Source organism: Nocardioides bigeumensis (assembly GCF_039531755.1).
Classification (GTDB): Bacteria; Actinomycetota; Actinomycetes; order Propionibacteriales; family Nocardioidaceae; genus Nocardioides; species Nocardioides bigeumensis.
In genome coordinates this window covers 171966-229636 of sequence record NZ_BAAAQQ010000014.1, presented here as the reverse complement: position 1 = coordinate 229636, position 57671 = coordinate 171966, and the positions used below count along the sequence as shown (strand labels likewise).

At 72.5% G+C, this 57671-nt stretch carries 46 protein-coding genes (2 of these 46 cut by a window edge); 22 read left to right on the top strand and 24 right to left on the bottom strand.

Annotated features, from left to right (window positions below):
• A protein-coding gene (locus ABD295_RS20335) for a penicillin-binding transpeptidase domain-containing protein (RefSeq protein WP_344305673.1) crosses the window boundary here: on the top strand, positions 1-235 show its final stretch. Its footprint begins 1700 nt before the window's first position; 235 of the gene's 1935 nt are visible here — the last part of the coding sequence; its start codon lies beyond the left edge, outside the window; the stop codon is at positions 233-235.
• Positions 236-445: 210 nt separating this feature from the next.
• On the opposite strand, the gene ABD295_RS20330 is transcribed toward ABD295_RS20335, so the two are convergent.
• Positions 446-2563 carry an elongation factor G-like protein EF-G2 gene (locus ABD295_RS20330; RefSeq protein WP_344305672.1) on the bottom strand — a complete coding sequence of 706 codons (2118 nt, stop codon included), beginning with the start codon at positions 2561-2563 and terminating at the stop codon, positions 446-448.
• 675 nt (positions 2564-3238) lie between these two features.
• Here ABD295_RS20330 and ABD295_RS20325 point away from each other — a divergent pair.
• Both ABD295_RS20325 and ABD295_RS20320 read left to right on the top strand, forming a co-directional pair.
• Positions 3239-4687 (top strand): NAD-dependent succinate-semialdehyde dehydrogenase, encoded by a 1449-nt coding sequence (locus ABD295_RS20325; protein ID WP_344305671.1) that lies wholly within the window; start codon positions 3239-3241, stop codon positions 4685-4687.
• Between the two features lie 96 nt (positions 4688-4783).
• Positions 4784-5572 (top strand): DUF2332 family protein, encoded by a 789-nt coding sequence (locus ABD295_RS20320; RefSeq protein WP_344305817.1) that lies wholly within the window; start codon positions 4784-4786, stop codon positions 5570-5572.
• Between the two features lie 13 nt (positions 5573-5585).
• Here ABD295_RS20320 and ABD295_RS20315 read toward each other — a convergent pair whose 3' ends face one another.
• The 5 genes from ABD295_RS20315 to ABD295_RS20295 all read right to left on the bottom strand — a co-directional run bounded on the left by ABD295_RS20315 (position 5586) and on the right by ABD295_RS20295 (position 11948).
• Positions 5586-8099: an AAA family ATPase gene (locus ABD295_RS20315; protein WP_344305670.1), complete on the bottom strand. Its 2514-nt coding sequence runs from the start codon at positions 8097-8099 to the stop codon at positions 5586-5588.
• A 9-nt stretch (positions 8100-8108) separates the two neighbouring features.
• Positions 8109-8738: a TIGR03086 family metal-binding protein gene (locus ABD295_RS20310; protein ID WP_344305669.1), complete on the bottom strand. Its 630-nt coding sequence runs from the start codon at positions 8736-8738 to the stop codon at positions 8109-8111.
• Positions 8735-9751 carry a sigma-70 family RNA polymerase sigma factor gene (locus ABD295_RS20305; RefSeq protein WP_344305668.1) on the bottom strand — a complete coding sequence of 339 codons (1017 nt, stop codon included), beginning with the start codon at positions 9749-9751 and terminating at the stop codon, positions 8735-8737. The genes ABD295_RS20310 and ABD295_RS20305 overlap by 4 nt, the downstream gene beginning before the upstream one ends.
• A 62-nt stretch (positions 9752-9813) precedes the next feature.
• A complete protein-coding gene (locus ABD295_RS20300) occupies positions 9814-11370 on the bottom strand; it encodes a glycerol-3-phosphate dehydrogenase/oxidase (RefSeq protein WP_344305667.1) in 1557 nt (518 codons plus the stop codon).
• Positions 11367-11948, bottom strand: a complete 582-nt coding sequence (locus ABD295_RS20295) for a TetR/AcrR family transcriptional regulator (protein WP_344305666.1) — start codon at positions 11946-11948, stop codon at positions 11367-11369. The genes ABD295_RS20300 and ABD295_RS20295 overlap by 4 nt, the downstream gene beginning before the upstream one ends.
• A 17-nt stretch (positions 11949-11965) precedes the next feature.
• Between ABD295_RS20295 and ABD295_RS20290 the strand changes: the two genes are divergently transcribed.
• Positions 11966-13567, top strand: a complete 1602-nt coding sequence (locus tag ABD295_RS20290) for an FAD-binding oxidoreductase (protein ID WP_344305665.1) — start codon at positions 11966-11968, stop codon at positions 13565-13567.
• Between the two features lie 252 nt (positions 13568-13819).
• On the opposite strand, the gene ABD295_RS20285 is transcribed toward ABD295_RS20290, so the two are convergent.
• Positions 13820-14533 carry a pirin family protein gene (locus ABD295_RS20285; protein ID WP_344305664.1) on the bottom strand — a complete coding sequence of 238 codons (714 nt, stop codon included), beginning with the start codon at positions 14531-14533 and terminating at the stop codon, positions 13820-13822.
• Positions 14534-14598: 65 nt separating this feature from the next.
• Here ABD295_RS20285 and ABD295_RS20280 point away from each other — a divergent pair, with 65 nt between their 5' ends.
• A complete protein-coding gene (locus tag ABD295_RS20280; protein WP_344305663.1) occupies positions 14599-15996 on the top strand; it encodes a GH1 family beta-glucosidase in 1398 nt (465 codons plus the stop codon).
• An 85-nt stretch (positions 15997-16081) separates the two neighbouring features.
• Here the strand turns inward: ABD295_RS20280 and ABD295_RS20275 are convergent, their stop codons facing one another.
• From ABD295_RS20275 to ABD295_RS20230, 10 genes are all read right to left on the bottom strand, one after another.
• Positions 16082-18211 carry a glycosyltransferase gene (locus tag ABD295_RS20275; RefSeq protein WP_344305662.1) on the bottom strand — a complete coding sequence of 710 codons (2130 nt, stop codon included), beginning with the start codon at positions 18209-18211 and terminating at the stop codon, positions 16082-16084.
• A gap of 78 nt (positions 18212-18289) precedes the next feature.
• Positions 18290-19537, bottom strand: a complete 1248-nt coding sequence (locus ABD295_RS20270) for a glycoside hydrolase family 16 protein (protein WP_344305661.1) — start codon at positions 19535-19537, stop codon at positions 18290-18292.
• A 101-nt stretch (positions 19538-19638) separates the two neighbouring features.
• Positions 19639-20298, bottom strand: a complete 660-nt coding sequence (locus ABD295_RS20265) for a sulfotransferase (RefSeq protein WP_344305660.1) — start codon at positions 20296-20298, stop codon at positions 19639-19641.
• A gap of 8 nt (positions 20299-20306) precedes the next feature.
• Entirely contained in the window at positions 20307-21017 is a 711-nt protein-coding gene (locus ABD295_RS20260) for a class I SAM-dependent methyltransferase (protein WP_344305659.1), read from the bottom strand.
• Positions 21018-21027: 10 nt separating this feature from the next.
• On the bottom strand, positions 21028-22998 hold the full coding sequence (locus ABD295_RS20255; RefSeq protein ID WP_344305657.1) for a glycosyltransferase family protein: 1971 nt from the start codon (positions 22996-22998) through the stop codon (positions 21028-21030).
• Between the two features lie 9 nt (positions 22999-23007).
• Positions 23008-23649, bottom strand: a complete 642-nt coding sequence (locus ABD295_RS20250) for a sulfotransferase family 2 domain-containing protein (protein WP_344305656.1) — start codon at positions 23647-23649, stop codon at positions 23008-23010.
• 124 nt (positions 23650-23773) lie between these two features.
• Positions 23774-24922 carry a glycoside hydrolase family 16 protein gene (locus ABD295_RS20245; RefSeq protein ID WP_344305655.1) on the bottom strand — a complete coding sequence of 383 codons (1149 nt, stop codon included), beginning with the start codon at positions 24920-24922 and terminating at the stop codon, positions 23774-23776.
• A 91-nt stretch (positions 24923-25013) separates the two neighbouring features.
• Entirely contained in the window at positions 25014-26312 is a 1299-nt protein-coding gene (locus tag ABD295_RS20240) for a glycoside hydrolase family 16 protein (RefSeq protein ID WP_344305654.1), read from the bottom strand.
• Positions 26313-26568: 256 nt separating this feature from the next.
• The gene (locus ABD295_RS20235) at positions 26569-27795 is read right to left on the bottom strand and encodes a glycoside hydrolase family 16 protein (RefSeq protein WP_344305653.1); all 1227 of its coding nucleotides are present in this window, start codon (positions 27793-27795) and stop codon (positions 26569-26571) included.
• Between the two features lie 111 nt (positions 27796-27906).
• Positions 27907-29166 carry a glycoside hydrolase family 16 protein gene (locus ABD295_RS20230; protein ID WP_344305652.1) on the bottom strand — a complete coding sequence of 420 codons (1260 nt, stop codon included), beginning with the start codon at positions 29164-29166 and terminating at the stop codon, positions 27907-27909.
• A 246-nt stretch (positions 29167-29412) separates the two neighbouring features.
• On the opposite strand from ABD295_RS20230, the gene ABD295_RS20225 reads away from it, so the two are divergent.
• From ABD295_RS20225 to ABD295_RS20210, 4 genes are read left to right on the top strand one after another with little or no spacing between them, the layout of a single operon-like run.
• Positions 29413-31119: a hypothetical protein gene (locus ABD295_RS20225; RefSeq protein WP_344305651.1), complete on the top strand. Its 1707-nt coding sequence runs from the start codon at positions 29413-29415 to the stop codon at positions 31117-31119.
• Positions 31089-32717, top strand: coding sequence for a glycosyltransferase (locus ABD295_RS20220; protein WP_344305650.1), 1629 nt, complete (start codon positions 31089-31091; stop codon positions 32715-32717). The genes ABD295_RS20225 and ABD295_RS20220 overlap by 31 nt, the downstream gene beginning before the upstream one ends.
• Positions 32710-34395: a glycosyltransferase gene (locus ABD295_RS20215; RefSeq protein ID WP_344305649.1), complete on the top strand. Its 1686-nt coding sequence runs from the start codon at positions 32710-32712 to the stop codon at positions 34393-34395. The genes ABD295_RS20220 and ABD295_RS20215 overlap by 8 nt, the downstream gene beginning before the upstream one ends.
• 42 nt (positions 34396-34437) lie before the next feature.
• A complete protein-coding gene (locus tag ABD295_RS20210; RefSeq protein WP_344305648.1) occupies positions 34438-35067 on the top strand; it encodes a sulfotransferase family 2 domain-containing protein in 630 nt (209 codons plus the stop codon).
• A gap of 20 nt (positions 35068-35087) precedes the next feature.
• Here the strand turns inward: ABD295_RS20210 and ABD295_RS20205 are convergent, their stop codons facing one another.
• Complete coding sequence (locus tag ABD295_RS20205) at positions 35088-36401, bottom strand: UDP-glucose dehydrogenase family protein (protein WP_344305647.1); 1314 nt, start codon at positions 36399-36401, stop codon at positions 35088-35090.
• 10 nt (positions 36402-36411) lie between these two features.
• On the bottom strand, positions 36412-37047 hold the full coding sequence (locus tag ABD295_RS20200; RefSeq protein ID WP_344305646.1) for a sulfotransferase family 2 domain-containing protein: 636 nt from the start codon (positions 37045-37047) through the stop codon (positions 36412-36414).
• Between the two features lie 52 nt (positions 37048-37099).
• On the opposite strand from ABD295_RS20200, the gene ABD295_RS20195 reads away from it, so the two are divergent.
• Genes ABD295_RS20195 through ABD295_RS20180 form a run of 4 tightly spaced genes read left to right on the top strand, consistent with a single transcriptional unit; the run spans position 37100 to position 40956 of the window.
• Complete coding sequence (locus tag ABD295_RS20195) at positions 37100-38206, top strand: sulfotransferase family protein (protein WP_344305645.1); 1107 nt, start codon at positions 37100-37102, stop codon at positions 38204-38206.
• A complete protein-coding gene (locus tag ABD295_RS20190) occupies positions 38203-39183 on the top strand; it encodes a glycosyltransferase family protein (protein WP_344305644.1) in 981 nt (326 codons plus the stop codon). Before ABD295_RS20195 ends, ABD295_RS20190 begins: the two co-directional genes overlap by 4 nt.
• Complete coding sequence (locus tag ABD295_RS20185; RefSeq protein ID WP_344305643.1) at positions 39180-40094, top strand: sulfotransferase; 915 nt, start codon at positions 39180-39182, stop codon at positions 40092-40094. The genes ABD295_RS20190 and ABD295_RS20185 overlap by 4 nt, the downstream gene beginning before the upstream one ends.
• Before the next feature lie 10 nt (positions 40095-40104).
• Complete coding sequence (locus ABD295_RS20180) at positions 40105-40956, top strand: sulfotransferase (RefSeq protein ID WP_344305642.1); 852 nt, start codon at positions 40105-40107, stop codon at positions 40954-40956.
• Between the two features lie 4 nt (positions 40957-40960).
• Here ABD295_RS20180 and ABD295_RS20175 read toward each other — a convergent pair whose 3' ends face one another.
• The 4 genes from ABD295_RS20175 to ABD295_RS20160 all read right to left on the bottom strand — a co-directional run bounded on the left by ABD295_RS20175 (position 40961) and on the right by ABD295_RS20160 (position 44062).
• A complete protein-coding gene (locus tag ABD295_RS20175) occupies positions 40961-42112 on the bottom strand; it encodes a MalY/PatB family protein (protein ID WP_344305641.1) in 1152 nt (383 codons plus the stop codon).
• A gap of 43 nt (positions 42113-42155) precedes the next feature.
• Entirely contained in the window at positions 42156-42449 is a 294-nt protein-coding gene (locus ABD295_RS20170; protein ID WP_344305640.1) for a hypothetical protein, read from the bottom strand.
• Positions 42450-42456: 7 nt separating this feature from the next.
• Entirely contained in the window at positions 42457-43770 is a 1314-nt protein-coding gene (locus tag ABD295_RS20165) for an HNH endonuclease (RefSeq protein WP_344305639.1), read from the bottom strand.
• Positions 43771-43918: 148 nt separating this feature from the next.
• Positions 43919-44062: a thioredoxin domain-containing protein gene (locus ABD295_RS20160; protein WP_344305638.1), complete on the bottom strand. Its 144-nt coding sequence runs from the start codon at positions 44060-44062 to the stop codon at positions 43919-43921.
• A 57-nt stretch (positions 44063-44119) separates the two neighbouring features.
• On the opposite strand from ABD295_RS20160, the gene ABD295_RS20155 reads away from it, so the two are divergent.
• The 3 genes from ABD295_RS20155 (at position 44120) to ABD295_RS20145 (ending at position 49444) form a co-directional block, all read left to right on the top strand.
• Complete coding sequence (locus tag ABD295_RS20155; protein WP_344305637.1) at positions 44120-44752, top strand: TetR/AcrR family transcriptional regulator; 633 nt, start codon at positions 44120-44122, stop codon at positions 44750-44752.
• Positions 44749-45183, top strand: coding sequence for a hypothetical protein (locus ABD295_RS20150; RefSeq protein WP_344305636.1), 435 nt, complete (start codon positions 44749-44751; stop codon positions 45181-45183). The genes ABD295_RS20155 and ABD295_RS20150 overlap by 4 nt, the downstream gene beginning before the upstream one ends.
• Positions 45184-45277: 94 nt before the next feature.
• Positions 45278-49444, top strand: coding sequence for an Ig-like domain-containing protein (locus ABD295_RS20145; protein ID WP_344305635.1), 4167 nt, complete (start codon positions 45278-45280; stop codon positions 49442-49444).
• Here the strand turns inward: ABD295_RS20145 and ABD295_RS20140 are convergent.
• Positions 49441-51450: an FAD-dependent oxidoreductase gene (locus tag ABD295_RS20140; RefSeq protein WP_344305634.1), complete on the bottom strand. Its 2010-nt coding sequence runs from the start codon at positions 51448-51450 to the stop codon at positions 49441-49443. The genes ABD295_RS20145 and ABD295_RS20140 overlap by 4 nt on opposite strands.
• Positions 51451-51567: 117 nt before the next feature.
• On the opposite strand from ABD295_RS20140, the gene ABD295_RS20135 reads away from it, so the two are divergent.
• From ABD295_RS20135 to ABD295_RS20110, 6 genes are all read left to right on the top strand, one after another.
• Entirely contained in the window at positions 51568-52503 is a 936-nt protein-coding gene (locus ABD295_RS20135; RefSeq protein WP_344305633.1) for an ABC transporter substrate-binding protein, read from the top strand.
• Between the two features lie 10 nt (positions 52504-52513).
• Positions 52514-53362 carry an amino acid ABC transporter permease gene (locus ABD295_RS20130; RefSeq protein ID WP_344305632.1) on the top strand — a complete coding sequence of 283 codons (849 nt, stop codon included), beginning with the start codon at positions 52514-52516 and terminating at the stop codon, positions 53360-53362.
• Complete coding sequence (locus ABD295_RS20125; protein ID WP_344305631.1) at positions 53359-54111, top strand: amino acid ABC transporter ATP-binding protein; 753 nt, start codon at positions 53359-53361, stop codon at positions 54109-54111. The genes ABD295_RS20130 and ABD295_RS20125 overlap by 4 nt, the downstream gene beginning before the upstream one ends.
• The gene (locus ABD295_RS20120; RefSeq protein ID WP_344305630.1) at positions 54108-55220 is read left to right on the top strand and encodes a CaiB/BaiF CoA transferase family protein; all 1113 of its coding nucleotides are present in this window, start codon (positions 54108-54110) and stop codon (positions 55218-55220) included. The genes ABD295_RS20125 and ABD295_RS20120 overlap by 4 nt, the downstream gene beginning before the upstream one ends.
• Positions 55221-55276: 56 nt before the next feature.
• Positions 55277-56743, top strand: a complete 1467-nt coding sequence (locus tag ABD295_RS20115; protein ID WP_344305629.1) for a flavin-containing monooxygenase — start codon at positions 55277-55279, stop codon at positions 56741-56743.
• A gap of 157 nt (positions 56744-56900) precedes the next feature.
• Positions 56901-57671 carry the 5' portion of a DEAD/DEAH box helicase gene (locus ABD295_RS20110; RefSeq protein WP_344305628.1) on the top strand. It continues 753 nt past the right edge of the window, so only the first 771 of its 1524 coding nucleotides appear in the window; its start codon is at positions 56901-56903; the stop codon falls past the right edge of the window.

The window sequence follows — 57671 nt, the reverse complement described above, 5'->3', positions numbered from 1 at the left end:
GATGCTGCGCTCGGTGGTGACCTCCGGCAGCGGTGTCGGCCTCCTCGACGTCCCCGGCCCGCCGGTCATCGCCAAGACCGGCACCGCCGAGTTCGACCTCGACGGCAAGCGGCTGCTGCACGCCTGGATGGTCGCCGCCCAGGGTGACCTGGCCGTCGCGGTGTACGTCGACATCGGCGAGTCGGGCTCGCGGACGGCCGGCCCGATCCTGGAGGCGTTCCTGCGGGCGGCGTGACCGATCCGCTGCGCACGGCGAGTCCGGGCGTGTACGTCGAGCACACCGGGCCTGCCACGTGGCAGCAGCGGGCCTGGGCGGCGGTGCTGGCGTGTGGCGATCGGGCTGCGTTGTGGGCCCGGTCGGCGTTGGCCGCACACGGTCACAGCGTGACCGGATGCGTGCAACTGGTGCGTTCCATCGGTCACGCAGGGTCAGGAGATCGGTCGGCTACATCCGGTGCTCGCGCACCGCCACGTTGCGCGCCACGTCCTCGGGCATCGGCTCGTAGTGCGCGAACGTGCGCGTGAAGAGGCCGGCGCCGTGCGTGGCCGAGCGGAGGTCGATGGCGTAGCGGGTCAGCTCGGTCTGCGGGACCTCCGCGTTGACGAGGGTGCGGTCGTCGCCCACCTTGTCGGTGCCGAGGAGACGTCCGCGACGCGACGACAGGTCGGACATCACCCCGCCGACGAGGTCGTCGGGGACGATCACGGTGACGGCGTCGTAGGGCTCGAGCAGCGACACCGTCGTGGTGGCGGCGGCCTCGCGCAGGGCGAGCCCACCCGCCGTCTGGAAGGCCATGTCGGACGAGTCGACGGAGTGCGACTTGCCGTCGACGAGGGTGACCCGGAGGTCGACGACGGGGTAGCCGGCGCGGACCCCCCGCTCCATCTGGGCGCGCACGCCCTTCTCGACCGACGGGATGAAGTTGCGGGGGACCGCGCCCCCGACGACCTTGTCGACGAACTCGAAGCCCGCGCCCTCGGGAAGCGGCTCGACCTCGATGTCGCACACGGCGTACTGACCGTGGCCGCCGGACTGCTTCACGTGCCGGCCGTGTCCCTTGGCCGGTCCGGTGAAGGTCTCGCGCAGCGACACCAGGAACGGCTCGGCGTCGACGTTGACGGAGTAGCGCTCGACCAGACGCTCCAGCACGACGGACGAGTGCGCCTCGCCCATCGTCCAGAGCACGAGCTGGTGGGTCTCGGGGTTGTTCTCGACCCTGATGGAGGGGTCCTCGGCGGCGAGCCGGGTGAGAGCCGAGGACAGCTTGTCCTCGTCGGCCTTCGAGCGGGCCACGATCGCGACCGGCAGCAGCGGCTCGGGCATCGACCACGGCTTGAGGACGCGCGGGTCGTCGACCGTCGACAGGGTGTCACCGGTCTCGGCCCGGGACAGCCGGCCGATCGCGGCGATGTCGCCGGCGATCACCTGGCCGGCGGGCTCGAGGTACCGCCCGAACGCGTAGGACAGCGCGCCGATCTTCTCGTCCTCGTCGTGGTCGGGGTGGCTGCCGCCGACGGCGGAGCCGTCGCCGAAGAACGACGAGAAGTGACCGGACACGTGCACGGTCGAGTCCGGCACGAGCGTGCCGCTGAACACGCGGACCAGCGAGAGCCGGCCGACGTACGGGTCGCTGGTCGTCTTCACGACCTCGGCGACCAGCGGCCCCGACGGGTCGCACGCGATCGCGCCGGCCGCCTTCCCCGCGGGCGTGAACACCTCGGGCGGCGTGTGCTCCGGCGGCGAGGGGAACGCGCGGACCATGAGGTCCAGCAGCTGCTCGCAGCCGACGCCGGTGACGGAGCAGACGGGCACGACGGGGTGGAAGCTCGCGCGCGCCACCGCCTTCTCGAGGTCGGCGACGAGCACGTCCTCGTCGATCTCCTCGCCGCCGAGGTAGCGGTCCATCAGCGACTCGTCCTCGGACTCCTCGATGACCGCCTCGATGAACGACCCCCGCAGGTCGTCGTCGGCGTGCTCGGACGGCGAGAGCAGGCCCGCCAGCGCGGTCACCTCGTCACCCGAGCGGACGGGCAGGTAGAGCGGCATGACCTTGTCGCCGAAGGCGTCCTGGGCGGCCATCAGCACGCCCTCGTAGTCGGCCCGGGCCTGGTCGAGCTTGGTGATGACCACGGCGCGCGGCATGGCGACGTCCGCGCACTCCCGCCACAGCGTCTTGGTCGCGTCGTCCACCCCCTCGTTGGCGGCGATGACGAAGAGCGCGCAGTCGGCCGCCCGCAGCCCCGCCCGCAGCTCCCCGACGAAGTCGGCGTAGCCCGGCGTGTCGACGAGGTTGACCTTCACCCCCGCGTGCACGAGCGGGGCGACCGCGAGCGAGATGGATCGCTCGTGGGCGTGCTCGGCGTCCTCGAAGTCGCAGACCGTGGTGCCCTCGCGGACGCTCCCGGCGCGCGGTACGGCTCCTGCTGAGGCGAGCAGCGTCTCCACGAGGGTGGTCTTGCCGGATCCGCCCGGCCCGACGAGCACCACGTTGCGGATCCGGTCAGGGCTGCTCGCCCCCAGATCCTGGCCGGTTGGTCTACGTGCTCCACCCTTGTCCGCCATGGACCGAGAAAACTCCTGTGCGGCCCGGAACACAACCCCGTCGGCCCGGTTCGGGCGGGAGCGGGCAGGTGCCACCGGGCGGTTCGTCCGGCGAACCGCCCGGATTCAACAAGTGACAGCCGCCACGGGTTGCCTCTACGTTCGACGACGGTGCTCGGGCCCCATCGTTCGACCGTCCCCCAGGGGTCCCGAGACCCCCGTCCCGCCGCACTGGCGGATGGGTCGTGACGATCTCTGCTCATCGGGAGCCAGGATGACCCCCCAGTACGCCGCTCGGGTGCGCACTGGACGCAGCCACGACCTCCCCTCGTGGGCGGGGTCGGCCGGCCACGGGTCGTCGGGCTCCCGCGAGGTCGGTCACCGGCCCGCGGGTCATCCGCACGACCGTCCGGCGCTCCCAGCCAGCAGGTGAGGTGCTTCCCGCTGCGAAGCGGGAGCACGGGCACCGACCACCGGCCCCCGCGTGGTCAGGCGCCCGCCGGGCGGTCGTCGCGGAGCCCTGCCGCGCGGCCCGGAAATAGCACGGACCCGCCATCGCATGGGGTCAACGGCGGGTCCGGCTCTCCCGGGGGCGATCAACCCCCCAGGTAGGTCAACTCTGTCATCCGTGGCCGCCTTGCGTCTGCCTTTTGACGACATTGAAGGGGCCTTTGGCGGCGTGGGAGGCTGCGACCCATGACAGATTCCGTGCTCCGGCCCGGCCGGCTCTTCATCGGTGGCACTTGGCGTGAGGCCGAGTCCGGTCAGCGGTTCTCCGTGACCGATCCTGCGGACGGCTCGACCCTCACCGACGTCGCCGACGCCGACCCTGGTGACGCGCTCGACGCGCTGGACGCCGCCGTCGCCGCGCAGGCCGGCTGGGCGGCGACGCCCGCCCGCGAGCGCGGTGAGATCCTGCGTCGTGCCTTCGAGCTGATCATGTCCCAGGCCGACGACTACGCCCGCTTGATCAGCCTCGAGATGGGCAAGACCCTCGCCGAGGCCAAGGGCGAGGTGACCTACGGCGCGGAGTTCTTCCGGTGGTTCTCCGAGGAGGCCGTGCGCATCCACGGCCGCTGGATGCAGAACCCGGCCGGGGGCACCCGCCTCCTGACCGTCAAGAAGCCGGTCGGGCCGTGCCTGTTCATCACCCCGTGGAACTTCCCGCTGGCGATGGGCACCCGCAAGATCGGCCCTGCCGTGGCGGCCGGCTGCACGATGGTGGTCAAGCCCGCCGAGGCGACGCCGCTGACGATGCTCAGGCTGGCCGAGACGCTGGCCGAGGCCGGCCTGCCCGACGGCGTGCTCAACGTCGTCACCACGAGCAGCTCGCCGGCCGTCTGCTCGGCCCTGATGGCCGACGACCGGCTGCGCAAGCTGAGCTTCACCGGCTCGACGAGCGTCGGCAAGATCCTGGTCAAGCAGTCCGCCGACGAGCTCCAGCGGATCAGCATGGAGCTGGGCGGCAACGCGCCGTTCCTCGTCTTCGAGGACGCCGACGTCGATGCCGCCGTCGACGGCGCGATGATCGCCAAGATGCGCAACATGGGGGAGGCCTGCACGGCCGCGAACCGCTTCCTGGTCCACGAGTCCGTCGCCGACGCGTTCGCCGAGAGGCTCGGGGCGCGGATGGGCAAGCTCGCCACCGGGCGCGGCCAGGAGGAAGGCGTCGACGTCGGGCCCCTCATCGACGCCAACGCCGTCGAGTCGGTGCACCAGCTCGTGACCGACGCCGTGCACGACGGTGCCACCTTGGTCGTCGGCGGCACCGTGCCCGACGGGCCGGGCACGTTCTACTCGCCGACGGTGCTGCTCGGTGTACCCGCCGACGCGCAGATCAACCGCGAGGAGATCTTCGGTCCGGTCGCCCCGATCACCACCTTCGCGACCGAGGACGAGGCGATCGAGCGCGCCAACGCGACCGAGTACGGCCTGGCGTCCTACGCCTACACCAACGACCTCGGCCGCACGATCCGGCTGGCCGAGCGGCTCGAGTACGGCATGGTCGGCATCAACACCGGGCTCATCTCCAACGCTGCGGCGCCCTTCGGCGGCGTCAAGGCGAGCGGCTTCGGCCGGGAGGGCGGCTTCGAGGGCATCGAGGAGTACCTCGACACCACCTACGTCTCGATCCCCGGCGCCTAGGCCTCGACCGGGTCGAGCACCGGCCAACGGAGCGGGACATGGAGCCGTACGGCCGCCCGTTGGCACGGGGTCCCGGCGCCGGGACCGTACGCCGGCCTGCGCACCGCCCTGCTCGCCGACGCCGGCGAGATCCGGGGCACGATCTGGCAGCGGCGCACCCAGACCAACGAGGTCGGCCGCCTGGCTGCGCTGCTCCCGGTGCTCGCTCGGGTCGCCGCCGAGGAGGACCAGCCGCTCGCCCTGGTCGAGGCGGGCGCCAGTGCCGGCCTGTGCCTCTACCCCGACCGCTATGCCTATCGCTGGACCACCGACCAGGGCGACGTCACGTTGCCGCTCGCGGGTGCGCCGGAGCTGACCTGCCGGGTGCGCGGGCCTGCCCCGCTGCCCGTCGCGCACCCGGAGGTGGCGTGGCGCGGCGGCGTCGACCTGAATCCGCTGGACGTGACCGATCCGGACGACACCGCCTGGCTGGTCAACCTGGTCTGGCCCGAGGAGGAGAGCCGGCGCCGCCGGCTCCGCGCGGCCTTCGCGGTGGCGTCGGCCGAGCCGCCGCACGTGCGTCGCGGCGACCTGCTCGAGGCGCTGCCGCGGCTGGTCGAGGAGGCGGCGGCGTACGGCGTTCCGGTGGTCCTGCACAGCGCCGTGATCGCCTACCTCGAGCCCGACGAGCGCCGCCGCTACGCCCGGCTGGTCTCCGGCCTCGTCGAGGAGGGCGCGTGCCGGTGGATCAGCAACGAGGGACCGCAGGTGCTCTGGGAGGTGCGGAGCCCGGGTCTGGGCGAGCCGCCCGGGCCGGCGCAATTCGTGGTCGGGCTCGACGGTCGAGCCCTGGCCTGGGCGCACGGGCACGGGACGAACCTGACCTGGCTCGAGGGACCGGGCTGATCGACGACGGAGCCTAGGCGAAGAGGCCCGGCAGCTGCCTGCGTGAGCGGATGCCGAGCTTGCGGTAGCAGCTCGACAGGTGCCACTCGACGGCCTTGACCGAGACCCCGAGCCGGTGCGCGATGACCTGGTTGGTGAGGCCGTCGGCGGCGAGGTGGGCCGTACGCCGCTCGCCGGCGGTCAGGGTCGCGAGCTGCTCGGCGCGCCGCTGCACCGGACCGGCACCCAGCAGGTCGAGCACCCGCCGGGACCGCTGCTGGAGCGGGTGGAGGGACTCCTCGGTGGCGTAGGCGTCGGCGGCGTTCAGCAGCTCGACGGCGGCCTCGTGCTGCCCCGGCTCGAGGGCCAGGAGCGCGGCGAGGTCGGTGGCCACGATGGCGCGCAGCCGCGGAGCGTCGACGCGGGTCGTGAGATCGAGCGCCTCCAGGAGCGCCGCTGTGCGGTCGACGGTCACGTCGACGGTCACGAGCGTGCGCAGCGCCTGGGCCTCGGCGTACGCGGACCCGAAGGCCCGCGCGAGGGCGAGGTTCTCGCGGGCCAGGTCGAGCGCTCGGGGGCCGGCCCCGCAGCGCAGCTCCGCGAACGCTGCACCGACCCGCCAGGCGACGAAGGCGGGGTTGTCGATGATCGCGACCGCGCCGGCCTCGCGATAGAGCTCGACGGCACGCTGGTCGTGACCCTGGGCGCTGGCGACCTCGGCGAGGGCGTGCCGCACGAGGGCCGCCGACAGTCCCGACGGGACGGGGGTGCGCGCGAGCGTGTCGGCGAGGGCGACCGCCTCGGCGAGCTCGCCGCGGGCGAGCCGCGCCTCGATCACGACGGAGAGGCGGGCGGCCGCCTGGGCGGGCTCCATGAGGTCGGTGCCGGGCCGCGAGGCCTCGAGGTCCGCCAGCCCGGAGGCGATCCGGCCGGCGCGCACGCGGACCCAGCCGCGACAGGCCGTGACCTCGACCTCGTCGGTCGGGTCGAGGCGGGGGCGGTCGAGCGCTCGGGTGAGCAACGTGTCGGCGGTGTCGAGCTCGGACGCCCCGATCATCAGCATCGTCGCGGGGAAGAGGTCGCGCAGCGGGCGCCGTCCGTCCAGTGCGTCCTCGGCCACGGCGAGGCCGATCTCGCCCACGGTCGCGGACGACGAGCACCGCGCCGCGAGACCGAGGCCCGCTGAGAGAAGGGCCGAGCGGTCCGGGAGGCGGCCTGCCTCGGCCATCGCGCTGGCCGCCGCGGCGGCGTACGTGTGGCGCGTCGTCGAGTCGGGCGTCAGCTGCTGGGCCATCGACCACGAGCCGATGGCGGCGTCCAGGTCGCCCATCCCGGCGAGCGCGCGGGCGATGTCGGCGTGGAGGGGGGCGTCGGCCGGGGAGGCCGGGGCCTCGTCGAGAGCCCGCTGCAACAGCGCCGTCGCGAGCCGGTCGTCCCCGTCGTCCAGGGCGGCCCGGCCCGCGGCCGACAGGGCACTGCGCGCCGCCGGGTCGATGCGCGGGTTGCCCTCCAGGAGGTGGGGTACGACGCGGTCCGTGGCGGCTCCGCTCGCGAGCAGCGACCGGGCGAGCCGGTCATGGAGGTCCTTGGCGACCTGCCGCGGGGTCTCCCGCAGGACGGCGGTGCGGATCCGGGGGCCCGCCGGGGTGACGTGCGGCGGGTCCAGCGTGATCAGCTCGAGCGCGGCCAGCCTCGTCAGGGTCTCGAGGGCGTCCGGGCCCGGGACGGCGGCGAGCACCTCGTCGATCTCCGGGAGGTCGTCGAGCAGGCAGACCAGGCGCAACAGCTCGGTCTCGCGGGCGGACAAGAGGCTCGTGCAGGGAAGGGGCGGGGCGTCAGCCGGCCGGGACGTGAGCAGGTCCGTCAGCCGGCGGGCGTTGCCCCGTGACCGCGCGTGCAGCTCCTCGACCTCGCCCGGTCCCAGCTCCGGACGCAGGGCCGCGGCCAGCTCGAGGGCCGCGGTCCTGGACAGCGGTCCGAGCGGGAGGCGGCGTGCCACCGACACCAGGTCGCGGGCCAGCCGCCGCGAGTCGGTGGGAGCCGGGGCGCCCGGCTCGTCGTCGGTGACCGAGACGACGAGGACGCAGCGCAGGCTGCGGATGTCGTCGACGAGGGCGCGCAGCTGCCTGATCGTGGTGGCGTCGGCCCAGTCCAGGTCGTCCACGACAAGCAGCACCGGCTGCTCGGCGGTGAGGTCCGCGAGCAGCCGGCGCAGCGAGCCGAGGGTGCGGGCCGACCCGTCCGTCGGGTGCGCCCCCGCGTCCCCTTGTCGAAGGGTGCCTTCCAAGAGCGTCGCCAGGACTTCTCCCGGCGAGCTCCGGCGCGCGCGGACGCGGGGCGCACGGACCGTGTGGACGGGCCAGCCCGCTGCGGCAGCGTCGGCGCCGACCTGCTCCAGCAGGCAGGTCTTGCCGACACCGGCCGATCCGGTCACGGCGAGTACTGCGCCGCGACCCGCTGCCGCTCGCCTGGTCGCCCTGGCGAAGGTGGTGAGCTCTCCCTCCCTCTCCACGGCTCTCCCCGGGGGGAGCCCCGCGAGTGACTGCATGCAAGAACGCTAGGAGGCGGCTCCCGTGTCCGGCAGCCGATTGGCCCAGGTGTGCCCGCCCGGTGTGGGGACCCGGCCCAGATGGGCCAGGAGGGCCTGGTCCGCGGGGGTGCCGGGCGTGGTCGGAACGGGTGGCCCGAAGCGTGCCCCCCGGTCAGCAGGACTGACGACGGCGAGTGTCACCGGGCGCAGGTGTCGCGCCAGGTCGACCGGAATCCGGGGCGGATCCGGGTCCAGCGTCCGGGCCACGTCCCAGCCGTGCACGGTGATCTCGAGGGCGGCGGTGTTGATCAGGAGGACGGCGGGGACGCGGTGCCCCGCCACGTCGACCACCTGGCGCCCGTCCCGAGCAGCCGCTCGCCAGACGTCGGTCAGTGCGCAGGCCTTGACCTGAAGACGCGTGCACAGGTCGGCCGCGGTGGGCTCGAGCGGCCGGGGACGCAGCTCGACGGCGCCGCCGGCCGCCTCCAGGAAGGCGTCGAGGGCGTCGTCCATGTGCTCCAGCAGGTCCTGGAGCGACCACCCGGCGCACGGCGTCGGGTCACCCGATCGGCCGGGGGTGATCCGGAGCAGCTGGTCGCGCGTGTACCCCAGCGCCCCTTCGAGCAGCGAGATGGACGTGGGGAGGGAGGGGATCACGCCGGCCGGCTGGTCTCGTACGACCAGTCGGCGGGCAGCCGGGCGGGAAGCCCGAACTTCGTGAAGTCGGCATCGAAGAACGCCGCGACCTGACGCACCCGGTCGCCGTCGAGGTCGAGCACCTGGAGGTGGAAGGGGACGAAGCCGTCGTCCCTGCGCATGTAGAGGCCGAAGGCGGGCTGGCCGTTGGCGGTGGTGGGCAGCATCGGCATGTCGTGCACGCCGCCCGGGCACTGCGTGCCGATGAGCTTGCCGATGTTCTCCGCGCCCCGGAAGTGGCTGGTGAAGGGCGGCATCTCCCAGATCGCGTCGGCCTTCAGCAGCGCCACGATCGCGTCGATGTCCTTGCGCCAGAAGGCGTCGACGTACTCCTTGAGCATCGTCTCCTGGCGCTCGTCCAGGTCGGGCTTCACGGTGTCCTCGGTGAGGCCCTTCTCGCCGAGCTGCGCGTGGGCGCGCTGGAGGGCGGAGTTGACGGCGGCGACGGTGGTGTCGAGCGCCTGCGCGGTCTCCTTGGCCGACCAGCGCAGGACGTCGCGCAGGATGAGCACCGCGCGCTGCCGGGCAGGCAGGTGCTGGAGGGCCGCGACGAAGGCGAGGCGGATGGAGTCCTTCTCGGCCACCACGACCGCGGCGTCGGGCACCGGCTCGAGCCAGGGGATCTCGGCGTCGAGCTCGAGCGCGTCCCCGGCGAGCTGGTCGGCGGTGCCCAGGCCGGTGGGGAGGGGGCGGCGCGGCCGCGCCTCGAGGTTGGTCAGGCAGACGTTGGTGGCGATGCGGTAGAGCCAGGTGCGCACCGAGCTGCGGCCCTCGAACTTGTCGCTCGACTTCCAGGCGCGCAGCAGCGTCTCCTGGACGAGGTCCTCGGCCTCCTGCACCGAGCCGCTCATGCGGTAGCAGTGCGCCAGCAGCTCGCGCTGGTAGCGCGCCGTGAGCGTCGGGAAGTCCTCGAGCTCGCTCACGTCGCCCGGCGCCGTCTGTGCTGTCTGTGCCGTCTGTGCTGTCTGGGTCATCCGCCCGCCCCTCCGAGTAGTCCATCCTGCCCACAACCTCCGACTCAGGTCGAGGCCGGGACTCATCGGTGCGGGCGGGACGAGATCGCCAGAGCCCTCCGGGCGGCGGGTTCGGCCCGCCTGCGGTCGGCCGGGACGAGGCCTACCCGGGTACGCCGGTCGAGCAGGTCGGCGACGTCGTGGGCCCCCTCGTGGGTGACGCCGAACACCAGCTCGGCCAGGCATGCAGGGAGGCAGCCGGGCGGGCCGTCGGCCACCGGGGCGAGCAGCTCGTCGGCGGAGAGCCCGGTGGCCTCGCGGGCCGAGTCGAGCACCAGGTCGGCGTCGGCCCCGTAACGGCGGACGAGGCGGCGTGGGGCCTCGCTCGAGGCCAGTGCGTCGCGCGGGGCGGCGCCGGCGAGGGGCAGCGTGCGGGTGCGGCACGGGTCGGCGGCCAGCCCGGCTGCATCGACGGCGTCCTCGGCCATCCGGCGGTACGTCGTCAGCTTGCCGCCCACGACCGACACCACGCCTGTCGCCGACGTGAGCACTGCGTGCCGTCGACTGAGGTCGGCGGTGGCGCCCGCCCCGTCGCTGCCCGCCCCTTCACTGACTGAGGGGTCGAGCAGCGGGCGCAGGCCGGCGAACGAGCCCACCACGTCGGCACGCCGCAACGGCCGCTCGAACGCCGCCGAGACCACGTCGAGCAGGAAGCCGATCTCGGTCTCCGCCGGGACGGGCACGTCGGGGATCGGCCCCCCGACGGGCTCGTCGGTGAGGCCGACGTACACGGTCCCGTCCGGCTGCGGGAGGACCATCACGAAACGGCTGGCGGAGCCGGGCACCGGAGCGGTGACGACGGCCCGCAAGCCCCGGAAGGCGTCCTCGCGCAGCACCAGGTGGGAGCCCCGGGAGGGTCGCAGGCGCACCTCGGGCACCAGGTCGCCCGCCCAGACCCCCGTCGCGTTGACCACCGCCCGCGCCGCCACCCGGTGGGTGGTCCCGTCGAGCTCGTCGCGCAGGGTGACCTGGGTGCCGGTGGCGTGGAGCACCCGCGCGCGGGTGCGGACCTCGGCGCCGTGCTGCGCGGCCGTGCGCGCGATCGTCGCGACGAGGCGGGCGTCGTCCTCGAGCTGCCCGTCCCAGGAGAGCAACCCGCCGCGGAGCCCGGCACGCCGGAGCCCCGGGGCCAGCTGGAGCGTCTCGGTCGCGGAGAGCCGGCGGGGACGCGGCAACGTCTCGGCGCCGGTGTGCGACCCGCGACGGAGCAGGTCGCCGGCGTGGAGGCCCGCCGTCGCCACCGCCGCCTGGGTCCGGGACACGGCCGAGGTGAGGGGCAGGACCATCGGGACCGCGTGCGTCAGGTGGGGGGCGGTCACCTCCATCAGCACCTGGCGCTCGATCGCGCTCTCGTGGGCGACGCCGACCCGGCCCTGGGCGAGGTAGCGCAGTCCGCCGTGCACGAGCTTGGACGACCAGCGCGAGGTGCCGAAGGCGAGGTCGTGGGCGTCGACAGCGAGCACCCGGAGCCCGCGGGTGGCAGCGTCCAGCGCGACCCCCGCTCCGGTCACACCGAGGCCGACGACGACGAGGTCGACGGACGCCGGGGCGTCGCGCAGGCCGGGCCGGATGCGGGTCATGGCCGGAGCATCCGCTCGACCAGCTCGCTCAGCTCGGCGTCGAGGTCGGCGAGCGACACGTCGTCGTCGACCATGGTCTGGGCGGAGAAGACGAAGCCGTGGCTGGCCAGCAGCAGCGAGCGCGCGACGGCGTCCGCGTCGGCCGCCCGGATCGCGCCGGCCGTCTGGCCGGCGGCGATCTGGTCGCGCAGCAGCTCGAGCAGCGCCTGCTGGCTGCGGCCACGGCGGGAGAGGAGGTAGGGCAGCAGCAGCTCGGGGTCGAGCTCGACGATGCGCACGAAGAGCTCGTTGTCGCGCAGCGCGCTCACCGCCGCGACCATCCCGCGTGCCAGTGTCGTCACGGCATCGTCGGAGGCCCCAGGCTGCTCAGTCCGGGCGAGAGTGGTGGCCACGACGGCGCCCCACTCGCGGGTCATCAGGTCGCCGAGCAGCTGGGGCATGTCCGACCAGGTGCGATAGATCGTCATCCGGCTCACCCCGGCCCTCCGGGCGACCTCGGTGAGCGTCGTGCGCCGCCAGCCCACGTCGAGGATGCAGGCGCGGGCCGCATCGAGGTAGGTGTGACGAAGTGACGACATATGTCACACTGTAACGCATGCAAGGGTCTCGTGACGACGGCAGAGCCTCCTCCTCGACCACCGGGCGGGAGATGCACCCGACCCGGTGGGGTGACCCCGCTGGCGCGGCGCCGCTCCCCGAGCCCGCCCGCGCGCTGGTCGAGTTGGCCTTCGGGGTGACCGACAGTCCTGCCGCGACTGCCGTCTCCCTGCCGGCGCCCGCGCTGGACGAGGCCGTGCTGGCCGAGCTGCGGACGGCGGTCGGCGACGCGCACGTCGTCACCGACGACGCGATCAGGCGGCTGCGCACGCGGGGCAAGTCCACCCCCGACCTCCTGCGCGCCCGCGCCGGCGACCTGACGGACGCGCCCGACGTCGTCGTCCGTCCCGTCGGCGCGCACGAGGTCGCGGCGGTGCTGGCGATCGCCGTCCGGCACCACCTCGCCGTCGTGCCCTTCGGCGGCGGCACGGCCGTGACCGGTGGACTCGCGCCGGACCGTGAGGGGTACGCCGGCGTGGTCAGCCTCGACCTGCGCCGGATGAACCACCTCGTCGAGGTCGACCCGGTCTCGATGACCGCGACCCTGGAGCCCGGCCTGCTCGGACCCGAGGCGGAGGCGCTGCTCGCCGAGCACGGGCTGACGCTCGGTCACTTCCCGCAGTCCTTCGAGCACGCGTCGATCGGCGGCTTCGCGGCGACCCGGTCGTCGGGACAGGCCTCCGCGGGCTACGGCCGCTTCGACGCGATGGTCGTGGCGCTGACCGCTGTCACCCCGACGGGGCGTCTCTCCCTCGGGGTCGCGCCCGCCTCGGCCGCGGGCCCGGACCTCCGCCAGCTCCTGCTCGGCTCCGAGGGCGCCTTCGGCGTGATCACCTCGGTGACCGTGCGGGTGCGCCCGATCCCCGAGGCGAAGGTCTACGAGGGCTGGCGGTTCGCGACGTTCGCCGAGGGCCGCGACGCGATGCGTGAGCTCGCGCAGTCAGGCCCGCTCCCGACCGTGCTGCGGCTCTCCGACGAGTCCGAGACGGCGCTGAGCCTGGCCGACCCGGACGCCGTTGGCGGGGGCGCGAGCGCCGGCGGCTGCCTGATGATCACCGGCTACGAGGGCTCCGCCGCCGACGTCGCCGCGAAGCAGACGTCCGTGACCGCCCTCCTGACCGACCTGGGCGGGGTGCCAGGCGGCGAAGAGCCCGGCCGGGCCTGGGCCGCGGGCCGGTTCAAGGCGCCGTACCTGCGCGACTCGATGCTGGACGTCGGCGTGCTCGTCGAGACGCTGGAGACGGCGACGTTCTGGTCGCGGGTGGAGCAGACGTACGCCGACGTGAAGGCCGCGCTCGGCGCATCACTGCCTGGCGCGCTGGTGCTCTGCCACGTGTCCCACGTCTACGAGACCGGCTGCTCGCTCTACTTCACCGTCGCCGCGCGGGCGACCGAACCGGCGTGGCGGGCGGCCAAGGCCGCCGCCACCGACGCCATGGTCGCGGCGCGCGCGACGATCACGCACCACCACGCGGTGGGCACCGACCACAAGCCCTGGCTGGCGCGCGAGATCGGCGAGACAGGCGTGCGAGTGTTGCGCGCGGTGAAGGCCGAGCTCGATCCGACCGGCATCCTCAACCCAGGCGTGCTGGTCCCGTGAGCCGCTCGTTCGCGATCCTGGTCGAGCCCGCGAAGAGCGGCGGGGCGGCCCCGGGAGCGGTCGTGCCGGTGGCGCGCTCCCTTCGCGAGCGAGGGGCCGAGGTCGAGGTGACCTACTCGCCCGGTCCGCGCTCCGTCGACCGGCTGGTGGCCGACGCGGTGGCGCGGGACGCCGTCGTGCTGGCGGTGGGCGGGGAGGCGTTCGTGGCGCGGGTCGCCGAGGTCGTCACGCGGTACGGCGGCCGCCTGGAGGTCAGCCGAACGTCCACACCATCAGCTCGGCACCGGCCACGTGTTCCGGGAGCGTTGCGCGATGCCCGGGCTCGTCGGTGGCTCGCAGGGCATCTCCCTCGGCGAGCGTCTGCCCGGCCACACTGACGCTGCCGCGGCTGACGAAGAGGTGCTGGTGCCGGCGCTCCGGCAGCGTGATCGTGCGCCCCGGCACCAGCCGCGCGACCCACAGGGTCGCCCCCGCTGCGCCGAGGCCCACCAACCCGGCGGACCCGGTGCCGGCACCCGACGCCAGCGGCACCAGTCCGCCGCCGTCCAGGACGGGTCCGGGATCGACGACCTCGCGGGCCGGCGCGCCGTCGTCCTCGTCGGGGCGCACCCAGGCCTGCACGAACCTCGTCGGCCCCGACGCCGCGTCGGCGACCTCGGAGTGCCGGATGCCCGATCCGGCCGACTGCACCTGGAGGCTGCCCGCGCCGAGGTCGGCGGCGCCGCCGTCGGAGTCGCGATGGACGAGGACGCCGTCGAGAACCCACGTGACGATCTCGACGCCCGCGTGCGGGTGGTCGGGGTAGCCGGCGCCCGGCTCGAGGTGGTCGTCGTGGTGCGCCATCAGGCCGGCGTACGCGATGTTGGCGGGGTCGTAGTGGGCGCCGAAGGAGAACGAGTGCCAGGTCTCGCGGCCCTGCTCCGAGGTCCGGGGCCGGTCGCCCGCGAGCATGCGGACGAGGCCCATGACCGGCATCCTAAAGTTCCTGGGTTCACCCTCGGGGGTGGCGGTCCAGGCGTTAGGGTCTTCGGGTGACCCAGGGCCGTGCGAGAGGGCGTGCACCGGACGCCCGGGCGAGGGAGGCCGCAGAGGGATTTCCCGTGCTGCCCGGAGGCTTCCGTTTCGGGACGAGCACGGCCGCGTACCAGATCGAGGGTGGCGCCACCGAAGGCGGCCGCGGCCCCAGCATCTGGGACACCTTCACCGCCGAGCCCGGCCGCGTCGTCGACGGCGCCACCGGTGCGGTCGCCTGCGACCACTTCCACCGGGTCGAGGAGGACGTGGAGCTGATGCGGCGCCTCGGCGTCGAGGGCTACCGCTTCTCGATCGCCTGGCCGCGCATCCAGCCGACCGGCAAGGGCGAGGTCAACGCGGAAGGGCTGGCGTTCTACGACCGGCTGGTCGACACGCTGCTCGACAACGGCATCCAGCCGATGGTCACGCTCTACCACTGGGACCTGCCGCAGGCGCTCGAGGACGACGGCGGCTGGCTCAACCGGGCCACGACCGACCACTTCCAGGAGTACGCCGCGATCGTGGGCGGCGCCCTCGCCGACCGGGTGGAGCACTGGATCCCGGTCAACGAGCCCAACGTCGTCACCATGCTCGGCTACGGCAACGGCACGCACGCCCCGGGCAAGACCCTCATGTTCGAGGCGCTGCCCGTCGCCCACCACCTGCTGCTCGGCCACGGCAAGGCCGCGATCGCCCTGCGCCAGGCCGGTGCCACGAGCGTCGGCTGCGCCAACAACCACGCCCCGATGTGGCCGGCGACCGACAAGGACGCCGACGTCGGCGCCACCAAGCTCTTCGACGCCCTGTGGAACGCGCTCTTCGCCGAGCCCATGCTCTTCGGCCGCTATCCCGCCGACCTCGCCGAGATCATGGACATGTACACCCACGAGGGCGACATGGCGACCATCAGGCAGCCGCTCGACTTCTACGGCGTCAACTACTACAACCCGCACAAGATCGGCATGGCCGCCGAGGACGCCGAGCTGCCCTGGGAGCAGCTCGAGGTGCTCGGCTACCCGACGACCGACTTCGGGTGGCCCGTCGTGCCCGACGGCCTGCGTGAGCTGCTCATCCTGATGCGGGCCCGCTACCGCGCGGCCCTGCCGCCCATCTACATCACCGAGTCGGGCTGCTCCTACGGCATGGGCCCCGATGCCGACGGTGTCGTCGACGACCAGCCCCGCATCGACTACCTCGACAGCCACCTGCGAGCCGTCGCCGAGGCGGTCGCCCAGGGCGTCGACGTCCGCGGCTACTACACCTGGTCACTGCTCGACAACTTCGAGTGGGCCGAGGGCTTCACCCAGCGCTTCGGGCTCGTCCACGTCGACTACGACACCCTCGTGCGGACCCCCAAGAAGTCCTTCGAGTGGTACGCCGCCATGGTCGCGGCGAATCGAGTGACGCGCCGCTGATCCCAAGGCACGAGGATCGCTCGCAGGCTCGCAGGCTCGCAGGCTCGCAGGCTCGCAGGCTCGCTGCTCGACCACCGGCCGGGCGTCAGCGCGCCGCGATGACCGGCCTGGGGGACGGGATGGGCTGGCCGTCGTCGTCGAGGCGGACGAGGGTGAAGCCGGCGCGTTCGTACTTGTCGATCTCGGGGCCGGGGAGGCGGCCGTGCCAGCGCTCCATGAAGAACTGACGGTTCTGGGGGATGCGCTTGCCGCGCCCGGGAGTCTTGCCCTCGAGGTGGACCACCGAGGAGCGGGGTTCCACGCGGAAGCCGCCTGGGCGCAGCTCGCGGGCGCGTAGGCAGAGGTCGACGTCCTCCATGCCGTTGACGTAGTGCGGGTCGAAGCCCTCGAGGGCGGCCAGGTCCTCGGCGCGCATCACCAAGGCAGCGGCCGTCGCGGCATGGAAGGTCATCTCCGCCGTCGGCAGCGCGTCGAGGTACGGCCGGCCGACGAGGAAGTGGCAGGCGAGCCCGTCCGGGTAGGGGAACACCGTCCCCGCGGTCTGGATCGTCGCGTCGGGATACAGCAGCACCGGCTGCGCGCCGGCCACGAGAGGGTCGTCGAGGTGGGCCAGCACGGCCGGCAGCCAGTCGGTGTCGGAGCGGGTGTCGTTGTTGAGGAAGACGACCCGCGTGCCGGTCGACTCGGCGAAGCCGACGTTGCAGGCGATCGCGAAGTTGAGGTTGATCGGCAGCCGGCGGTAGTGGACGCGGTCCTCGCCGACGAAGCGCGCCGTCAGCTCCTGACCGAGCTCGGTCGGCGAGCCGTTGTCGACGACGGTGACCTCGATGTCGGGGACGGACGTGGTCGCCAGGAGCGTCTCGACCGCATCCCCGGTCATCCGGGCGTCGTTGAAGGTGGGGACGACGACCGACACCCTGCCAGGCACCCGCTCCGTCGCGCGGGTGCGCACGGCGTCCCAGTCCACCCAGGCGTGCCCGATGACGGCCAGCCAGTCGCCGTCGGCTCCCGCAGCGGTGCTCTGCCGCTGGGGCAGCACGTCGACCATCCGGTCGCTGGCGACGAAGGGGAACGCGTCGAGGCGGCCGCGGCTGGCGAGCCGGATGGCCAGCTCGGGGTCGGCGCCGAGCCTGGAGCCCGGTTCGAAACCGCCGACGGCGAGGGCGGCCTCGGTGCGGCACACCAGCGTCCCCACGTCGATCCAACCACCCGCGCGCAGCGTCGGCAGGTCGGCGCTGCCGGCCATCACGGTGACCTGGCCGGTCGCATCGTGCAGGGACACCGCCGCGTGACCGGCCTCGTGGCCGGAGTCGTTGAGCCACTGCACGGCACCGAGCAGGAAGTCCGGCCGCCAGTGGTGCCCCGGCATCAGGAAGGCGACGTAGGTGCCGCGCGCCTCCGCGAGGCCGATGTTGCGCCAGTCGGCGTCGGGCGACGCGGGTACGACGCGGGCTCGCCCGTCACGGAGGGGCAGCTCGCGCCCGCCGGGATCCCCGACCAACAGCAGCTCCCAGCGGTGCAGCGTCTGCCCTTGGAGGATCAGCTCGGCCGCAGACACCGCCGCCGGGGTCGGCTGCAGCGGGGCGACGACGGTCACCAAGGGGCCGCCCGGCCCCTGCATGGGCAGCGGCGGCTGACCGCGCCGCCAGGGAGTCGCACCGGCTTCGTGCACCGAGAGCTCGGTGCCGGGCAGGTCCCGCTCCTGGGCGTCGACCAGACGCGCGTGTGCCAGCAGGGCCTCGCGCGCGACGGCGTACGTCGGCGGCGCGGCGGAGCCACCCGGGGCGACGGGCATCGGGGTGTGCGGCGTCGCGGTGGCGAGGAAGTGCGCCAGCGGGCCCAGCGTCCGCAGCTCCTCGGGCCGGCCGCCGTGCTCGGCCTCCACGCGCGCCACGTGCACGCGCGGGTGGAACAGCGGCCCGAAGGGCTCGCCCCAGTTCTTCTCGTCCTGGAGGTAGCCGAGGACCTTGCCGACGTTGCCCTTCGTCCACGCGAGCTGGACCCGGCGCGGCAGGTACCCGAGCGACACGAACGGCGTCGGCGACAGGCGGGCGGGCATCCCGAGGTCGACGCAGTGCCGGGCCGCGGCGCGGCGGTCGGGGAAGACCTCCCCGACCGCCGCCGAGTAGTACTCCGCGTCGAAGATTCCCGAGCGCAGCAGCACCATGGCGGGGGAGCGGCGTTCGCCACCCACACCTCTCAGCCCGCTGCGCACGGGCGCCATCCTAGGAGCGACGCGAGCGGGGGTCTCGTGACGGTCGCTGCGCGACCTCCTCGACCACCGGTGACCGACTCAGAGCGGGGAGTCGGCCTGCCACATCTGCAGCCAGTCGACGTACATGTGCTGGGGCAGCCTGCGGTCCCCGCCGAGGTTGGGCAGCTCGTAGTCGGAGGACAGCAGGCTCAGGATCGGGTACTGCGCGATGCCCGAGACGCCCTTGCTGGTCCGCCAGGTCTCTTGGCCGTCGATCCGGAAGATGTAGGCGTGCGGGGTCCACTCGACCGAGAACACGTGGTACTTGCCCCACCAGGTGTCGCTGCGGCTGGAGAGGTACTGCTGCGGGTTCTTGATGAAGTCGCCCGACTTCTTCGGGCCGCGCTTGGTCGGGTAGTAGATGAAGCTGGTCATCCCGCCGTTCTTGCTGGGGTGGCCGAACCACTCGATGACATCGATCTCGGCGCCGCCCTTCCTCGCGTTGGCCGCGCCGGTGGGCTGGTTGGGCTGCATCCAGAACGACGCGTGCTGGCCCTTCGACTTCTGGAACTTCATCCGCGCGGCGGCCACGCCGTAGCGCAGGGTCACCCGGTGCTGGGTCGAGATGTGACCGTTCAGGCGGTACTTGAACCTGCCGGCCGAGGAGCCGTCCGCGCGGCGGGCGGTGCAGCGCTTGCCGCCCTTGGACTTGTCGACCAGGACGCTGAGCCGAACGGCACCGCCCCTGACCTTGACCGCCTTGGACGAGCCCTTGGAGCAGCGCCGGAGCCCGGCCGGGTTGTAGTCGCCGAACCGGTCCGTCCAGGCCGGGCCGAGCCGGCGCCCGCTGAACGTGTCGGCGAAGTCGGCCGCGCCCCACTCGGTCGAGACGACCGGGCTGGTCTTGATCGCGGCCTTGCCCCTGAACTTCTTGACGACGGCGCGGTAGGTGATCGGCAGCCCACCGGACGTGGTCGCCACTGCGAAGTCGGCGAGCCCACGCTTGTTGAGCCGGGCCTTCTGTGTCGAGACCCAACGACTGCCGGACAGGCGCTCGAGGGTGACCGGGCGGCCGTTGGTGCGCGGGGACACCTTCACCGCCACCACAGACTTGGCCCTCGCCGGGCTGGACGTGCCGCGTCCGGGCTGGGAGATCTGGGGCAGCATCGTGATGGCGGCCCGCTGGCCCGCGACGCGGGTGGTCTGGGTCGTCTCACCGGTGCTGGTGACGGGCGTGGCCTCGGGGGCGGCGCCCGACGAGGCGCTCAGGCCCGTCAGGGCCGTGACGAGGAGTGCTGCGGAAGCGAGGCCGGCAGTAGTGCGGGCGGCTCTGGATCGCAGGTGCAAGGGGTCCCTCTCAGGTCGTCCGGGTGGGGGCGTACCAAAGGTCTGACGCTCCACGCCCTCCATAGGTTCGGGGCGGCTGGCTGCGCGGAATCCGCGAGCGGTCAGACCGAGTGGCGAGTCCCCAGTGTGACCCGCACGGACTCCAGGTCAAATTCTTCTCCGAGCCAGTCGTAGAGGCCGCGCAGCACGGCGGGGTCGGCGACGTAGTCGTCGTAGTGGACGCGGTACGCCGCGTCGCCCAGCCCATCGGCCACCCGCAGGATGCGCTCCTCGATGCCGGCGAGGTAGGCGGCGTTGTCCTTCTTGGCCCACCACTTGCTCTTGAGCACGTCGGCCTGGTTGCGGGTGTTGACGACGAAGCGCGCGCCCGGGAAGACCTCACGCATCCAGGCGCAGTAGTCGGCGAGGTCGTCCTGGTACCACCGGATCTCCTTGAACCCGGTGACCCGTGTCTCGGGCTCCGGCCGCAGCACGGTGTCGAGCACCAGCCGGCGGATGTCGCGCAGCGAGCGCTCCGGCGGGAAGTCGGGCATGCCGTAGAACGGGTGCGTCACCTTGCGGCGGCCGACGAGGTTGCCGCGCTGGCTCTCGGCGAGCATGTTCTTGTGGAAGGCGTGCAGGTGGTTCAGCGAGGCGGAGTTCTCGCCGCGCACGAGGTAGCCGGGGATGGCGTTGAGCAGGCCCTGCACCAGCGTCGACCCCGAGCGGCCGTAGGTCATGATGAAGACGTAGCCGAGGTCGTCCCGGTCGCCGGGCGTCATGGGCTCACTCACAGGCCGGCGCGCGGGCGCAGGGAGTAGAGCGACTGACCGTCGGTCTCCCGGCCGTAGACGAACTCGTCGACCGCGAGCCCGGCATCCCACAGCAGGTCCTCGAAGAAGCGCCGGTCGAAGCGGACGCAGTGGAGCCGGCCCTTCCAGGGCAGCTTGCGGTAGTCCGACGGGTTCTCCTCCCAGTCGGGCACGTCGTTCTCGACGAAGGCCGTCATCACGGCCCGGCCCTGGGGGGTGAGCACCTCGGCGATGGAGCCGGCGTAGCCGCGCACGTCGGGCTCGAGCATGTGGGAGAAGACGGAGTAGGCATAGAGGACGTCGACGCTGCCGCGATCGGCGGGAATGGCGAAGGCCGCCTCGCCCTCGGGGTTGTAGCGCTCGTTGCGCTGGTCGACCAGCGTGAAACGGGTGTGCTCGTCGGTGAGGTTCTCGCGCGCCCACTCCAGCAGCTCGGGCTGCACGTCGACGCCGTGGTAGTCACGGACATGGCCCAACGCCTGGTGCACGCCGACGGCCAGACGCCCCGCGCCGCACCCCCAGTCGAGCAGCCGCGACTCGCGGGTGAGGCCGGCGTGGCGCTGCAACAAGGCCACGTCGCGGATCGCCGCCGCCACGAAGTCGGCGTCCTCGCGGAAGTGCGCGCCACCCATCCGCAGCGGGACCGGGGGCAGCGGCACCCCGGTCGCGGGCAGCACGACGTCAGTCATGCCGGGGAGTCTAAGTGTCGCCCCGGACACCCTGCCCAATCGTGGACAGGGCGAGCTCCAGCAGGCTGCGCGCCCGCGCGTCGAAGCCGTGCCGGGCGACCACGCGCTCGGCGGCGACGACCCTCTCGTCGTACGACGGCCACCGGTCACGCCACCCGGGGCGGGCCAGCGCCGCGAGGTCGGCGGGCGTGCTCCAGGTCGGGGCGTGGGTCCCGAGCTCGGCCAGGAGGTCGGCCAGGCCGGGCACCTCGTCGGAGAGCAGCCGGCCTGCCGAGGCAAGGACGTCGAAGGTCCGGTTGGCCACGAAACCCTCCGCCCGCATGTCGGTCCAGTGGTCGGCGAGCACCACGCCCGCCGAGGCGTACAGCGCCCCGAGCTCCTCGTTGGGGACGTGGCGCCCTTTGAGCACGGTCTCGGGGACGTCGTCCCAGCCGTCGCCGTACACCGTCAACGGCAGTCCCACGGCGAGCGCGCCGCTCACCACCGGCCGGTCGGTGCCGCGCGAGTTGCCGACGAAGAGCACCTCCGGCCCGGAGTCGGGCTCGGCGAGACCAGGGTGGAAGCGGGTCGTGTCGGTGCACTGGAGGAGCGGGCGCACCTCGCGGCCCCACGCGGCGGAGCGGCCCGCGGCCCACCTCGCCGAGGCCGCCAGGACGACGTCGTACGGCGCCACCTCCTCGGCGGTCACCTCCGCCGGGTGGCTGATCACCCAGAGCATCCGTGCCGGCACGCCGGCGTCGGCCGTGGTCGGCGCGACCGGCTCGAGGCCGCGGACGACCAGCACGACGTCGTCGTGGTCGCGCGACGCGCGGTTGCGTGTCTCGGGGTGGTCGACGGTGACGCGCTGGTCGAGACGCTCCAGCGCGGCGGCCAGGCTGCGCGCGAACGGGTCGTCGCCCCAGCGCCGTCCTCGCGGGGCCAGGGGGGCGGCGATGTCGATCGCCCAGCGCAGCGCCGGGCGGCCCTCGACGATCCGCAGCGGCCGGCCGGGGCCTTCGAAGCCGGCGGCGAGGTGGAGGTTGCTGCCCGGGTCGGGTGGGTCGACCACCACGTGCTGCGCAGTCGAGACCACCCGCGCGTCGGGCACGACGTACGCCGGGGCGCGGGGACCCTCGGAGGTGCGGAACGCGACCACGCCGGGCCAGAGCTCGGGGACGGGGAGGTGTGCCATCCGGGCGACGTCCGCGGGCGTCTCCCCGCGCAGGAACGGCTCGGGCAGCGCAGCCGCGGCCACGACGGTCTGGTCGGGCTCGACGAGCAGCGGGCCGACCTGCCCCACCGCCGGGTCGTCGAGCCGGTCGACCAGGTGCTGCAGCCAGGCCCACTCGGGGGGTTCGAGCGAGGTGTCGTCGACGCGCACCGTGACCTCGCCGCGCACCCGCTCGTCCGCACCGGTCAGCCGCGTGCCCGGCAACGAGAGGGCGACCAGCGCCATGGTCCGCCGTTCGGCACCCGGGGCCGGCCGCACCACCAGCTCGATCGAGTCGCCGTCCCTGACGTGGGCGCGGTAGAGCCTTCGCAGCCAGCGAGTCGCGGACCGGACCCCGCCCTCGAGCGAGACGACGACCGAGGTGCGCGGCGCTCCGGCGGACGGGGGCAGGTCCGTGAGCGCGGCGAACGCGGCCGCCCGCACCTGCGCCCAGCGCAGCCGGGGACCGGTCGTCCTCGGGAGCAGCGCGTCGGGGCCGAGGGCGGCCACGACCTCCTCCGCGTCGTCGGGCAGCAGCGGGTGCGTCGACAGCGAGGCCCGGTCTCGCCTCCCCAGGTAGTGCGAGAGCGGGTCGTCCGCGCTCTCGCGCCACCGGCCGGCGGGATAGAGCCACGCGGGCTCGAAGAGCGGGTGCGGCGACACGTCGAGCTCACGCGCGTGGGCGACGTAGTGCGCAGCCGCGTCTGCGCGGGTCCCGAAGTCGACCCCCACCTGCGCGGCGTACCACTCGTCGTCGAAGAGGACGCTGGCCGCGACCTCGGCTGCCCCCATCGACGAGCCCTAGAACTCGTAGCCCAGGTCGGCGATGGTGCGCTCGAACGCGGCGGCGACCCGCTCGCGCGAGGCGTCGTCGTACATCGAGCGGTAGTCGGCGTCGCGCGGCCGGGCGCCGCCCTTGGCGTGCGGCAGGTCCGGCGTGCCCGGCAGGGCAAGGTGCGCCCATACCTCGGCGACGTCGGCGGCCAGGGACTCGTAGCGCAGCAGCCTGTGCACCGCGATCTCGCCCTGCAGCCGGTAGATGCCGGCGTTCTTGGCGAGGTTGTCGACCTGGTCGCCCTGCACCCACTCGGCGAAGTTGGGCGCCTCCCGGTCGCGGAAGCTCCAGAAGTACGCCGACACGACCGCGTCCCAGGGGTTCCGCTCGACGGCGAAGCGGTAGTAGGCGTCGAAGACCTCGGCGCCGATCGCGTCGCGGGCCATCCGGGCCGGCATGTGGTTGAACGCGCGTCGCTTGAGAGGCGGGGACTCGTCGTTCTGCGGGCCCGGGATCCCGGCCGCCCGGCGCTCCACCTCGTCCTTCGGGTTGAGCGAGGTGATGGTGTCGTCGGGCCCGCACACCCGCGCGAGCGCGAGCTCGAGGCTGGTGCCGGCGGTCTTGCGCGTCTTGAGGAAGACGAACCGGTGTCGGTGGGACACGATCACCGGGCGACCCTATCGAGCGGCGGGACCTCACCGCTCCGCTCGCTGCTCGACCACCGGGCGTGGAGCACCTGACCCGGCCGGCCTCCGGGGGGATGAGGTCGACCGGGCCAGATGGCATGGGGGGTCAGGACGAGGGCAGCTCCCAGAAGGCGACCCAGTCGACGTACGCGTGCTCGGGGCGTGCGTCGGGGTTGGCCGCGAGCTCGTGGTCGGAGCTGAGCATGCTGAGGATGAGGAACTGCGGGTCGTGCGAGATCCCGGCCGACGTACGCCAGGTCTCGAGGCCGTCGATGCGGAAGACGTACTCGTCGGGTGTCCACTCCACGGAGAACACGTGGTAGTTGCGCCACCAGCTGTCCGACCTCGACGCGAGGAACCGGTCGGGGTCGCGGTAGCGGCCGCCGATGCGCGCCCGGTCCTCGCCCTGGGCGGGCTCGTAGACGGTGCTCACCAGGGCGTCACGTCCGGGGGTGGCGCCGAACCACTCGACGACGTCGATCTCGGCACCCCACGTGGCGGGGGTGTCGTAGCCCAGCCCGCGCGGCTGCAGCCAGAACGCCGCGTGCTGGCCGCGCGCCCGCTGGAACCTCATGCGGGCGGCGGCCACGCCGTAGCGGAAGTCGGCGCTGTGCTGTGTCGAGACGTTGGCGTTGACGCGGTACGCGTAGGGCACGTCGCCGAGCGCGTTGCCGTCGGCGTCGTAGGTGTAGCAGGGGCCGGAGGCGGCCGTCTCGGCCGGGTCGGGGAGCACGCTCATCCGCAGCACGCCCCCGCCGACCGAGGCCGCGGCGTCCGCGCCCTTCGCGCAGCTGCGACCGCCCCACGGGTTGTGGATCTGGACGCGGTGCTGCCACCGCCAGTCGAGGGCGGCACCGTCGAACTCGTCCAGGAACACCGGCGACCCCCATGCGGTCGCCCGCGCCGCGGGTGTGCGCACCTCCGGCAGGTGCCGCCACTCCGGAGCGACGACGCGGTACGTCGCCGGGCCGCCGGCGACCCTGGTGCGCGCGGTGAACACGGTCCGGTCGTCGTGCCGGCGGCGCACCCGCTCCACCTCCCGCCAACGCCCGGCCGAGGTGCGACGCTCGAGCACGAGAGGTCGCCGCGCGCCGGCAACGCGCGGCCCCAGCTCGGCGACGAGGGCGGTCTCGGCGGCACGGCTCGGCTCCGGGCCGGGACCCCACTGGGCGATGGGCGGGAGGACGGTGAGCAGGCCGGAGGCCAGGCCGGACATCAGGGTGGCGGAAATGCGGTGGCGTAGGTAGGCGGACATGGGGGGGAATGTCCTTCGTCGGGGGGATGGACAAGCACCCTTCCAACGAGCGTCCGCGCGTCAGGTCACGCTAGACGCTGCGACTTCCTCGTCAGCCGGCGTCGGCGCGCCAGAACTGCACCCAGTCGACGTAGGTGTGCTGCGGCGCACCGGTCGGGTTGGCGTCCAGCTCGTAGTCGGACGTCAGCTGGCTGAGGATGAGGAACTGCTCGCTGTGGGACACGCCCTCCGACGTACGCCAGGTCTCGCGGCCGTCGACGCGGAAGACGTACTCCTCGGGCGTCCACTCGACCGAGAACACGTGGTAGTTGCGCCACCATCGGTCCGACCGCGAGGCGAGGTAGGAGTCGGTGTCGGAGACCGGTCCACCGATCGCCTCCTTGGCGCCCTCGGGCGTCGGCCGGTAGACGGTGCTGACGAGTCCGCCCCGACGGTCCTCCGTGGCGCCGAACCACTCGACCACGTCGATCTCGGCGCCCCAGGGAGTCGTGCCGTACTTGAGCAGACCGCGCGGCTGGAGCCAGAACGACGCGTGCGAGCCCTTGCCCTGGTGGAACTTCATCCGCGCGGCGGCGACGCCGTAGCGGAAGTCTGCGACGTTCTCGGTCGAGATGTGGCCGTTCATCCGGTACGGGTACGGCGTGGTGCCGAGGGCGTTGCCCTCGCTGTCGTAGGTGTAGCAAGGCCCGAGAGCGGCGGTGGTCGCCGGGTCGGCCATCGCGCTGAGGCGCAGGGCGCCGGCCTCGACCGCGACGGCGTCGGGGGAGCCCTTCGAGCAGCTGCGGCCGCCCCACGGGTTCAGGAACTGGATCCGGTGCCCCCAGCGCCAGTCGAGGGACGTGCCGCTGAACTCGTCGAGGAAATCAGGAGCGCCCCAGACGTTGGTGCGGACCGGCTGGGTGCTCACCTTCTCCAGGCTCTGGTACGCCGGTGCGGTGACGCGGTAGCGGTTCGTCTTCCCTGCGGTTCGGGTGCGCGCGCTGAACTCCGCACGGCCGTCGGCGTCGAGACGGCCCTCGTCCACGACCTGCCAGCGGCGCTGCTTCCAGCGGGTGAGGACGACGGGACGACCCTCGCGGGCCGGCAGGAAGGCCGCGGTCAGGACCGTCTCGGCCTCGGCGGCCGCCGCCGGGACGGGGCCGACCTGGGAGATGGGCGGCAGCACCTCGAGGGTGGCCAGCTGCTCACGCGGCTGCTTCTTGTGGTCCTTCTTCCCGTCTCTCTTGCCGTCCTGCTTGCTTTCACCGACCCCGTGCTTCGGAGTCTGCCCGCCCGCGGCGAGCGCGGGCAGGGGGGCGAGCAGGGAGGTGGTCACCGCGAGGGCGGCGACGGCCAGCGGGACAGCACGCCAGGGGCGAAGGGCGCGCGGCAGCACGAAGCGAGAGGACACGGGGGGACGTCCTTGGTTGTCGGGGGGATATGGAGCTTGTAAGACGCCCCCCAACGTCTGTGTCCATGCTCGTCGCCACGCTCCCGGGTGTCAGCGAATCGTGACGATTTGACCCGTTCGTCACCCCCGAGTGGTCCATCGGGACTAGTCGGGCCGACTGGTCGACGGTATTTCCGCGCCGGGCTCAAGACAGACCCGCGCCCCGGCAGCTGTCGCTGTCGGGGCGCGGGTTCGGGACTGCGGCGTGCCGAGGTGTCTAGTACTCCCAGATCTGCATCCAGTCGACGTACGAGTGCTGCGGCAACGACTTGGCGTCGCCGGGCGCGTTGGCCAGCTCGTAGTCGGAGGACAGCAGGCTCAGGATGGGGTACTGCGGCACGTGCGAGATGCCGTTGGTGATCACGGCGCTCACCTTGCTGTCGATGCGGAAGACGTAGTGCTTGGGCGTCCACTCGACCGAGAACACGTGGTAGTTCTTGTACCAAGCGTCCTTCTTGTTGGCCAGGAAGCGGTCCTGCTGCTTGAGGAAGCCGCCGGTCTTCTTGGGACCCTTCGGGGTCGGCTCGTAGATGAAGCTGGTCAGGCCGCTCTGCCGACCGCCCTGGCCGAACCACTCGATGATGTCGACCTCGGCGCCGTCGGTCTTGGCGGAGGTGGCGTCGGGGTTGTAGCTGGTGGGCTGCAGCCAGAACGACGTGTGGCCGCCCTTCTCCTTCTGGAACTTGATGCGGGCGGCGGCCACGCCGAACTTGAAGTCGTGGTTGCCGTCGGTCGAGATGTGCCCGTTGAGGCGGTAGGCGAAGCTGCCCAGCGTGGACCCGTCGGCCTTCTTGGCCGCGCACTTCTCGGCGGTGCGGGCCGGGTCGAGGAGGACGCTGAGGCGCAGCGTGCCTCCGCTCACGACGGAGGCCGAGGGGTCACCCTTGGCGCAGTTGCGCAGCCCGGCCGGGTTGTAGAACGGCTGACGCTGCGCCCACTCGGCGCTGAGCGCGCTGCCGCCGAACTCGTCGGTGAAGTCGGCGGACTTCCAGGTGTTCTTGGCAGGCTTGGCGGTGATGGCCGGCAGGCCGCGGTAGCTGGCCGCGGTGGCCTTGTAGGTCGCGCCCTTCTTGGTCGGGATCGTGAAGTCGGCGATGCCGAACTGGGTGGTCTTGGTGGTGGCGACCTTCTTCCAGCCACCCGACTTGACGTAGAGGCTGACCGGGCGGCCCTTCTTGGCCGGCGTGAAGGTCGCCGTGACCACGGTCTTGGCCTTCTTGGCCGCGGCCGGCTTCTTGCCGAACTGCGAGATCGGCGGCAGCACCGTCAGGGACGTCTTCTGCTTGGCGGCCGCCGCACTGGTCGACGAGCTGGTCGAGGCGGCGGCGTCGACGCCGGCCTCGGCGGACGTGGTCATGGCACCGGCGAGGGCGCCGGTGACAGTGAGGGAGACGGCGCTGAGCGCCGCGGCGGCGCGATAGCGACGGTTCGGGTTCGAGGGCACGTGGGACTCTTTCGATCGACGTGGGGAACGCCGCCCATCGTGACACGCGAGGCCCGGCAGGACGTGCTTTACCGAGCAGTTCTCACGAAGTCGGGGCCAAGGACCGTCGCGTCACGACTGCCAGAAGGCGATCCAGTCGACGTACATGTGCTGTGGGAGGCTGGCCTCGCTGCCGAGGTTCTGGAGCTCGTAGTCCGAGGAGAGCAGGCTGAGGATCGGGTACTGCGGCTGGTGCGAGATGCCCTCGGTGATCCGCCAGGTCTCCTTGCCGTCGATGCGGAAGACGTACTCCGTCGGCGTCCACTCGACGGAGAAGACGTGGTACGCCGTCCACCACGAGTCAGACTTCGAAGCCAGGAACCGCTCGTTGTCCGTCACCCAGCCGCCGGCCATGGCGCGTCCCGCCGGCGTCGGGTGGTAGATGAAGCTGGTCATGCCGCCGTTCTTGCCGCCGTGGCCGAAGTACTCCACGACGTCGATCTCCGCGCCGCCCTCAGCGGCGCTGGTCGCGTCCGGCTTGTAGGGGACGGGCTGCAGCCAGAAGGAGGCGTGCTGGCCCTTGGCCTTGGGGAACTTCATCCGCGCGGCGGCGAAGCCGTAGCGCAGGGACGCCTGGCCCGCCGTCGAGATGTGCCCGTTGAGGCGGTAGCGGAAGTCGCCGATCAGCGAGCCGTCCTTGCGGTACGCCGTGCACGGCTCGGGTCGTGCACCGTCGGCGAGCACGCTCAGTCGCAACGCGCCGCCCTCGAGGGCGACGGCCTGGGGGTCGCCCTTGGAGCAGTTGCGCATGCCGTCGGGGTCGTAGGCCTGGACGCGGCCGCTCCAGGCCGAGCCGAGCGAGGTGCCGTTGAAGTCGTCGAGGAACGAGGGCGCCCCGAGGCCGCGGGCGCGCACCAGCGCGCTCGACACGGCCGGCTTGCCCTTGAACGTCTTGGCGGTGACGCGGTACTTGGTCCTGCCGACCGGCACCGCGAACTGCGCCTTGCCTGCCTTGTCGACCCGGACCCGGCCGACCTTGACGAACGTCTTGCCCTTCTTGCGCTCGAGGACGGCCGGCCGGTTCTTGCGGGCGGGCGTCACGGTGACGAGGAGGACGGCGCGGGCCGCAGCGGCGCCGGCCGCGGTGCGGCCGGGCTGCGAGATCGCGGGCAGCACGCGGACGTTGACCCGCTGCTTCTTCACGGCCGCCTGCGAGGTGACGGGCGCCGAAGGTGACGGCGAGGCGGTCGTCGTGCTGCTCGAGCTCGTGCTCCGCTCGGGGGCGGGTGACCCGGCGCCGGGTGCGCTCGTGCAGGCGACCACGCCGACGGCAAGGCAGGTGGCGAAGGCGGGGAGCGCGACACGGAGGCGCGGTCGGGGGGAGGCCGGCATCACAGTCCCTCTCTGGCGGGGCCCTACAAACGGGCGGTGAACCTGTCCGGGACGCCCCCCAGAGTCCCGGATCCATCGTCACAGACGTCGGGACCCTTGTCTGCATTTCCGGTCAACGAACACTCGGCGTCCAGGTGTCCGGCACATCGGTGGCCACAGGCGTCACCGCTGTCACACCTTGGCCGACTCCGGCAGGGCCGCAGGCCAGGCAGGGGCCGGCGGGCCGCTCTGCCGTAGGCTGGCGCCGTGTCGCTGCCCCGGGTGCTGGAGCGCGCCGCGCGCCCGACTCTGCTGCTCGCACAGCCGGGTCTCGCCGACCGGGCGGCCCTGCCCGAGGGCGTCCGTCTGGAGTCTCTCGGAGACCCGGTCGCCGGCGCTGACGAGGAGCGTTGGGGCTGTGTCGTGGTGGCGGCTCGTGACCGAGCCGCACTGCGCGCCGGCCTCGAGGCACCCCCCGCCGTCGGCCGCACGCGTGCCCTGGTGACCTGGCTGGCCGAGGCCACCACTCCGTTGGTGCCGCGCGTGCGCCCTGAGTGGCCGGATCCTGTCGAGCTCGACGCGCACCTCACCGACGACGGCGGCGCTGTCACCCGGCTGCGTCTGGCCGGCGTCGCACCCACGCAGGAGCTGCTCGCGCGCCTTCGCGTCGACGCGGGATCCCGTGGCACCGCCGCCTCCGGCGGACTGGTCGTGGCCAGGGACGACGATCCGGATGCGAAGGTGCCCGCCGACGTGCTCAGGGGCGGGGCGCCCGCCGACGACCCTTCGCCCGTCACCGGCCGGGCGGCGGTCGTCGTGCGTGGGGCCGGCCCAGTGGCGGCCGAAGTGACGGTCGACGAGGGCGTGCTGAACCCGACCGGTTTCCGTCGCGACTGGGAGCGCCTGGTCGTCGAGCTGTCCGCCGACGTCCTCCACGGCCCGGTCACGGAGTCGACCGTGGCCGCCCTCCGCGACGCGCAGGGTGTGCGCGTGCCGGGGAGCGCGACGGCGTACGACGTCGCCGCGCTCGCGATGGCCGGCGTCCCGCTCCTCGCGTCCACGCCGCCGGAGGGGCTCGCCCCCGCGCTGGCCGCGCTGCTGACGGCCGAGGTGGACCTGAGCGACGCCGTCGCGCGCGAGGTGCACAGCGTCCACCTGCGGCGCGCGGCCGCGGCGGGGCACTCACTGCTCGCCGAGCGCACGCGCCTCGGGGCGGCGGCGGGTGTCCGGGTCGCCGGGCTGCCCACGGTCAGCGTGGTGCTGGCGACCCGCCGCCGCGCGCTGCTCGACTTCGCCGTGACCCAGGTGGCCAAGCAGCGCGGGGCCGACATCGAGCTGGTGCTGGCCCCGCACGGCTTCGACCTGGACGCCGAGCTGCGCGCCGCGCTGCGCAGCCGCCTGGGGGAGATCCCGTTGGTGGTGGTGCCGTCGCCCCGCAGCGCCCGCTTCGGCGACGTCCTGCACGCCGCCGCGCAGGCGGCGTCGGGCGAGGTGGTGCTGAAGATGGACGACGACGACTGGTACGGACCCGACGTCGCCACCGACCTGCTCTGGGCCCGCCGCACGTCCGGGGCCGAGCTGGTGGGCATGCCCGCCGAGCTCGTCTATCTCGACCAGCTCGGCATCACCGTGCGGCGTCGCGCGGTCGTCGAGCGCTCGGCACAGGTGGTGGCCGGTGGCACGATGCTGATCGGTCGCGACGACCTGCGTGCGGTCGGCGGCTTCCGCTCGGTGGTGAAGTACGTCGACGCGCAGCTGCTCGCCGGCGTACGCCTGGCCGGCGGGCGCGTGCATCGGACGCAAGGGCTCGGCTACCTCCTGCGTCGCACCGCGACGGGGCACACCTGGGCGACCGAGCTCGGCTACTTCCTCAGCCGCCGCACGGTGGCGGCGCAGTGGCGTGGGTTCCGGCCGAGCCCGCTGCACGAGGTAGGACCGGACGAGTGGCCCGCCCGCCCGGCGGCGGTGTCATGAGCCAGGCCCGCGTCCGGCGCAACGACTGGGGATCGATCCGCGTCCCCGACGTCGGGTCCTGGACCCCCACCAAGGCGGTCAGCGTCGTCATCCCCACCTTCCAGGCCGAGCGGACGCTGCCGTTGGTGCTGGCCGGCCTCGCCGCGCAGACCTACCCGGCGCACCTGCTCGAGGTCATCGTCAGCGACGACTCTCCCGAGCCGCTCGCCGGCCTCCCCGAGGTGCGCCCGGAGCGCACCCGCCTGGTGCGCGGCGGTGCTTCCTGGGGGAGGGCGGCCGCCTGCCACCGGGGCGCCTTGGCGGCCGACGGGGAGGTCCTGCACTGGCTCGACAGCGACATGCTCGTCGAGGCCGACCACGTCGAGGCGCAGCTGCGCTGGCACGACGCGCTCGACCACGCCGTCGTCCTCGGCCACAAGTGGTTCGTCGACCCGTCGCCGCTCGACGGCCTGAGCCCGGAGGAGGTGCGCGACGCGGTCGCAGCCGGTCGGCTGGAGGAGTGGTTCGCCGGTCAGGACCGCGAGGCCCACGACTGGGTCGAGGAGATGTACGAGCGCACCGACGACCTGCGGGAGGCCGGCCCCCGAGCGCACCGCGCGCACGTCGGCGCGACCGCCTCGCTGCACCGCGCGCTCTACCTCGAGGCCGGCGGCATGGACCTGGCGCTCAAGCTGGGCGAGGACTCCGAGCTCGGCTACCGGCTGGCCGAGTGCGGCGCGGTGTTCATCCCCGACCGCGCCGCTCGCAGCTGGCACCTCGGCCGCACCCACGTGATGCGTCGGCAGGACGAGGTCAACGACTACAACTTCCCTTTCCTGGCGGACCGGATCCCCGACGGACGGGTCAAGCGCGCCACCGCCGGACGGCAGTACGCCGTGCCCTACGTCGAGGTCGTCCTCGACGTCGCCGACCTGCGGCACGCCGACGTGGTCGCCACGGTGGACGCGGTGCTCGCGTCGACGGTGCCGGACATCGTGGTCACGCTGGTGGGTCCCTGGGCGTCGCTGACCGACGAACGGGTGGCGGTGCTCGACGACCCCCGCCTGGACACCCGCATCGTGCACGCGTCGTACGTCTCGGACTCGCGCGTGCGTCTGGTCGACACCTTTCCCGATCAGCGGGAGGGGCGCAGTCCGGCCACGTTCCGGCTCACGCTCTCGTCAGCGGGCTGGGCGCCCCGCCCGCGTGCGCTCAACCGGATGGTCCGCGAGATCGAGTGGACCCACCACGGGCTTCGGTCGGCGCTGATGCCGGACGGTTCGACCGCGCGCCTCGAGCGCACCGCGGCGGTGCAGCGGGCGCTGCGTGTGCGGAGTGCGTCGGACGACCTCGACGACGTCGTGGACGAGCTCTTCGGCAGCTGGTGGGTCGACGGTCCCGAGACCGGGTGGGCACCGTCGAGGTCTCTCAGCGGCGCCCGGCTGCCCGGCCGTTCCGGAGCCGCCCAGGACCCCGCCGCGCTTCCGGACACCGAGGGAGGGGACCGCAAGGAGCGTGCGGCCGCGCCTGCCCCGGGGGCCCCGCCAGCCCCGCCGCCACCGTCCCGCCTGCGGCGCACCCTCGTCCGCGTGCGCAACCGCCTGCGGTCCCATGCCTGACACGCTGGCCACGTTCTTGGGCGAGGCGAGCGGCGACGTCCTCGTGCTCGTCGACCCCGACGCGATCGACCTGGTCCCGCCGAGCGGGGCCGAGGTGGTCGTGCTCCCCGCGCCCGAGCTTGCTGGGGCCGCCGGGGCCGCTGGGGCGACCCGGGACCTGGCCGTCCTGGTGGTCCGCGACCGATTGGCGCTGAAGCCGTACGCCGAAGGGCTGGAGGCGCTCGGCCGCGCACCCGTCATCGCCGTGTGGCTCGCCGCCGGGTCCCCGGTGCTGCCGCGGCCCGACGCCTCCTGGCAGGCCGTGACCGGCGTCCGGTCAAGGCGGCTGGACGACGGCGGGTGGCTCGTCGTGCTGCGCTTCGACGCACCCGTGCTGATCGCCCGCGCGCTCGCCGAGGTCGCCCGACAGGCCGTGCCGCACCGCGGCGGCAACGAGGGCCTGTGGGTGGGCGACGCGCCCTCTCCTGAGGACGCCGACGTTCCCGTGGAGGTCGTGCTCGGGGGCGGGGCCGGACCGTTGCAGGACCACCCGGTGCTCGGCCGGCCACCGGTGCGGCTCACGGAGCCGGACCTCTCACCGCGCCTCGACGAACGGCTGCTCAACCCGCACGGGTTCCGCGCCGACCGGTGCGGTCCGCCGGCCATGCTGCCACCGGGCGCTGTCCTGACGGAGTCACTGGCCGGGCAGCTGCGCGAGGCCGCGACCGTCTCGGTCTCGTGGCCCGCCGACCCCGACCGCACCGTGCTGCGCACGGTCGCCGGGCTGGCGATGTCGGGGGTCGTGCTCACCTCGTCCGACGTGCCGTCGTGGGCGCGCGACGCGCTCGGCCCCGCCGTCGCCGATGCGTTGACCGCGCAGCCCGCCGACGACGGTCTGCTGGCGCGCGAGGAGCACGGTCTCGTGCTCCGGCGCGCCGCGTTCGACGCCTTCTCGACCCGGTCGTGGCGGCGGCGTGCGGCGGCCCGGGCCGGCGTCCGCGTCGCGGCCGATCCGGCCGTGAGCGTGCTGCTGGCCACGCGCCGCGCCGACATGCTCGACTTCGCCCTGTCCCAGGTGGCGCGCCAGCGTGGCGTCCCGCTCGAGCTGGTGCTGGCCCCGCACGGCTTCGAGCCGGACGAGGCGGACGTCCGCCGCGCGCTCGGGGACGGGGTGTCGCTGGTCCTCCTGCCGCAGCCCGAGGAGGTCGCGTTCGGCGACGTGCTCCACCAGGCGGCCCTGGCGGCGTCGGGCGACCTGCTGCTCAAGATGGACGACGACGACTGGTACGCACCCGACGTCGTCGCCGACCTGGTGCGGGCCCACCGCTACAGCGGGGCCGAGGTCGTCGGCATGCCCGCCGAGTTCCACTACCTGACCGGTCCCGACATCACCGTCACCCGGGGGCACGTCACCGAGGTCTTCGCCCGGTTCGTCGCCGGCGGCACGCTGATGATCGAGCGGGGGCTGCTGCGCGAGGTCGGCGGCTTCCGCTCCGTGCACAAGTACGTCGACGCGCAGCTGCTCGCGGCGGCCGCCGCGGCCGGTGCCTCGCTCTACCGCACGCACGGCCTCGGCTACGTGCTGCGGCGCAACCCCACCGGCCACACCTGGGAGGTCGACCTCGACTACCTGCTCGACCCGGTGCGGACCAAGCAGCGCTGGGACGGCTTCCGGCCCTCGCGGCTGATGGAGCTCTAGCGCCCCAGGTGGTCTCGAGACCACCGCTACTAGGCTCGGCACGTGATCGTGTCCGACTCCGCCCGGGTGCTCTTCGTGCACGTGCAGAAGACGGGCGGGCTGACGGTGCAGGACCTGCTGCGGCACGCGCTGCCCGACGCCGTGCCGGTGCAGGGGCTCGGCGGCGGCCGGCACGCCCGTCTGGGAGCGGCTCTCAAGGTGCGTCCCGAGCTCCGCGACTACTTCGTGTTCGGCTTCGTCCGCAACCCCTGGGCGCGGATGTGGTCGTGGTACTCCATGGTCCAGCGCCGCCGCGAAGCGGTCGAGGCCGGCTCTGAGTTCATGACCGAGAAGCTCGGGCGCAACCAGTTCTGGGCGAAGGTGATGACCGACTTCCCCGACTTCGAGACGTTCGTGCTGCAGGGCTCGGACGAGGTCAAGCGGCTGCGCACACCCCAGGTGCGCTACCTGCGGGCGCCGGGCCGCCGCGCCGACTTCGTCGGCAAGACCGAGAACCTCGAGGCCGACGTGCGGGAGGTCTTCGGCCGCCTCGGGCTCTCGCTGCCCGGCGAGATCCCGCGCAACAACGCCGGTCCGCCCGACGACTACCGGACCCACTACACGCCGGTCGCCCGCGAGAGGGTCGCCGAGCTGTTCGACCAGGACGTCAGGGCGTTCGGCTACTCGTTCTGAGCGCGAGGGGGACCGCAGGCTCAGCGGCGGCCGAGACCGCGGACCGTCCAGCCGGCTGCTCGCCAGGCGTCGAAGTCCAGCAGGTTGCGACCGTCGAGGACCTGCTTGCGCGTCACGACGTCGCCGACGGCGACCGGGTCGAGCGCGCGGAACTCCTTCCACTCCGTCAGGTGGAGCAGCAGGTCGGCGTCCGTCGCGGCGTCGATCGGGTTGGCGGCGTACGTCAGGGTCGGGAACATGAGGGCGGCCGTCTTGCCGGCCTCGGGGTCGTAGACGCGCACGTCGGCGCCGCGCAGGTGCAGCTGCCCGGCGATCCAGAGCGCGGGGGAGTCGCGGACGTCGTCGCTGTCAGGCTTGAAGGCCGCACCCCAGACGCCCACACGCTTGCCGGACACCGACCCGTCGAGCATCGCCGTGGCGATGGCGACGACGTGCTCGCGACGCCGCTGGTTGATGTCGTCGACCTGGCGCAGGAAGCTCACCGCGTCCTCGACGCCGAGCTCGCCCGCGCGGTGCACGAACGCACGGATGTCCTTGGGCAGGCACCCGCCCCCGAAGCCGATCCCGGCGTTGAGGAACTTGCGTCCGATCCGGTCGTCGTGGCCGAGCGCGTCGGCGAGGTCGACCACGTCGGCCCCCACGACCTCGCAGACCTCCGCGATGGCGTTGATGAACGAGATCTTGGTGGCCAGGAAGGCGTTGGCCGCGGACTTCACCAGCTCAGCCGTGGCGTAGTCGGTCAGCAGCAGGGGCGTGCCGTCGGCCAGAGCCGCGGCGTACACCTCGCGGAGCAGCTCCTCGGCGTGGGGCGTCGCGCCGCCCAGCACCAGCCGGTCGGGACGCAAGGTGTCCGCCACGGCGAAGCCCTCGCGCAGGAACTCGGGGTTCCAGACCAGCTCGGCGTCGGCGCCGGCCGGCGCGAGCTCGGCGAGCCGTGCGGCCAGGCGCGGGGCGGTGCCGACCGGGACCGTCGACTTCCCGACCACGACCGCGGGCCTCGTCAGGTGCGGCGCGAGCAGCTCGATCGCCCCGTCCACCTGGCTGACGTCCGCGCCGAGGCCCTCGGCGACCTGCGGCGTCCCTACGCAGACGAAGTGGACGTCGGCGAACTCCGCCGCTTCCTGCGCCGAGTCAGTGAACCGAAGCCGGCCGCTCGCGACGTGCTCGGCAAGAAGGTCCTGGAGGCCTGGCTCGAAGAAGGGCACCTTGCCGGCGGCCAGTCCTGCGCGCTTGACCGGGTCGATCTCGACGCCGACCACCTCGAAGCCGAGCTCGGCCATGCAGGCGGCGTGGGTGGCGCCGAGGTAGCCGCACCCGATGACGGAGATTCGCACGGCGCACAGCCTAGGTGGGTGGCGTGAACTCGTAGCCGTAGGTCTCGATGTCAGGGGCGAAGAGCTCGGCGACCCGCTGCCGCGAGGCGTCGGAGTAGTACGTCGTGTAGTGCGCGTGCGGGCTGCGGTTGGTGTGCGGGAGCTCGTCGGGGAACTGCAGCCCCAGGTGCTCGACGGCGGCGCGCAGGTCGTCCTTGAACCGCTCGGTCCTGCCCACGAAGTCGGCGCGGCGGTCCCCGGCTTCGAGGTAGGTGACCTGCGGGGTGCGCAGCCGCTCGAGCTCCTCCGAGCCGCGCAGCACGAAGGTGTCGAAGTCGGCGTACCCCCGCGAGGTGCGCAGGAACTCGTTGCGGTCGAACCTCGCCTGCGCGGGCTCGTGCCCGCTGTCCGCGAGCTCCTTGAAGCGCTGCACCATCGACCACCACGACACCAGGCGCGACCAGGGGTTGCGCACGAACCCGAAGGTCCAGTACGCCGCCAGGGCGGGCTCCCGCTCGAGCCCCTGGCGCAGCGTGGAGTGCTTGATGCCGCGTTCGGGCACCTGCCGCAGGTCCGGCACCAGCTGCTCGAGCACCTTGTGCACGGTGACGCCACCGGTCTTCTGGACGTGCACGAACACGAAGCGGTGCGCGTCGGAGACCAGCATGCGGGTCAGCGTAGTTTCCGGCGCCTCGCGCCCGGGCCGTAGGCTGGCCGCCATGTCAGACGGTCGCCGGATCTCCTTCGTGGTCGGCTCCGGACGCAGCGGCACCAGCACGATGTCCGGCACGCTCCAGGCGCTCGGCATGCACGTGCCTCAGCCCGAGGTCGCCGGCAACGCCACCAACCCCAAGGGTTTCGGCGAGCCGAAGTGGGCGGTCGAGTTCCACGAGCGGCTGCTCAACCGCGTGCGCGTGCAGACCGGTGACGCCCGGCCGTCGGCCTGGTTCGACACCGGTCGCCCGGCGATGCGCGAGATCTTCCGCAACGAGCTGTACGAATGGCTCGAGGAGCAGTTCGCGGCCGCCGAGGCCGGCGACGAGGCGGCGGGCGAGCTGCCCACCAGCGAGCTGGTCGTGAAGGACCCGCGGCTGGTGTGGTTCATCGGGATGTGGCGCGGGGCCGCGATCCGCTGCCGCGCCACGCCGTCGTACATCACGATGCTGCGCCCGGTCACCGAGGTCGTCGGCTCGAAGCAGAAGTACTACGCCGCCGGCTCCCGACCAGGGAGCCAGAACGAGATCAGCCGCACCGCCGGCTGGGTCAACGTCATGCTCCACACCGAGGTGGCCACCCGCGACTCCGAGCGCGCCTTCGTCCGCTACGCCGACCTCCTCGACGACTGGACGGTGCCGGTCTTCGAGCTCGGCGAGCGGCTGCAGTACGACGCGGTGCTGCGCGCGTCCGCGCAGGACCTGCGCAAGGTGCACTCCTTCATCGACCCCTCGCTGCGCCGGGTGCACCTGACCTGGGACGACCTGCACGTGCCGGCGCGGCTGCGCGAGATCGCCCAGGCCACCTGGTCGGCGCTCGACCGGCTGGCCGACAAGGACGGCGACACCCCCGAGCTCCGGGCCACGCTCGACCAGCTGCGCGAGGACTACACCGACTACTACACCGAGGCGGAGCTGCTCACCCAGTCGACCGCGGCGAGCGCGCGGCTCGAGGGCATCGTCGCCGAGCGCGATCGTCTCGCCGGGCTGGGCGGAGCGGGAGGCGCCGACGCGACCGGGTCGCGGATCCCGCACTCCCTGCGGGCGATGGTGCCGGCGGGCGCCCGCCGGGCGGTGAAGCAGCGGCTCGAGGCCAGGAAGACCGACGGATGACGGTCTCGACAGGCTCGACCACCGAGGGCAGCTCGACCAACGTGGAGGGCCGCGAGGACTTCCGCGTGTCCTGGCCGTGGGAGCAGCCCGGCCGCAGGCTCAAGCCCGGCACCACCTCGGTGCTGCGCGTGAAGAACGAGGCGCGCTCGCTGCCCTGGGTGCTGCCGCCGCTCTTCCGCGCCACGCAGGCGGTCGTGCTCGTCGACAACCAGTCCGACGACGGCACGCCCGAGGTGGCCCGGCAGGTCGCGCGCGAGCACGGGTTCGAGGACCTGCTGCGGGTCTTCGAGTACCCCTTCGACGTCAGCCGCTGCGGTCCCGAGCACCTCGGCACCCGAGCGGACTCCGTGCACAGCCTCGTCTACTTCTACAACTGGTCCTTCGCCCACGTGGAGACGGCGTACTCGCTGAAGTGGGACGGCGACATGGTCCTCACCGAGGACGCCGAGGGCCTCATCCACGACCTGTCCTGGCAGCTGCCCGGCAAGGACGTGATCGTGCGCGTGCCGCGGCACAGCCTCTACGTCGAGAGCGACCGGGTCGCCTACCTCGACCTCGGGCTGCCCAACGTCGAGGCCTACGGCTATCCCATGGGCCCGGCGTACACGCACGTGAAGGCCTTCGAGTGGGAGCTGCGCGCCTACCCCGAGGACGTCGAGTTCGTGCGGCTGCCCGACGGCGCCAGCCTGGAGCTGAAGTGGCTCGACTCCGACGAGTTCGCGCACTGGACGGCACCCGAGGCGTTCGCCGACAACTTCCGGACCGCGCGCAAGCGCCGCGAGTACGAGCTGTTCACCGCCCTCGGCCGCGGCGAGTGGGCCGACCTCGAGCGGCAGGGCTTCGCGCACGTCCACCGGATCGAGTCTCCTGACGGGCAGCACGTGATCGACCACGTCACCCGCGAGTGGCTCCCGCACGCCGACCGCGACGTCTTCTACGCGCACCGGCCGGGCGAGAAGGAAGCGAGCCAGACATGAGCGGGGAGCAGGAGCGAGCGCGCGAGCTCGGCCGGATCCCGATCACCGCGTCGATCGTCGGGGTGCAGAAGGCCGCCACCAGCACCATGCACGCGATGCTCGTGCGGCACCGCCTGGTCGCGCCGACCTTCCAGAACGACCCGGCGCGCCAGGAGCGCAACTGGCACTTCGCCAACAAGGAGCTGCACTTCTTCGACGACGAGGAACGCGACTGGTCCGCCCCGGACTACTCGCACTACTACGGGTCGCGGATGCAGGAGCAGCAGACGATCGCGGTGGACGCGACGCCGTCGTACGTCATGTGGCCCGGTGCCTTGGCGCGGATGCGGGCCTACAACCCCGACATGCTGCTGGTCGCGTCCTTCCGCGACCCGATCGAGCGCGCCTTCTCCCAGTGGTCGATGGGCCGGGGTCAGCGCAACCCCTATCCGGAGTTCCGCGACGCCATCGAGCAGTTCGACGACGAGTCGATGCTCGACCACGTCCCGCCCGGCGCGGGACGCTGGAGCGTGCACCGCCGCAGCATGGTGATCCGCGGGCTCTACGGCGCGCAGCTCGTGCGCGGTCTCGCGCAGTTCCCGCGCGAGCAGTGGCTGATGCTCAACTTCTCGGAGTGGGTGCGCGACTACACCGCGGCCCTCGACGCCATCACCGACCACCTCGGCCTGCACCGGTTCCGCCGCTACCCACCGCTCGGTCACAACCCGACGCCCGAGGAGCACACCGGAGTGCCGCCCACCGCCGACGACATCGAGCGGCTCGTGGCTCGGTACGCCGACGACCTCACGCTCTTCGAGCAGCTCTCGGGGCTGGACGTCTCGTCCTGGCCGACCCGGCGCATCGCGACCGGCTCGATGCCGGCCGAGGAGCTGGCCGACAAGTTCGCGCGCAGGTTCGTCCCGTCTTCATGACAGCAGCTCGATGACGGACCGGCTGCCGATCTCGTTCGCGATCGTCGGGGTGCAGAAGGCCGCGACCAGCACGATGCACACCATGCTGGTGCGGCACCGACACGTCGCCCGGGCGCGGGCCAAGGAGCTGCACTTCTTCGACGACGAGCGGCTCGACTGGTCGGCGCCGGACTACTCGGCGTACGCCGCCGACCGCACCACCCCCGGGCAGCGGATCGCGGGCGACGCGACGCCGTCGTACCTCCTCTGGCCGGCCGCGCTCGAGCGGATGCACCGCTACGACCCCGGCATGCGGCTGGTCGCGTCCTTCCGCGACCCGATCGAGCGGGCGTTCTCGCAGTGGTCGATGGAGCGCAAGCGGCTCGCGGACTGGCCCGCGTTCCACGAGGCGATCGAGAGGTTCGGCGACCTGTCGGTGCTCGACGGCTTCCCCGCCGGCAAGACGTCGAGGGAGGTGCGCCGCACGACGATGGTCGCGCGGGGTCTCTACGGCCGCCAGCTCGAGCGCGGGCTCGGGGTCTTCCCTCGTGAGCAGTGGCTGCTGGTGTCGTTCCGGTCGTTCGTGACCTCGCCGGAGTCCGTGCTCGACTCGCTCGTCGACTTCCTCGGGATCGGTGCCTGGAACCGCTACCCCAGCCTTCGCTCGAACCCGACCCCGCGCGACCAGGCCGGCCCGGCGCCGACGGCGGCGGACATGGAGCGGCTGGTCGAGGTGTACGCCGACGACCTCGCGCTCTTCTCGCGTCTCTCGGGCATCGACGTCAGCGACTGGCCGACCACCCGGATCGCCGCCGGGACGCTCGCTCCCGGCGACCTGGCGGCCGACCTCGCGCGCAAGGTGGGGCTGGCTGAGGAGGACTGACCCGTCAGGCGAGCGCCGACGCCAGGCGGCGTACCACTTCGGTGAGCCGCTCCGGTGAGGTGGCGATGTTGAGCCGGATGTGGCCGGACAGACCCGGGTGGAAGGCGTCGCCTTCGTAGACCCACACCCGGCCACGTTCCTTGGCCAGCTCGGCGGGGCGCTGGTGGCCGTAGGCGCGCAGGTCTATCCAGGCCAGGTAGGTCGCCTCGAGCGGGCGCATCCGGGCTGCGGGCAGGTGCTCGGCGAGGAGGGTGGCCAGCAGGGTGCGCTGCTGGTCGAGCCGCTCGAGGAGGGCGGCCAGCCAGGCGTCGCCCTGGGTGTACGCCGCGATGCTCGCGACGATGCCCAGGCTGGACCACGAGTCGTTGCGCGCCATCGGCACGTCCTCGATCGCCTTGCGGGTCGCGTCGTCGGGGATGACCAGCTGGGCGCACTTGAGGCCGGCGGTGTTGAAGGCCTTGGAGGCGGCGACCAGGGCGACCGCGTGGTCGGCGGTGCCCTCCAGGTCGAGGTAGGACACGTGCCGAGCTCCCGGCAGGACGAGCGGCGCGTGGATCTCGTCGGAGATCACCCGCGCGCCGTGCCGGACGACGACGTCGCGGACGCCCTCGAGCTCGGCGCGGGTGAAGACCCGGCCCCACGGGTTGTGCGGCTGGGTGAGGAGCAAGGTCTGCGCGCCGTCGGCGAGGAGCCGGTCCAGCTGGTCGAGGTCGAGCTCGGCCCTCTCGGCCTCGGGATCGACGAAGAGGTCGACCCGCTCGCGCCCGGTGATCTGGGCGATCTCGAGCTGCGGGGAGTACGCCGGCACCGGCATCACCATCGGACCGGGTCCGCTCAGCACGTCGAGGAGCAGCCGGACGCCCGCCGTCACGTCGACGACGGGGCGCACGTGGCCGGGGTCGACGTGCTGTCCGAAGTGCCGGGCGGCGAACCCGGCGTACGCCTCACCGAGCTGGCCGCCGGTCTCGAACGGCGGATAGCCCAGCACGCCCTGCCGGACCGCGTCGACCAGCGCGTCGGTGACGCAGTCGGCGGGTGCGTAGTCCATCTCGGCGATCCAGGCCGGGATGACGCCCTCCTCGGCCATGCCCCACTTGGCGCGCAGGGACGCGCGGGCTTCTTCGTCGGTCAGGTCTCGGATCAGGCCGTCGCTCACCCGGTCCAACCTAGTCGGGCGGGCATGGGGGCAGGGCTCGACGTCAGCTGTAGCGGTGGCTCTTGGCCGAGTGACCGCGCTCGCGCGTGCAGGTGCGTCCGCCCATGTTGCGGTGGCCGCAGAGCTCGTCGGCGGCGTCCGTCTCCCCGGTCACGGCGATCGCCTCGGCACCGTCGGCGACGTCAGGCACCGCCCGGAGGGCGGGTCGAGCCGCCGGTGTGGGCGGGGCGACTCGCGGACGAGCCGTCGGCATGGCGCCCGGCCCGCCTCGGGCCTGCGCCATCGTCTTCTCGTAGCGCTTCTCGCGCAGGGCACGGACGGCGTCCAGCTTGCTCATCGACTACTCACGCTCTCGACAGTAGGGGCTGGCACCGACAGGGCTCGCCAGACACTCGGGCGGCGTCACGGCGGAGTGTGCCGCCGAGGGTGCAGTGGACGCGGAAGGCGAGGCGGGGTTCGCGTCGGCCTGGTCGGGTGGCGGGTGCCTTGGATCGGTAGGTGTGCCCGGTGGGGGTGGTGACCTGGACGGTGTGCCGTGGTCCGGGTCGGGCCCGCGCATGCCAGCCGGCGGCCTGCTTGGCGTGGTTGCAGGACTCGCAGAGTCCTTCGCCGTTGGCTGCGCTGGTGGGGCCGCCGTCGGCATGGTCTTGGACGTGGTCGATGTGACGCACCGGTGCGTCGCACCACGGGGTGCGGCAGACCCGGTCGCGGAGCCTGATGAAGCGGGCGAGTCCGTCGGGGAAGGTCCTGGCGCGGGAGTCCATCGCGACCAGCTGCCCGGTGGTGGGGCTGGCGTAGAGACGGCGCAGCTCGGTGTGCTCAGGCGAGCCGGCCACGAGCCGGCGGGCGAGCTCGGCGGGGACGGGGCCGTAGCCGTCGACCTCGGCCGCCTCCTCACGGTCGCCGAGCAGGACGGTGTCGGGGACGACGAGGTGGACCTGGAGCGGGACGGCCGCCGCCGTGGTCTGGCCGGTGACGCGCTCGACGAGGGTGTCGGCCATGATCTGCCCCTGGCTGCGGCCGTCGCCGGCGCTGATGCAGCGGTCGGCCTCGGCCTTGAGCGCCGCGAACACCGCGACACCCTGGGCGACCGGGAGCAGCGCGGAGACCTGGGCCATCACGTCGGGTGCTGGGCGCATGGTCACCCGTCGTTCGGCCTCGGCGCGGCGGCGGCGGGCGACGCACGAGGCCGGGTCCAGCGCGTAGGCCAGCCGCCTGGCGGCCGCGACGGTCTCGCTGTCGCTCATCGCCTCGACCCGCTCGGCGTCGTTGGCGATCTCCGCGTCGACAAGCTGGCGGTGGGAGAGCTCGAGGCAGGCGGTCTCGCGAGCGACCAGCGTGGCCCGCCACTCGGTGATCCGCCCGTCGCGGAACGCTGCCCACGTGAACGGCAGCTCGCGGCGCAGAATCCTCGCGAGCGCGAGGTGCTGGCGGGCACGGTGCGGCGACTCGCGCCGAGCCAGCGCGATCTGCTCGGCGAGCCCGCGGCCCTGCCGCTCGGGTGGCACACCCCGCTCCGCAGCCGAGGAACGTTGGGATTCCTCGAAGTCCGCGGACAGCCCGGCCTGCGTGGCCTCGAAGGCGCACTTGGCCTCCTCCAGGGCCCGGATCAGGTCGATCCGCTCAGCGTCGTCGGTGACCAGGTCGAGCTCGCCCACGGCCGCGATCCAAGACCGGATCCGCGCAGCGTCCACCGAACGCCGCGGCGATGCCGAGGGCGGCGCAAGGGTGCAGTCGGGCTCCGAATCGAACATACGTTCGACCCTAGAGCATGCCGCCGACATCCGGAGACGCGCCAGAGCGTCCTCAGCCCCGCGTGCCGCGCAGCGCCGCGTCCCGGACCTCACGCCAAGGAGGATTGGTGAGCCACTCGCCGGCCACCCCGACCGTGGGGCTCAGCTCGTTGCCGTCGTTCACGGCCCGCACCCGCGCGGATACGACGGTCGCCATTGCGATGGACCTTTCATCATATTAAAACTATGACGAACAGAGTGATACCTTGACGGTGTGGCTGTCAAGGACGGAGTCGGGCACCGGCAGCGGCAGGCCGAGGCGACGAAGGACCAGATCGCCCGTGCGGCCCGCGCGCTGTTCGCCGAGCACGGGTACGCCGCCACGACGATCGCCGCGATCGCGAGGGAGGCCGACATCCCGGTGCAGACCGTCTACTCCGCGCTGGGGAGCAAGGCCCGGATCCTCGAACGCATCACGGGCCAGTGGATGGCGGAGTCGCAGACGGTGGCGCTTGCCGAGGCCTACCTGAGCGAGCCCGACCCCCGCGAGCAGCTGCGCCTGCTGGCCGCGCTCAACCGCCGCCAGCTCGACGCGGGGTCCGATGTCGTCGCGATCTACCAGGAGGCCGCGCGCGCCGAGCCCCGGATGGCCGAGACCCTGCGTCAGGTGCTGGCGGCGCGCGAGCGTGAGATCCGCAAGCTGGTCGAGGCCGTCGTTGCCCGGCGTCGTACCGGTCCGACCGTCGACGAGGCGCTCGACATCACGCTCACGCTGACCCTGCCGGAGGTCTACCGGACCCTGGTGGTCGAGCGCGGGTGGAGCCCGAGCCGCTACGAGACCTGGCTCGCCGAGACCCTTGCCGCGCAGCTGCTGCCGTGGCAGGGAGGGGAAGGACCCACGTCATGACGACACGCGGGTTCCACGCCTTCGAGCACGCCGCCTGCACACAGGCTGCGTTGTGGGACACCGAGATGGTCGAGCGCGACGGCGGTCTGGTGTGCGCCGCCTGCGGATACGCCGCCGACAGCCCTCCCACCGGCACGCTGGCCGACTGCTTCGACCTCAAGCACCGGCAGTGGGGGCTGCGTGCCGACCCGCACGTCTGGTACGAGCTGAAGGAGAGGCTGGCCGACGTCCCCACGCCGGACGACGTGGAGGCCACGCTGCAGGCGGCGTTCAGGGACGTGACCGGGCTCGACCTCGCGACCGACACCCGGGAGATGGTGCGCCTGCCCGAGCTCGACCACGGCGGCATGTCCGGCGGCTTCGTCGACCTGCGCTGGTGGCGCGCCAAGGGGATCCCGCTCATGGTCGAGCGGGCCACCCGGGGCGGTTGATCCGGTCCAGACCCCGGGCAAATGCCCGATGTGCGATCCCGGCCCCAGGTGTCAGGTTGCCTCGAACTGACTGTCGAGACTCTGGGGGACTGAGATGGCTGTCGTACTCCGCCTTGCGCGACGGGTCCTGACCGCGCTGCCGATGCTTCTGGTCGCCGCACTCGTGGTGCTGCTGCCCGCTCCGGCACCAGCCGACGAGCCGCCGCTGGGCGAGCCCCCGCCGCCACTGTTCTTCCCCGACGCCTGCCTGGAGAGCCAGACGGCGGTGACGTGGAGCCTGGCGAGCCCGCCGGTGAGCAACCACGACCTGGTCGACCGGTTGGGGGGCGGCGACAATGGCAAGGGCCTGCCGTTCACCGCATCCGGCATGGAGGTCAACGTGGCGGCGCCGGGGGTGCTGGCGAACGACACCATGAACGGTGGAGCCGTTCCCCTGTGGAACGAGACGCGAGGTCCGACGGCGCAGGTCCACGCCGAGCTGGTCCGCGGGCCCGACCACGCCAGCAGCTTCCAGCTCAAGACCGACGGCAGCTTCACCTGGGTGCCCCGCGACAACTACCGCGGCGTCGACTCCTTCGAGTACATCGCCGAGATCAACGGCATGTGCCGGATCCAGGCCACCGTCACCATCGGCGCGACCGACCTGATGTACCCCCAGGACGACTCGTTCGTCCACTTCGGCGACGGCGAGATGGTCCAGGACATCGTCGGGGTGCTCGGCAACGATCTCGGGTGGAAGCTCGGTGCCAAGGTCACCCAGGTAGGGAAAGGGCCTGGCACCGGTGACGGATGGTACGCGAACCTCTCCAATCCAGTAGTGCTGGCGAACGGCAGCCTCTTCATGCAGACCGACGGACGGTTCCGGTTCGTGCCGAACCCCGGCTTCCGGGGGATCCAGCACTTCTACTACCGCGCGAGCGGCATCCGGATCACCGAGAAGCTCGGTGGCGGGGTCATCGTGGAGGAGACGCCTGGCGGCCCGGTGCGACCCGCCGGTGACGACGGCCTGACACGGGTCAGCCTGATCTTCGCCGACGCGTTGAGCGCGGCCAAGCCGCGCGGGGTCGACGACGCCCTGGCGACCGAGGAGGACGAGCCGCTGTCCATCTCGCCCACGGAGCTGATGGCCAACGACAACCAGGCGAGCTACATGACGTGGGTGGGATCCGCGCAGATAGGGTCCCCGACCACCTTCCGGACCTGGCACGGCACGCTCGCCATCACCTACGGCTACTACGCGAGCTTCTACCCGTATGTGACGTCGATCGTCTACACACCGGACGCGGACTTTAACGGGATCGACTACTTCCCCTACTGGGTGGCCAGCCAGATGCCGCCCAACACCGACACGGCCTATCCGGGAGGGGTCTGGATCACGGTGGGCGCCGTTCCGGACAAACCCGTTGCGAACAACGACGAGGTCACCACGGACGAAGGGGTGCCGATCGTCGTGGACGTCCGCGCGAACGACTACGACGACGAGGGCCTGCTCAACACCGACATCTGGTTGGAGCGCACCAGCCCTCGGGCCACCTACGTCGTGGACAACCAGGCGGGCACCGTGACGGTGACCCCCATCGACGGGTACTACGGCGACCTGCTGTTCTTCAACTACGCCCTCTTCGACCGCGAGGGCCTGCTGTCCGACCTGGCCTCGGCGCACGTCGTGGTGAAGCGCAACGACGCGGTGGACGACGCCTTCACCACACCGGAGGACACCCCGCTCGTGGTCGAGGCGGCGTCGGGACTGAGGGTCAACGACGAGAGCGACCCGTCCTTCGCCGACGTCTTGGAGCTGGTGACGCCGCCCAAGTGGGGCACGCTCGACCTCGAGCCCGACGGGTCCTTCGAGTACGTGCCAGACCCGGACCGTGAGGGTGATGACAAGTTCACCTACGCCTATCGCAGTCCCACCGGGGTGCTGGGCGATCTCGGCACGGTCGAGCTGGAGGTCACGCCGGTGGACGACGCGCCGAGGGTCGCGGTGGCCCCGCGGTGCGAGGCGGACGAGATCTGCCTCAACGGCGAGGTCCGCGAGATCGACGAGGGCGGGTCGGTGACCCTGAGCGGCTACCTCACCGACCCCGAGCTCTCCGCAGGGGAGCTGCGGATCGCTTGGGGCGACGGCGACACCACGACGGCGTCGTACCCGTGCGAGGGACCGGACTGCCAATTCGGTCTCACGCCGACCTACAGCCCGGTCCCGACGTGCGTCAACGCGCCCACCGGGCCGGCCACGTGTCCGCTGCGGATGTTCTTCCGGTTCTCCCACAAGTACGCCGACGACCGGCCGGACGCCGACGACCGCTACTTCATCGACGTGACCGCAGACGATGGCCAGGAGAGCACGGCCGGGACGAGCGCGCTGGTGCGCAACGTCGCACCGGACCTCTCACTGCTGAGCGACGCCGAGGTGACCGTCGAGGCTGGCAAGCCCGTCACGGTGAGCGCTCGTGTCGTGGACCCCGGCAACGACCCCAGGGTGGTCGGGATCGACTGGGGCGACGGCAGCGAGCCGGCGACGGCAGACATCGTGTGCGACGCAGGGCTCACCGACTGCACGAACACGGCGACCCACACGTTCGCGACCCCGAGCGCGACCCCGTACACGATCACGCTCTTCACCGATGACGGCGACGGTGGCAACGACGCCGAGACGGTCACGGTGAACGTGACCGGGGACCTTCCGCCCACCGCTGGCGACGACGAGGCCGAGGTGGACGAGGACGGCGTCCTCGAGGTGCCTGCGCCTGGCCTGCTCGGGCTCGCCTCCGACCCGAACGGTGACGAGGTGACGCTGGTGTCGACGACGCAGCCTGGCCAGGGCACGCTCGAGACGGCTCCCGACGGCTCGTGGAAGTACACGCCGCCCGCCGACTTCCACGGGCAGACGTCGTTCGAGTACACCGTCGAGGCCGACGCGGTGCAGGACACCGGCGAGGTCACGATCACCGTGAACCCTGTCAACGACGCGCCGACCGCCGGTGACCTCGCGGCAACCACACCGGAGGACCAGGCCGTCACGATCACGCCCGACCTGGCCGACGTCGACGGGGACGCGCTCGTGCCCCAGGTGGTGGCTGGTCCCGACCACGGCAGCGCCACGGTCGTGGCAGGCAAGCTGGTCTACACACCGGCCGCCGACTTCTACGGCAGCGACTCCTTCACCTACCGCGCCTCCGACGGGACGGCGGTGTCGCCGGCAGCCACCGTGCGGGTGACGGTCGACGCCGTCGGTGACGCCCCGCAGGTGGGGACGCTCGGCGACGTCTCGGCGGTCTACTCCGACGCGATCGCGCCGGTGGCTGTGACGGCAACGGACGCGGACTCCGCGTCACTGACCTACTCCGCCACCGGGTTGCCCGCCGGGCTCTCGATCGCCCCGACCGCCGCCGGCGCGACGATCAGCGGAGAGGTCACGGCCGATCCTGGCCGCTACACGGTCACCGTCCGCGTGTGCGACCCCGACGACCAGTGCGGCACCGAGCCGTTCGACGTCGTCGTGGCAGCCGAGCAGGTCACCGTGCTGTGGTCGGCCGCCAACCCGGTGTCCGTGGCGGTCGGCCGGTCCGGCGCCCCGGCCACGACGCTGACGGCGCGCATCACCGACAGTGCGGACGGGGCGTTCGGCGACGTCGCGCGCATCGTCGCGCAGTCGGTGCGGGCCTCGGCCACGCCGGTCGGCGGCGGATCGACGACCGGCTGCCCTGTCACCATCGTGGGTCGTACGCCGGCCACGGCCACGGCGCCCGGCTTCGTGGACGTGTCGTGCACGCTCCCCGCCGGGTTGAAGGCCGACGTCTACGAGCTCGACGTCTCGGTCGACGGCTCCTTCACCGGGTCCGACAGCGAGCTGCTCGGCGTCTTCGACGCCAAGGCCAGGGGAGCCTCCGGCGCGGGAAGCGTGCTGCTCGGCAACGGCAACACCCTGTCCTTCGGTCTCCTCGCGTCGGGCGAGGGCAAGAAGCTGAAGGGCCAGGTGGAGCTCATCGAGCGCACGCCGGCGGGTGCCATCGTCAACCGGGTCAAGGGCGTCACCCTGACGTCGCTGTCGGTCAGTGCCGGCTCACCCAAGACGGCGGTGCTGAACGGCAAGGCCGTTGTCAACGGCGTCGGCAACTACGCCTACGTGGTCACGGTCACCGACGCCGCGACGGACACCTTCGCCTTGAAGGTGACCCCGCACGCGGAAGCTCCCGCAGTGCCGTCGTTGACCTTCGCCGCACGTCAGGTCCGAACGGGTTCCATCACGGTGGCCTAGAGGGCGGCGGCGACCCTGGTGCCCTGCTCGATCGCGCGCTCCGCGTCGAGCTCGGCCGCGACGTCGGCGCCGCCGATCAGGTGGGCCACGACGCCGGCCGCGACGAGCTCGTCGTACAGCGTGCGGACGGACTCCTGGCCCGCGCACACCACGACGGTGTCGCAGGCGACGACCTCGGGAGAGCCGTCGACGACGAGGTGGAGGCCGTCGTCGTCGACGCGGGTGTACGTCGCCCCCGAGAGGAGACGCACGCCGGTCTGCTTGAGCACGGCCCGGTGCGCCCAGCCCGACGTCTTGCCGAGCCCGACGCCGATGGGCGTGGTCTTGCGCTGCACCAACGTCACCGCGCGGGCAGGGGTGCGCGGCTTGGCCTCGGTGATCCCGCCCGCGTGCAGGGACGGGTCGCCCACTCCCCAGTGCGCCATCCAGTCGTCGAGCGACTCGGGCTCGTGGGTGAGGAAGACCGAGACGTCCACGCCGATGCCGCCGGCGCCGATGACCGCCACGCGCTTGCCGGGCACCACCCGGCCGGCCAGCACGTCGGCGTACGTCGCGACCGAGGCGTGCTCGAGACCCTCGATCTCCGGGATCCGCGGCTCGACACCGGTGGCGACGACGACCTCGTCGTACGCCGCCAGGTCGGTCACCGACGGTCGCGTGGAGAGCCGGACGTCGACCCCGAGCACCTCGAGCCGGCGAGCGAAGTAGCGCAGCGTCTCGGCGAACTCCTCCTTGCCCGGCACCGCCATGGCCAGCCGGAACTGGCCGCCCAGCTCGGGCGACGCCTCGAAGAGCGTGACCGCGAAGCCGCGCTCCGCGGCTGCGGTCGCGGTGGCCAGGCCCGCCGGGCCGGCTCCCACCACCGCGACGCTCCGCGCGCGCTGCCGCGGCAACGGGAGGAGGACCAGGCTGGTCTCCCGGCCGGCGCGCGGGTTCACCAGGCAGCTCGCCGGTCGGTTGGAGAACGCGTGGTCGAGGCACGCCTGGTTGCAGGCGATGCAGGTGTTGATCTCGTCGGCGCGGCCGGCGGCGGCCTTCTCGACGAAGAACGGGTCGGCCAGCAGCGGCCGCGCCATCGACACCAGGTCGGCGTCCCCGGCGGCGAGGACCGACTCGGCGAGCTCGGGGGTGTTGATCCGGTTGGACGCGCAGACCGGCACCGAGACCTCGGCCTTGAGCCGCGCCGTCGCCGACAGCCACGCGCCGCGCGGGACCTGCGTGATGATCGTCGGCACCCGGGCCTCGTGCCAGCCGATCCCGGTGTTGAGCACGCTGACCCCGGCCTCCTCGAGCCCGTGAGCCAGGTCGACGACCTCGTCCCAGGACTGGCCGCCCTCGACCAGGTCGAGGAGCGAGATGCGGTACATGATCGGGAAGTCCGCGCCGACGAGGTCACGCGCGCGGCGCACGACCTCCAGCGGGAAGCGCATCCGGTTGGCCGCGGTCCCGCCCCAGTGGTCGGAGCGGTCGTTGGTGCGGGCGGCGAGGAACTGGTTGATGAGGTAGCCCTCGGAGCCCATGACCTCGACCGCGTCGTACCCCGCCTTCACGGCCAGACCGATCGAGCGGGCGAAGTCGGAAGCGGTCCGGTCGACACCGGCCGTCGACAGCGCCGACGGCTTGAAGGGTGTGATCGGCGACTTCTTGGCCGACGCCCCGACGCTGAACGGGTGGTAGCCGTAGCGACCGGCGTGCAGCACCTGCAGGGCGATGGCGCCACCCTCGTCGTGCACGGCGCCGGTGAGCTCGCGGTGCCGCATCGCGTGCAGTCGCGACGAGAACTCCGACGCGAACGGCTTGAGCCAGCCGCGCCTGTTGGGGGAGTAGCCGCCCGTCACGATCAGGCCGACCTGTCCGCGGGCGCGCTCGGCGAGGTACGCCGCCAGCGCCGGCATGTCCCAGCGCCGGTCCTCGAGGCCCGTGTGCATCGAGCCCATGACCACCCGGTTGCGCAACCGCAGCCCACCGATCTCGATCGGGCTGAGCAGGTGCGGGTAGGAAGACATCCCTGCCACGATACTGCAACGTGTTCTAGTTGCGGACGGACCGCGTGCCCGGTGGTCGAGGAGGTCGCCAGGCGGCTGCTTCTCGACCACCAGTGGGCGGGACCCTACGATCTGCGCATGCGTTCCCGCCGCCTCGCGACCGTCCCGGCCCTGACTGTTTCAACTCTGGCGCTCCTTCTCGGGGCAGCGGCCTGCGCACCCGCAGAGGAGGAAGACCCCGCACCGTCCGCCGAGGACACCCGGAGCTCCGACCCGTCCGAGGAGCCCACCGACGAGACCACGGACGAGACCGCAGCCGACCCTGCGTCCTGCGCCGAGGGCAAGACGCAGATGGACGGGATGCTGATGATCGGCACCGACTCCCCGGCGTACGAGCCGTGGTTCGTCGACAACGACCCGACCAACGGTGAGGGCTACGAGTCGGCCGTGGCGTACGCCGTCGCCGAGCAGCTCGGCTTCACCGGCGACGCCGTGTCGTGGGTGAAGGTGCCGTTCAACACGTCGTACAAGCCGGGTCCGAAGGAGTTCGACTTCGACATCAACCAGATCTCGATCTCGGCCGCGCGGGCGGAGGCCGTCGACTTCTCCGACGGCTACTACCAAGCAGCCCAGGCCGTCATCGCCCTGAAGGACGGCGCCGCGGCCGGCGCGACCTCGATCGAGGACCTCAAGGGACTCAAGCTCGGCGCCCAGACCGGCACGACGTCGCTGACCGCGATCCGCGACATCATCCAGCCGGAGCAGGACCCCGCCGTCTTCGAGGACACCAACATCGCCAAGCAGCAGCTGATGAGCGGTCAGGTCGACGCGATCCTCGCCGACCTGCCGACCGCCTTCTACATCACGGCGGTGGAGATCCCCAAGGCGTCGATCATCGGGCAGTTCCAGCCCGAGACCGGCGAGCAGGAGGAGTTCGGGATGCTCTTCGAGAAGGGCAACCCGCTCGTCGAGTGTGTCAACCTCGCGCTGGCTGCCCTCGAGGAGGACGGCACGATCGACGCCCTCGAGTCCGAGTGGCTCTCCGACACCGTCGGGGTCCCCGAGCTCCAGTGACCGAGCTCCAGTGAGCTGGGAGCCCAGCGCCCGCGAGCTCGAACGCAGGTCGGTGCGCCAGTCGCTGCGCACCCGCTCGATGCTGGTGACCACGACGGCCCTGGTCGTCTTCTTCGGGCTGCTCGTCCTGGGGGTCGCGTCGTCGCCGGGCTGGCCGACGATCCACGAGACCTTCTTCAACGGCGAGGACGCGAAGGCGTCGTTCCCCGCGATCCTTGAGGGCTTCTGGCTCAACGTGAAGATGTTCCTGATCGCCGAGCCGTTGATCCTCGTGCTCGCGCTGGTCGTGGCGCTCGCGCGCCAGGCGAGGGCGTCGTGGCTCGTCCCCGTGCGGGTCGTGGCGGTGCTCTACACCGATGTCTTCCGGGGCATCCCGACGATCCTGCTCGTCGTCCTCTTCGCCTTCGGCATGCCCGTGCTCGGCCTCCAAGGCATCCCCCAGAGCCCGTTCTTCTGGGCGACGGTGGCGCTCGTGCTCTCGTACGGCGCCTACGTCGCCGAGGTGTTCCGGGCCGGCATCGAGTCGATCCATCCGTCCCAGGTCGCCAGCGCGGAGGCGCTCGGACTGGGACGCGGTCAGACCATGCGGCACGTCGTCGTCCCGCAGGCCGTGCGCCGGGTCGTCCCGCCGCTCCTCAACGACTTCGTGTCGCTCCAGAAGGACACGGCGCTGGTGTCGTCGGTCGCGGTCTTCGACGCCATGTTCGCCGCCCGCGACTACGCCGCCTACAACTTCAACTACACGTCCCTGGTGGTGGTGGCCGGCTTCTTCGTCGTGATGACCGTGCCGCTGGCGCGGCTCACCGACTGGCTCTCCCGTCGCTACTCCGACCGCGAGCGGGCGGGGCAGGTCCGATGACCCCGGCCGAGGCGACAGCGCTTCTCGAGGCGCAGGGCGTGCGCAAGTCGTACGGCGACCGCGTCGTCCTCCAGGACGTCGACCTCACCGTGCAGACCGGTGACGTCGTCTGCCTGATCGGCTCGTCGGGGTCCGGCAAGTCGACGCTGCTGCGCTGTCTCAACCTGCTCGAGGACATCGACGACGGCGTGATCCGCTTCGAGGGGCGGGAGATCTCCGACCCGCGGGTGGACAAGCGCGACGTGCGCCGCCGCATCGGCATCGTCTTCCAGGCCTACAACCTCTTCCCCCACCTGTCCGTGCTCGACAACATCACCCTCGCGCCCCGGAAGGTGCACGGTCTCGGTCGCACCGAGGCCGAGACGCGGGCCCGCGAGCTGCTCGACCGCTTCGGCCTGGGCGAGCACGCCAAGAGCCACCCGGACCGGCTGTCCGGTGGCCAGCAGCAGCGGGTCGCCCTGGTGCGTGCGCTCGCGACGAGGCCATCGCTGTTGCTGCTCGACGAGATCACCGCCGCGCTCGACCCCGAGCTCACTGCCGGCGTCCTCGATGCCGTGCGCACGCTGGCCGCAGAGGGCACCACGATGGTGCTGGCCACCCACGAGATGGCGTTCGCCCGGGACGTGGCGACCACGGTCTGCTTCCTCGAGAGGGGCGTGATCCTCGAGCAGGGCCCGCCCGAGCAGATCTTCACCGACCCGCGCGAGCAGCGGACGCGTGAGTTCCTCCGACGGGTGCTGCCCGCGTGAGCGACCAGACCGGTGAGTACCGGCTGGGGCAGGGGACCGGACCCCTTCGCGGCGTGAAGGTCGTCGAGCTGGCCGGCATCGGACCGGGCCCGCACGCCTGCATGCTCCTGGCGGACCTCGGCGCCGACGTCGTCCGCGTCGACCGTCCTGGTGGGGCCGTCCTGTCGACCGGCGACGTGGACGTGATGAACCGCGGCCGCCCTCGTCTCGAGGCCGACCTCAAGTCGCCCGACGGCGTGGCGCTCGTGCTCGACCTCGCGGAGCGCGCCGACGTGCTGGTCGAAGGGATGCGCCCCGGAGCCGCCGAGCGTCTGGGACTCGGGCCCGACGACTGCTGGACCCGCAACGCGGCCCTGGTCTACGGCCGGATGACCGGTTGGGGTCAGGACGGTCCGCTCGCGCAGACCGCCGGTCACGACCTCAACTACCTGGGCGTCGCCGGGGTGCTGCACGGTCTCGGCCAGGACCCGGCGCGACCGCACTTCCCCGGCAACCTGCTCGGCGACTTCGGCGGCGGGTCGACGTACCTCGTCATCGGCGTCCTGGCCGCGCTGCTCGAGGCCCGGGTCTCCGGGCAGGGCCAGGTCGTCGACGCCGCGATCGTCGACGGTGTCGCGCACCTCGACGCGATCCAGGTGGGGCTGCTCGCGTCGGGCATGGCCGGGCCGCAGCGGTTGAGCGGCGTGCTGGACGGCGGGGCTCCCTTCTACGACGTCTACGAGACCGCGGACGGGCAGCACCTCACGGTCGCTCCGCTGGAACCGCAGTTCTGGTCGGCGTTCCAGGAGCTGTTGGGCGTCTCGTTGCCGGATCGCGACGACCCGTCCTCGTGGCCGCGTCTTCGGCGCGCCCTCTCGGACGTCTTCTTGACCCGTTCGGCGTCGGACTGGCTCGACCTCTTCGAGGGTTCCGACGCCTGCGTGGGGCCGGTGACGGGGTACGCCGACGCGCCCGGCCACCCCCACCTCGCCGCACGCGGCACCTTCGTGGAGCACGACGGCGTCGTGCAGCCGGCTCCCGCACCGCGCTTCTCGCGCACTCAGGCAAGCCTGCGCGACGACCTGCCTGACGACCCGGCCGAGGTGCTCGCAGCCTGGGGTCTCGACTGAGGGCTCGCAAGCTCGCTGCTCGACCACCGGGTGTGACCCACCGGTAATCTCGCAGCATGGGGTCCGGACTCAGCTCGACCACCGGCACGGTCGACACGATCATCGTCGGTGCCGGCCTCTCGGGCATCGGCGGCGCGGCCCGGCTCGGCATGGAGCACCCCGACCACGACTACCTCGTCCTCGAGGGCCGCGAAGCCAGCGGCGGCACGTGGGACCTCTTCCGCTACCCCGGCATCCGCTCCGACTCCGACATGTACACCCTGGGCTACCGCTTCAAGCCGTGGACCGGGGAGAAGGCGCTCGCTGACGGGTCCTCGATCCTCGAGTACGTCCGCGAGACCGCGCGCGAGCACGACGTCGAGCGACGCATCCGCTACTCCCACCGCGTGGTGGCCGCCGAGTGGAGCTCCACCACCGCGCGCTGGACCGTGACCGCCCAGACCCCCGACGGCGTCAGGCTCTTCGAGTCGCGCTTCCTCTGGGCGACGACCGGCTACTACGACTACGACGAGCCCTACGCCGCGGTGATCCCCGGCCTCGACGACTTCGGCGGTCAGGTGGTGCACCCGCAGCACTGGCCCGAGGACCTCGACTACGCGGGCAAGCGCGTCGTGGTGATCGGCTCGGGAGCGACCGCCGTGACGCTGGTGCCGGCGATGGCCCAGGGGGGTGCCGGGCACGTGACGATGCTGCAGCGCTCGCCGACCTACGTGCTGCCGCTGCCGGAGGTCGACCCCGTCGCGGCGAGGCTGCGCCGGTGGCTTCCCGAGAAGGCGGCCTACAAGGCGACGCGGGCCAAGAACATCGCGGTCGCCGTGGCGTCGTACCAGATCGCCCGCCGGCGACCCGGGCTCGCCAGGGAGTTCGTCCGCAAGGCCAACGTGCGTTCGCTGCCCGAGGGCTACCCGGTCGACCGCGACTTCAAGCCGGCGTACGACGTGTGGGACCAGCGCCTGTGCCTGGTGCCCGACGGCGACCTCTTCCGCGCGATCCGGCACGGTCAGGCCGAGGTCGTGACCGACACCATCGCCGGCTTCACCGAGGGCGGCGTCGTGCTCGCGTCGGGCCGCACTCTCCCCGCAGATATTGTCGTGACGGCAACAGGTCTGCAGCTGCTCCCCTTCGGCGGCATCCCGGTCAGCGTCGACGGCCGCGAGATCAAGCTGCCGGAGACGATGGCCTACCGCGCGCTGATGCTGTCGGGCGTGCCCAACTTCGTCTTCACGATCGGCTACACCAACGCCTCGTGGACCCTCAAGGCCGACCTGGTCGCCGACTACTTCTGCCGCCTGGTCGGGCACGTCGACGAGCACGGCTACCGCTCGTTCGTCGCGGACCGCGACCCCACGGTCACCGAGGTGCCCCTGATGGACTTCTCGTCGGGGTACGTCGTCCGCGCGTTGGCGCAGCTGCCCAAGGGCGGCGACCGGGAACCCTGGAAGCTGCGGCAGAACTACCCCTACGACGTGCGCACGATCCGGAAGGCCCCGCTCGAGGACGGCGCGCTCCGCTTCTCGTGTTGATTCACCGGTTGCCGGACCCGGCCAGTAGGCTGGAACCACGGTTCCCGTCCAGTCTTGCCTCGGGATCTCCCGCGAAGCCCTTTCCAGGGCTCGCCGCCCGCTCAGGGCCCGCAGCTTTCTTGCGTTGGTGAGACACCAACACCGAAACGACTTTCACTTGTCTTCTGCACCGACCCTCGCCGCCGCCACCTTCTCCGGCCTCGGCGTCCCCACCCACCTCGCTGCCGTGCTCTCCGAGCGCGACATCACGACCCCGACTCCCATCCAGCAGGTCACGCTGCCCGACTCGCTCGCGGGTCGCGACGTGCTCGGCCGCGGCCGCACCGGCTCCGGCAAGACCTACGCGTTCCTGCTCCCGCTCGTCGCCCGGCTCCAGGCCTCGCGTCGTACGCCGCGCAAGGGCGCCCCGCGCGCCCTCGTGCTCGCGCCGACCCGTGAGCTGGTCGGCCAGATCGAGGCGGCCCTGAAGCCCCTCGCCGACGCTGCAGGCCTGTCCACGCTGGTGATCTACGGCGGCGTCGGCCAGGGCCCGCAGGTGCGCGGCCTCCAGCGCGGCGTCGACATCGTGCTCGCCTGCCCCGGCCGGCTCGAGGACCTGATGGGCCAGCGACACTGCTCGCTCGGCGACATCGAGGTCACCGTGCTCGACGAGGCCGACCACATGGCCGACCTCGGCTTCCTGCCGTCCGTCCGCAGGATCCTGGCCGCCACCCCGGCCGACGGCCAGCGTCTGCTCTTCTCGGCCACGCTCGACGCGGCCATCGACACGCTGGTCAAGCGCTTCCTCAACAACCCCGTGACCCACCAGGCCGACTCGGCCCAGTCCCCGGTCACCAAGATGGAGCACCACGTGCTCCACGTCGACCGTGCGCAGCGCGTGCCCGTGCTCGTCGACCTGGCCAGCGCGCCCGGTCGCACGATGGTCTTC

Excerpts from the sequence above, each read along its gene's own strand:
- ABD295_RS20330 (WP_344305672.1), bottom strand. The coding sequence starts at position 2,563 with ATGGCGGACAAGGGTGGAGCACGTAGACCAACCGGCCAGGATCTGGGG.
- ABD295_RS20325 (WP_344305671.1), top strand. The coding sequence starts at position 3,239 with ATGACAGATTCCGTGCTCCGGCCCGGCCGGCTCTTCATCGGTGGCACT.
- ABD295_RS20315 (WP_344305670.1), bottom strand. The coding sequence starts at position 8,099 with ATGCAGTCACTCGCGGGGCTCCCCCCGGGGAGAGCCGTGGAGAGGGAG.
- ABD295_RS20305 (WP_344305668.1), bottom strand. The coding sequence starts at position 9,751 with ATGACCCAGACAGCACAGACGGCACAGACAGCACAGACGGCGCCGGGC.
- ABD295_RS20300 (WP_344305667.1), bottom strand. The coding sequence starts at position 11,370 with ATGACCCGCATCCGGCCCGGCCTGCGCGACGCCCCGGCGTCCGTCGAC.
- ABD295_RS20295 (WP_344305666.1), bottom strand. The coding sequence starts at position 11,948 with ATGTCGTCACTTCGTCACACCTACCTCGATGCGGCCCGCGCCTGCATC.
- ABD295_RS20290 (WP_344305665.1), top strand. The coding sequence starts at position 11,966 with ATGCAAGGGTCTCGTGACGACGGCAGAGCCTCCTCCTCGACCACCGGG.
- ABD295_RS20285 (WP_344305664.1), bottom strand. The coding sequence starts at position 14,533 with ATGGGCCTCGTCCGCATGCTCGCGGGCGACCGGCCCCGGACCTCGGAG.
- ABD295_RS20265 (WP_344305660.1), bottom strand. The coding sequence starts at position 20,298 with ATGACGCCCGGCGACCGGGACGACCTCGGCTACGTCTTCATCATGACC.
- ABD295_RS20260 (WP_344305659.1), bottom strand. The coding sequence starts at position 21,017 with ATGACTGACGTCGTGCTGCCCGCGACCGGGGTGCCGCTGCCCCCGGTC.
- ABD295_RS20255 (WP_344305657.1), bottom strand. The coding sequence starts at position 22,998 with ATGGGGGCAGCCGAGGTCGCGGCCAGCGTCCTCTTCGACGACGAGTGG.
- ABD295_RS20245 (WP_344305655.1), bottom strand. The coding sequence starts at position 24,922 with ATGTCCGCCTACCTACGCCACCGCATTTCCGCCACCCTGATGTCCGGC.
- ABD295_RS20230 (WP_344305652.1), bottom strand. The coding sequence starts at position 29,166 with ATGCCGGCCTCCCCCCGACCGCGCCTCCGTGTCGCGCTCCCCGCCTTC.
- ABD295_RS20215 (WP_344305649.1), top strand. The coding sequence starts at position 32,710 with ATGCCTGACACGCTGGCCACGTTCTTGGGCGAGGCGAGCGGCGACGTC.
- ABD295_RS20200 (WP_344305646.1), bottom strand. The coding sequence starts at position 37,047 with ATGCTGGTCTCCGACGCGCACCGCTTCGTGTTCGTGCACGTCCAGAAG.
- ABD295_RS20195 (WP_344305645.1), top strand. The coding sequence starts at position 37,100 with ATGTCAGACGGTCGCCGGATCTCCTTCGTGGTCGGCTCCGGACGCAGC.
- ABD295_RS20190 (WP_344305644.1), top strand. The coding sequence starts at position 38,203 with ATGACGGTCTCGACAGGCTCGACCACCGAGGGCAGCTCGACCAACGTG.
- ABD295_RS20185 (WP_344305643.1), top strand. The coding sequence starts at position 39,180 with ATGAGCGGGGAGCAGGAGCGAGCGCGCGAGCTCGGCCGGATCCCGATC.
- ABD295_RS20180 (WP_344305642.1), top strand. The coding sequence starts at position 40,105 with ATGACGGACCGGCTGCCGATCTCGTTCGCGATCGTCGGGGTGCAGAAG.
- ABD295_RS20170 (WP_344305640.1), bottom strand. The coding sequence starts at position 42,449 with ATGAGCAAGCTGGACGCCGTCCGTGCCCTGCGCGAGAAGCGCTACGAG.
- ABD295_RS20160 (WP_344305638.1), bottom strand. The coding sequence starts at position 44,062 with ATGGCGACCGTCGTATCCGCGCGGGTGCGGGCCGTGAACGACGGCAAC.
- ABD295_RS20150 (WP_344305636.1), top strand. The coding sequence starts at position 44,749 with ATGACGACACGCGGGTTCCACGCCTTCGAGCACGCCGCCTGCACACAG.
- ABD295_RS20145 (WP_344305635.1), top strand. The coding sequence starts at position 45,278 with ATGGCTGTCGTACTCCGCCTTGCGCGACGGGTCCTGACCGCGCTGCCG.
- ABD295_RS20140 (WP_344305634.1), bottom strand. The coding sequence starts at position 51,450 with ATGTCTTCCTACCCGCACCTGCTCAGCCCGATCGAGATCGGTGGGCTG.
- ABD295_RS20135 (WP_344305633.1), top strand. The coding sequence starts at position 51,568 with ATGCGTTCCCGCCGCCTCGCGACCGTCCCGGCCCTGACTGTTTCAACT.
- ABD295_RS20125 (WP_344305631.1), top strand. The coding sequence starts at position 53,359 with ATGACCCCGGCCGAGGCGACAGCGCTTCTCGAGGCGCAGGGCGTGCGC.
- ABD295_RS20115 (WP_344305629.1), top strand. The coding sequence starts at position 55,277 with ATGGGGTCCGGACTCAGCTCGACCACCGGCACGGTCGACACGATCATC.